Source organism: Aquitalea aquatica (assembly GCF_013911085.1).
GTDB lineage: Bacteria > Pseudomonadota > Gammaproteobacteria > Burkholderiales > Chromobacteriaceae > Aquitalea > Aquitalea aquatica.
On sequence record NZ_JACERN010000024.1, the window covers coordinates 1 to 56,034 of the forward strand.

At 59.7% G+C, this 56,034-nt stretch carries 52 protein-coding genes and 1 pseudogene (1 of these 53 only partly in view); 26 read left to right on the top strand and 27 right to left on the bottom strand.

Annotated features, from left to right (window positions below; translation table 11 throughout):
* Window positions 1-273 precede the first annotated feature (273 nt).
* The 5 genes from H2Z84_RS08585 to H2Z84_RS08605 form a co-directional block, all read right to left on the bottom strand.
* Window positions 274-582, bottom strand: coding sequence for a hypothetical protein (locus H2Z84_RS08585; protein WP_220272753.1), 309 nt, complete (start codon window positions 580-582; stop codon window positions 274-276).
* A 203-nt stretch (window positions 583-785) separates the two neighbouring features.
* The gene (locus H2Z84_RS08590; protein WP_181835626.1) at window positions 786-1,859 is read right to left on the bottom strand and encodes a PepSY-associated TM helix domain-containing protein; all 1,074 of its coding nucleotides are present in this window, start codon (window positions 1,857-1,859) and stop codon (window positions 786-788) included.
* A gap of 147 nt (window positions 1,860-2,006) precedes the next feature.
* The gene (locus H2Z84_RS08595) at window positions 2,007-4,115 is read right to left on the bottom strand and encodes a TonB-dependent siderophore receptor (protein ID WP_181835627.1); all 2,109 of its coding nucleotides are present in this window, start codon (window positions 4,113-4,115) and stop codon (window positions 2,007-2,009) included.
* Between the two features lie 323 nt (window positions 4,116-4,438).
* Complete coding sequence (locus H2Z84_RS08600) at window positions 4,439-5,044, bottom strand: nuclear transport factor 2 family protein (RefSeq protein ID WP_220272754.1); 606 nt, start codon at window positions 5,042-5,044, stop codon at window positions 4,439-4,441.
* Window positions 5,045-5,089: 45 nt separating this feature from the next.
* Entirely contained in the window at window positions 5,090-5,638 is a 549-nt protein-coding gene (locus tag H2Z84_RS08605) for a carboxymuconolactone decarboxylase family protein (RefSeq protein ID WP_181835628.1), read from the bottom strand.
* Between the two features lie 108 nt (window positions 5,639-5,746).
* Between H2Z84_RS08605 and H2Z84_RS08610 the strand changes: the two genes are divergently transcribed.
* The gene (locus H2Z84_RS08610) at window positions 5,747-6,649 is read left to right on the top strand and encodes a LysR family transcriptional regulator (protein WP_220272755.1); all 903 of its coding nucleotides are present in this window, start codon (window positions 5,747-5,749) and stop codon (window positions 6,647-6,649) included.
* 166 nt (window positions 6,650-6,815) lie between these two features.
* Here H2Z84_RS08610 and H2Z84_RS08615 read toward each other — a convergent pair whose 3' ends face one another.
* A complete protein-coding gene (locus tag H2Z84_RS08615; protein ID WP_181835629.1) occupies window positions 6,816-7,220 on the bottom strand; it encodes a nuclear transport factor 2 family protein in 405 nt (134 codons plus the stop codon).
* 110 nt (window positions 7,221-7,330) lie between these two features.
* Here H2Z84_RS08615 and H2Z84_RS08620 point away from each other — a divergent pair, with 110 nt between their 5' ends.
* Window positions 7,331-8,197, top strand: coding sequence for a LysR substrate-binding domain-containing protein (locus H2Z84_RS08620; protein ID WP_181835630.1), 867 nt, complete (start codon window positions 7,331-7,333; stop codon window positions 8,195-8,197).
* On the opposite strand, the gene H2Z84_RS08625 is transcribed toward H2Z84_RS08620, so the two are convergent.
* A complete protein-coding gene (locus H2Z84_RS08625; RefSeq protein WP_220272756.1) occupies window positions 8,192-8,401 on the bottom strand; it encodes a helix-turn-helix domain-containing protein in 210 nt (69 codons plus the stop codon). The genes H2Z84_RS08620 and H2Z84_RS08625 overlap by 6 nt on opposite strands.
* On the opposite strand from H2Z84_RS08625, the pseudogene H2Z84_RS21525 reads away from it, so the two are divergent.
* Window positions 8,370-8,855 (top strand): annotated as a pseudogene (locus tag H2Z84_RS21525) (YbiU family protein). The gene H2Z84_RS08625 and the pseudogene H2Z84_RS21525 overlap by 32 nt on opposite strands.
* On the opposite strand, the gene H2Z84_RS08635 reads toward H2Z84_RS21525, so the two are convergent.
* From H2Z84_RS08635 to H2Z84_RS08680, 10 genes are all read right to left on the bottom strand, one after another.
* Window positions 8,794-9,321, bottom strand: a complete 528-nt coding sequence (locus tag H2Z84_RS08635; RefSeq protein ID WP_181835631.1) for a DinB family protein — start codon at window positions 9,319-9,321, stop codon at window positions 8,794-8,796. The pseudogene H2Z84_RS21525 and the gene H2Z84_RS08635 sit on opposite strands and share 62 nt — an antisense overlap.
* 79 nt (window positions 9,322-9,400) lie before the next feature.
* Window positions 9,401-10,033 (bottom strand): LysE family translocator, encoded by a 633-nt coding sequence (locus H2Z84_RS08640; protein WP_181835632.1) that lies wholly within the window; start codon window positions 10,031-10,033, stop codon window positions 9,401-9,403.
* A 383-nt stretch (window positions 10,034-10,416) separates the two neighbouring features.
* The gene (locus tag H2Z84_RS08645) at window positions 10,417-10,728 is read right to left on the bottom strand and encodes a hypothetical protein (protein ID WP_181835633.1); all 312 of its coding nucleotides are present in this window, start codon (window positions 10,726-10,728) and stop codon (window positions 10,417-10,419) included.
* A 373-nt stretch (window positions 10,729-11,101) separates the two neighbouring features.
* A complete protein-coding gene (locus tag H2Z84_RS08650; RefSeq protein ID WP_181835634.1) occupies window positions 11,102-11,752 on the bottom strand; it encodes a C39 family peptidase in 651 nt (216 codons plus the stop codon).
* 383 nt (window positions 11,753-12,135) lie between these two features.
* On the bottom strand, window positions 12,136-12,972 hold the full coding sequence (locus tag H2Z84_RS08655) for an isocitrate lyase/PEP mutase family protein (RefSeq protein WP_181835635.1): 837 nt from the start codon (window positions 12,970-12,972) through the stop codon (window positions 12,136-12,138).
* A 653-nt stretch (window positions 12,973-13,625) separates the two neighbouring features.
* The gene (locus H2Z84_RS08660; RefSeq protein WP_181835636.1) at window positions 13,626-14,768 is read right to left on the bottom strand and encodes an alpha/beta fold hydrolase; all 1,143 of its coding nucleotides are present in this window, start codon (window positions 14,766-14,768) and stop codon (window positions 13,626-13,628) included.
* A 170-nt stretch (window positions 14,769-14,938) separates the two neighbouring features.
* Window positions 14,939-15,685 carry a protein phosphatase CheZ gene (cheZ, locus tag H2Z84_RS08665; RefSeq protein WP_181835637.1) on the bottom strand — a complete coding sequence of 249 codons (747 nt, stop codon included), beginning with the start codon at window positions 15,683-15,685 and terminating at the stop codon, window positions 14,939-14,941.
* 53 nt (window positions 15,686-15,738) lie between these two features.
* Window positions 15,739-16,128, bottom strand: coding sequence for a chemotaxis response regulator CheY (gene cheY / locus H2Z84_RS08670; RefSeq protein ID WP_181835638.1), 390 nt, complete (start codon window positions 16,126-16,128; stop codon window positions 15,739-15,741).
* Window positions 16,129-16,206: 78 nt separating this feature from the next.
* On the bottom strand, window positions 16,207-17,145 hold the full coding sequence (locus H2Z84_RS08675; RefSeq protein WP_181835639.1) for a chemotaxis protein: 939 nt from the start codon (window positions 17,143-17,145) through the stop codon (window positions 16,207-16,209).
* A gap of 36 nt (window positions 17,146-17,181) precedes the next feature.
* Window positions 17,182-18,132 (bottom strand): chemotaxis protein, encoded by a 951-nt coding sequence (locus tag H2Z84_RS08680; RefSeq protein ID WP_181835640.1) that lies wholly within the window; start codon window positions 18,130-18,132, stop codon window positions 17,182-17,184.
* Between the two features lie 25 nt (window positions 18,133-18,157).
* On the opposite strand from H2Z84_RS08680, the gene H2Z84_RS08685 reads away from it, so the two are divergent.
* The gene (locus H2Z84_RS08685) at window positions 18,158-18,301 is read left to right on the top strand and encodes a hypothetical protein (protein ID WP_181835641.1); all 144 of its coding nucleotides are present in this window, start codon (window positions 18,158-18,160) and stop codon (window positions 18,299-18,301) included.
* Window positions 18,302-18,309: 8 nt separating this feature from the next.
* Here the strand turns inward: H2Z84_RS08685 and H2Z84_RS08690 are convergent, their stop codons facing one another.
* The 5 genes from H2Z84_RS08690 to eat all read right to left on the bottom strand — a co-directional run bounded on the left by H2Z84_RS08690 (window position 18,310) and on the right by eat (window position 22,728).
* On the bottom strand, window positions 18,310-18,471 hold the full coding sequence (locus H2Z84_RS08690) for a hypothetical protein (protein ID WP_181835642.1): 162 nt from the start codon (window positions 18,469-18,471) through the stop codon (window positions 18,310-18,312).
* Between the two features lies 1 nt (window position 18,472).
* The gene (locus tag H2Z84_RS08695) at window positions 18,473-18,808 is read right to left on the bottom strand and encodes a P-loop NTPase family protein (RefSeq protein WP_181835643.1); all 336 of its coding nucleotides are present in this window, start codon (window positions 18,806-18,808) and stop codon (window positions 18,473-18,475) included.
* A gap of 265 nt (window positions 18,809-19,073) precedes the next feature.
* The gene (gene eutC / locus H2Z84_RS08700; RefSeq protein ID WP_181835644.1) at window positions 19,074-19,895 is read right to left on the bottom strand and encodes an ethanolamine ammonia-lyase subunit EutC; all 822 of its coding nucleotides are present in this window, start codon (window positions 19,893-19,895) and stop codon (window positions 19,074-19,076) included.
* On the bottom strand, window positions 19,895-21,274 hold the full coding sequence (locus tag H2Z84_RS08705; RefSeq protein ID WP_181835645.1) for an ethanolamine ammonia-lyase subunit EutB: 1,380 nt from the start codon (window positions 21,272-21,274) through the stop codon (window positions 19,895-19,897). The genes eutC and H2Z84_RS08705 overlap by 1 nt, the downstream gene beginning before the upstream one ends.
* Window positions 21,275-21,312: 38 nt before the next feature.
* Window positions 21,313-22,728 (bottom strand): ethanolamine permease, encoded by a 1,416-nt coding sequence (gene eat, locus H2Z84_RS08710; RefSeq protein ID WP_181835646.1) that lies wholly within the window; start codon window positions 22,726-22,728, stop codon window positions 21,313-21,315.
* A 366-nt stretch (window positions 22,729-23,094) separates the two neighbouring features.
* On the opposite strand from eat, the gene H2Z84_RS08715 reads away from it, so the two are divergent.
* Window positions 23,095-24,069: a helix-turn-helix domain-containing protein gene (locus H2Z84_RS08715; protein ID WP_181835647.1), complete on the top strand. Its 975-nt coding sequence runs from the start codon at window positions 23,095-23,097 to the stop codon at window positions 24,067-24,069.
* Window positions 24,070-24,164: 95 nt separating this feature from the next.
* Here H2Z84_RS08715 and H2Z84_RS08720 read toward each other — a convergent pair whose 3' ends face one another.
* Window positions 24,165-25,625: an aminotransferase-like domain-containing protein gene (locus tag H2Z84_RS08720; protein ID WP_181835648.1), complete on the bottom strand. Its 1,461-nt coding sequence runs from the start codon at window positions 25,623-25,625 to the stop codon at window positions 24,165-24,167.
* A gap of 224 nt (window positions 25,626-25,849) precedes the next feature.
* On the opposite strand from H2Z84_RS08720, the gene H2Z84_RS08725 reads away from it, so the two are divergent.
* The 6 genes from H2Z84_RS08725 (at window position 25,850) to H2Z84_RS08750 (ending at window position 31,054) form a co-directional block, all read left to right on the top strand.
* Window positions 25,850-26,464 (top strand): LysE family translocator, encoded by a 615-nt coding sequence (locus tag H2Z84_RS08725; protein WP_181835649.1) that lies wholly within the window; start codon window positions 25,850-25,852, stop codon window positions 26,462-26,464.
* A 110-nt stretch (window positions 26,465-26,574) separates the two neighbouring features.
* Window positions 26,575-27,120, top strand: a complete 546-nt coding sequence (locus H2Z84_RS08730; RefSeq protein WP_181835650.1) for an isochorismatase family protein — start codon at window positions 26,575-26,577, stop codon at window positions 27,118-27,120.
* Window positions 27,121-27,179: 59 nt separating this feature from the next.
* The gene (locus H2Z84_RS08735; protein WP_181835651.1) at window positions 27,180-28,088 is read left to right on the top strand and encodes an EamA family transporter; all 909 of its coding nucleotides are present in this window, start codon (window positions 27,180-27,182) and stop codon (window positions 28,086-28,088) included.
* Window positions 28,078-29,001 carry a GlxA family transcriptional regulator gene (locus tag H2Z84_RS08740; protein ID WP_181835652.1) on the top strand — a complete coding sequence of 308 codons (924 nt, stop codon included), beginning with the start codon at window positions 28,078-28,080 and terminating at the stop codon, window positions 28,999-29,001. The genes H2Z84_RS08735 and H2Z84_RS08740 overlap by 11 nt, the downstream gene beginning before the upstream one ends.
* A 104-nt stretch (window positions 29,002-29,105) precedes the next feature.
* Window positions 29,106-29,759: an LPP20 family lipoprotein gene (locus H2Z84_RS08745; RefSeq protein ID WP_258869346.1), complete on the top strand. Its 654-nt coding sequence runs from the start codon at window positions 29,106-29,108 to the stop codon at window positions 29,757-29,759.
* Between the two features lie 65 nt (window positions 29,760-29,824).
* The gene (locus tag H2Z84_RS08750; protein WP_309545462.1) at window positions 29,825-31,054 is read left to right on the top strand and encodes a flagellar assembly protein T N-terminal domain-containing protein; all 1,230 of its coding nucleotides are present in this window, start codon (window positions 29,825-29,827) and stop codon (window positions 31,052-31,054) included.
* A 70-nt stretch (window positions 31,055-31,124) separates the two neighbouring features.
* On the opposite strand, the gene H2Z84_RS08755 is transcribed toward H2Z84_RS08750, so the two are convergent.
* Together H2Z84_RS08755 and H2Z84_RS08760 are read right to left on the bottom strand one after the other, a co-directional pair.
* Entirely contained in the window at window positions 31,125-31,601 is a 477-nt protein-coding gene (locus tag H2Z84_RS08755; protein ID WP_181835655.1) for a GNAT family N-acetyltransferase, read from the bottom strand.
* A 105-nt stretch (window positions 31,602-31,706) separates the two neighbouring features.
* Entirely contained in the window at window positions 31,707-32,576 is an 870-nt protein-coding gene (locus H2Z84_RS08760) for a serine hydrolase (protein ID WP_181835656.1), read from the bottom strand.
* A 236-nt stretch (window positions 32,577-32,812) separates the two neighbouring features.
* On the opposite strand from H2Z84_RS08760, the gene uvrB reads away from it, so the two are divergent.
* Window positions 32,813-34,825, top strand: coding sequence for an excinuclease ABC subunit UvrB (gene uvrB / locus H2Z84_RS08765; RefSeq protein ID WP_181835657.1), 2,013 nt, complete (start codon window positions 32,813-32,815; stop codon window positions 34,823-34,825).
* Window positions 34,826-34,896: 71 nt separating this feature from the next.
* Here uvrB and H2Z84_RS08770 read toward each other — a convergent pair whose 3' ends face one another.
* Window positions 34,897-35,880 carry a bile acid:sodium symporter family protein gene (locus tag H2Z84_RS08770; RefSeq protein ID WP_181835658.1) on the bottom strand — a complete coding sequence of 328 codons (984 nt, stop codon included), beginning with the start codon at window positions 35,878-35,880 and terminating at the stop codon, window positions 34,897-34,899.
* A gap of 99 nt (window positions 35,881-35,979) precedes the next feature.
* On the opposite strand from H2Z84_RS08770, the gene H2Z84_RS08775 reads away from it, so the two are divergent.
* Together H2Z84_RS08775 and H2Z84_RS08780 are read left to right on the top strand one after the other, a co-directional pair.
* Window positions 35,980-36,915 carry a LysR family transcriptional regulator gene (locus H2Z84_RS08775; protein ID WP_181835659.1) on the top strand — a complete coding sequence of 312 codons (936 nt, stop codon included), beginning with the start codon at window positions 35,980-35,982 and terminating at the stop codon, window positions 36,913-36,915.
* A gap of 68 nt (window positions 36,916-36,983) precedes the next feature.
* The gene (locus tag H2Z84_RS08780; protein WP_181835660.1) at window positions 36,984-37,592 is read left to right on the top strand and encodes a hypothetical protein; all 609 of its coding nucleotides are present in this window, start codon (window positions 36,984-36,986) and stop codon (window positions 37,590-37,592) included.
* A 61-nt stretch (window positions 37,593-37,653) separates the two neighbouring features.
* Here the strand turns inward: H2Z84_RS08780 and H2Z84_RS08785 are convergent, their stop codons facing one another.
* Complete coding sequence (locus tag H2Z84_RS08785; RefSeq protein ID WP_181835661.1) at window positions 37,654-39,231, bottom strand: methyl-accepting chemotaxis protein; 1,578 nt, start codon at window positions 39,229-39,231, stop codon at window positions 37,654-37,656.
* Between the two features lie 429 nt (window positions 39,232-39,660).
* Between H2Z84_RS08785 and H2Z84_RS08790 the strand changes: the two genes are divergently transcribed.
* From H2Z84_RS08790 to fliI, 12 genes are all read left to right on the top strand, one after another.
* Entirely contained in the window at window positions 39,661-41,850 is a 2,190-nt protein-coding gene (locus H2Z84_RS08790; protein WP_181835662.1) for a methyl-accepting chemotaxis protein, read from the top strand.
* Window positions 41,851-42,065: 215 nt separating this feature from the next.
* Window positions 42,066-46,244, top strand: coding sequence for a PAS domain S-box protein (locus H2Z84_RS08795; RefSeq protein ID WP_181835663.1), 4,179 nt, complete (start codon window positions 42,066-42,068; stop codon window positions 46,242-46,244).
* Between the two features lie 83 nt (window positions 46,245-46,327).
* Entirely contained in the window at window positions 46,328-47,032 is a 705-nt protein-coding gene (locus tag H2Z84_RS08800) for a substrate-binding periplasmic protein (RefSeq protein ID WP_220272761.1), read from the top strand.
* A 114-nt stretch (window positions 47,033-47,146) separates the two neighbouring features.
* Window positions 47,147-48,157 carry a 23S rRNA (adenine(1618)-N(6))-methyltransferase RlmF gene (gene rlmF, locus H2Z84_RS08805; protein ID WP_181835664.1) on the top strand — a complete coding sequence of 337 codons (1,011 nt, stop codon included), beginning with the start codon at window positions 47,147-47,149 and terminating at the stop codon, window positions 48,155-48,157.
* Between the two features lie 57 nt (window positions 48,158-48,214).
* The gene (locus H2Z84_RS08810; RefSeq protein WP_258869347.1) at window positions 48,215-48,709 is read left to right on the top strand and encodes a low molecular weight protein-tyrosine-phosphatase; all 495 of its coding nucleotides are present in this window, start codon (window positions 48,215-48,217) and stop codon (window positions 48,707-48,709) included.
* An 81-nt stretch (window positions 48,710-48,790) separates the two neighbouring features.
* Window positions 48,791-49,480: a chemotaxis protein CheB gene (locus H2Z84_RS08815; protein ID WP_220272762.1), complete on the top strand. Its 690-nt coding sequence runs from the start codon at window positions 48,791-48,793 to the stop codon at window positions 49,478-49,480.
* Window positions 49,481-49,489: 9 nt separating this feature from the next.
* Complete coding sequence (locus tag H2Z84_RS08820; protein ID WP_181835665.1) at window positions 49,490-50,863, top strand: sigma-54-dependent transcriptional regulator; 1,374 nt, start codon at window positions 49,490-49,492, stop codon at window positions 50,861-50,863.
* Window positions 50,864-50,865: 2 nt separating this feature from the next.
* Window positions 50,866-51,186 carry a flagellar hook-basal body complex protein FliE gene (fliE, locus tag H2Z84_RS08825; RefSeq protein WP_089085233.1) on the top strand — a complete coding sequence of 107 codons (321 nt, stop codon included), beginning with the start codon at window positions 50,866-50,868 and terminating at the stop codon, window positions 51,184-51,186.
* Window positions 51,187-51,246: 60 nt separating this feature from the next.
* Window positions 51,247-53,007, top strand: a complete 1,761-nt coding sequence (gene fliF / locus H2Z84_RS08830; protein WP_181835666.1) for a flagellar basal-body MS-ring/collar protein FliF — start codon at window positions 51,247-51,249, stop codon at window positions 53,005-53,007.
* Window positions 53,000-53,998 (top strand): flagellar motor switch protein FliG, encoded by a 999-nt coding sequence (fliG, locus tag H2Z84_RS08835; RefSeq protein WP_059286226.1) that lies wholly within the window; start codon window positions 53,000-53,002, stop codon window positions 53,996-53,998. The genes fliF and fliG overlap by 8 nt, the downstream gene beginning before the upstream one ends.
* Window positions 53,976-54,791: a FliH/SctL family protein gene (locus H2Z84_RS08840; RefSeq protein ID WP_181835667.1), complete on the top strand. Its 816-nt coding sequence runs from the start codon at window positions 53,976-53,978 to the stop codon at window positions 54,789-54,791. Before fliG ends, H2Z84_RS08840 begins: the two co-directional genes overlap by 23 nt.
* Window positions 54,775-56,034, top strand: partial view of a flagellar protein export ATPase FliI gene (gene fliI, locus H2Z84_RS08845; RefSeq protein WP_181835668.1) — the 5' portion only. 132 nt of this gene lie beyond the right edge of the window; 1,260 of the gene's 1,392 nt are visible here — the first part of the coding sequence; it begins with the start codon at window positions 54,775-54,777; its stop codon lies beyond the right edge, outside the window. Before H2Z84_RS08840 ends, fliI begins: the two co-directional genes overlap by 17 nt.

Genomic DNA, 56,034 nt, shown 5'->3' on the forward strand with positions numbered 1-56,034 from the left:
AATGAAAGGCCGAAGAAAGCACTGGGTGGTTTGACGCCAGCGGCCTATGCCGAATCACTTGCTGAGAAATCAGGTAAATTAAGCCCGGACTCTAAAGCCCTCTGCTACTGAAAGTGGGGGGGCGTCGAGCGGTTTAAAAAAGTCAAAGTCGGCATTTCAGCTTTGATCGGTGACGTTGCCTTGGGCAGATGACCCTGGATTGAAAATACCGACGCGATAACGTCGGCATTGTTTTTGTGCATTGCGAGGAATCAGTCCATCAAGTCGCCGGGGTCATATCTTGTAGGCATCAACAATGCCTTGTAGCTGGCGTGACAAATTGTCCAGCTGCAGAGCGGAGTTAGCCGTGTTGCTGGCGGCGGCACTGCTTTCTTCTGCCATTTGTGCAATCCCTTCCACCTGCTGCGCAATATTGGTGGTGGTAATGCTGTGTTCCTTGATAGCGCTGGTGATTGCATCCACCAGTACCACAGCACGCTGGCTGCCGCTTTCAATGGAGGTGATTGACTCATTGGCCTGTTCTGCACCACGTACGCCGTTAGCCACATTCTCCTCTACCTGCTCCATCGCCTTGACCGCCACTTTGAGTCGCCCTTGCTTTCATGGACGGTCTTCAGCCACTGCTTGCGATGTCTAGCTTGCCTTCCGCCCCATATGAAAGACAGAGCTGCCGTAACGATTGATCAGCAGGGGTTTGATTCACCAACTTGCAGCCTGGATGATGTCCAGGCAGCTTTTGGTCTTGCCTGCTGCTTGGCGCAGGGTTCTGGCAGTGCTCGGCCACTTCACACGGCTGCTTTTGCCTGCCTGAGCCGCTTGTTGCGACGTGCCAGCCATTGATAGACACCCGAAATGCCCAGCAACATCAGTAGCAGTCCGCTGGCGCACATCAATATACGTTGTGTCAGCCCGCCGATACTCCCATCATGCAATACCAGTGCCCAGCTGCTAATCCGCCGCCACGGCGTGGTCTCTTCCGTTTTTTCCAGTTTCAGCAGGGTGGCGTGATAGGGGTCGAGGCTGAGCAGGGTACTGCCATTGGGGTGTAGCTCCCCCGGCAGGCGCAGGCGCAATGTCACTGGCTTGTCTGGCTGGGCACTGATGCTGATGCTGGTCAGCCGGCCTTGGGGCAGCTGGCGCTGGGCGACACTGACCAGCCTGTCCAGTGGCAAGCGTGGCGCATCGGCCTTGATCAGCCGTTGTTTTCCCGCCTTGCCGTGGCCGGCCGGAGTCAGCCAGTTGCGGATGGGTTGATTGAACGCCAGGACCAAGCCACTGAGTGTACTAAGCAACAACAGCAGCAGCATGGCCGCACCGGCGCAGCGGTGCAGGTCGCCAATCAATATGGCCAAGCCTTTGTCGCTGCGCACTCGCCAGGCCTTTGACCAGTTTTTTGGCCACCAGTGAATGATGCCGCTTAGCAGTATCAGCAAGATAACCACGCCCACCACGCCCACCCATGTCTTGCCCTCACTGAGTAGCAGGCGCTCATGCAGAGAATGCAGCCAGCGCCAGCCATCTGTAGTGCTGTTGGTAACTGGCAAGATATTTCCGCTGACCGGGTCCAGCCATAGCGTGTTGTCTTCGTGGCCTGGCATGCGTATCCGGGCCTCGATGGCGTCCTGCCTGCTATCGGCTAGCCGCAGCGTGACCTCACCTTGTGGATGAAGCGCGCGGATGGTGTCGTAGCCGGCTTGGTAGTTGGCCGGGGAGCTCTGCGCTGGCAGGGTCTGTGCGGGAATGGTTGGCTGTAGTTCCTGGCGAAATACCAACAGGCTGCCGCTACAGCCCAGCACGATGGCAAACAGCGCTGCAGCCAGGCCCAGGTAGCGGTGTAGCAGGATGATGATGCGTTTCATAGATTGTCCAGATCAGTCAGGAGGCCCTCGTCAACAGCCCGCGCAGCCTGTGTTAAGGCGCTGGCGGGTAGGGGCTGGCGGTATCGACGGAGCGGGTGCTGGCCTAGCCGCCTGACCAGAGCCCGCTCCGCTAGCAAGAACTGCAAGTCAGAAGGTGAGGCTGGCCTTGACCAGTAGCTCGCGTGGGTCGCCCAGACGCACGGTGGATACGCTGCCGCTGCTGCTCGTGGTGGTGGTGCCGGTACTGGAGGCGTAGTAGGTTTTGTCGAATACGTTTTTCAGATTGGCCTGGATTTCCAGCTTTTTGCCACGCAGGCGGGTTTGCCAGGCGATGAAGGCATCGGTCACGGTGTAAGACGGCAGCTGGAAGGAGTTGGCCGCATCCCCCTGACGCTCGCCCACGTAGCGGGTACCGCCGCCTATGCGCCAGTGGTTGCCAAACACATCATTGCCCAGATCGTAGGCCAGATTGATGCTGCCGCTGCGCTTTGGCACGTTGTACAGCTGCTTGCCGGCATAAACCGGATCACTGGTGACGATGGCATTGGTGTAGGCCAAGGCCAGGGTGAGCGACAGTTTTTTGGTGATTTCACCGCTGACATCCAGTTCTACCCCCTGCGAGCGTACCTTGCCCATGGCTTTGTCGATGCCGTCGGTATCGGTGGCCACCACATTGGTTTTCTCGATATGGAATACGGCGGCAGTAGCACTGATGCCGTGGTCTTCCAGCTTGATACCTGCTTCGTGCGATATCCCGCGTTCCGGGGCAAAGCTTTGGCCATCGCTCGCCGCATTAGGCTGGAACGATGTGCTGTAACTACCGTAGAGCGACCAGTGGGGCGTCAGTGTGTAGATCAGGCCGAACTGCGGCAGGGCGGTGTAGCCATCGCTACGATCACTCACCACATAAGGTCGCCCTACGCCATCTTCCTGCTGGTAATGCTGATAACGCAGACCGTAGGTGGTGCGCCATGCCGGTGATAGCGCCCAGTTGTCCATCAGCAGCAGGGATTGGGTATTGATGGTGCTACGGTTGTCGCTCTGGCTGGCGCTCAATGTGGTATTGGCGCTGCTAACACGGCCATACACCGGATTGTTGACATTCAATTGGGTCAGGCTGCTGGCACTGCCGCGGAAGGTGTCCGAACGCTGCTCGCGAAACTGGGTGATATCCAGCCCGATTACCGGTTTGTGGTTCTGCCCCAGAATGGAAATATCGCCTTGCAACTTGCTGGACAGGGCCAGCGTGCTGTTGTTGACCACATTGCCATCCAGCCTGCGGGTTAGCACGCCAGTACGCGCATTGTAGGCTGTGGCGCGGGTTTCGTAGTTGCTGTAGCTGATTTCATTCCAGGCGAGCTGGGTATCCAGTGTCCATTGGCTGTTCAATACCCGGCCATAGCTGGCGGTGGCCGCCTGTGTCCTGCCTTGGGCCACATCCAGCAAATCACCCAGCCGTGTCTCGCGGGGCACATTCAGCGGCTTGCCATTGTAAAACACCGTACCGCGATCCCAGGGCATGGAAAAATCCGTGTACTGGTAGGACAGCAGCAGCTTGTTGCGCTCATCATTCCAGGCCAGGGATGGTGCAATCATGGTGCGCTTGGTACTGCCAAAGTTGCGCCAGTAGTCGGTGTCCTGCTTGTCGGCAATCAGGCGATAGGCAAGGTTGGAGTCGCCAATGGGGCCGGTCGTGTCCAGCGTGACCGAGCCGCCACCAAAGCTGCTGCTTTGCCCGCTGAGAGTGGTTTGGGGCGTGTTTTCCGGTTTTTTACTGATGACATTGATGACCCCGCCTGGCTCCTGAATACCGTATAGCAAGGAGGCCGGGCCTTTCAGCACTTCTACCGATTCCGTCGTGGCGTCGAAATTGCTCATCAGATAAGAGCGCACGCCATCACGCAGAATGCTGCCATCGTTACGCTCACCAAAGCCGCGACGGGTGAAGCTATCCTGTATCCCGGCCAGCGTGTTGCTTTCCACAATGCCACTCACCGTACTGACGGCCTCGGCCAGGGTTTTCACCTGTTTGTCAGCCAGGGTTTGCGGGGTGACGCTTTGCACGGCCTGCGGAGTGTCCAGGCTGCTTTGGGCATAGCCGGCCACGCTGGTGGTGCGGCTCTGGTAACTGTGCTGCGGGTTGTTATCGATACTGGCGCTGACTGAAACCGTATCCAGCGTAACAGCATCATCGGCTTTGGCGGTCAGAGGGATCAGGAGCAAGAGGGAGGTGGATAAGACAGATGCAGGTTTCATGAAGCAGATTATGTAAATGAGAATCATTATCATAAATTAACTCGCCTCATTCGCCTAGTCTGTTTTTTGTATGTAAAGGCTACTTCTTGTGTGAAAGGGCGGGGCCGGCGGGGAGGATTGGTGGCCGACTTGGTCGGGCGGAAAAACCTGAATACGCGCCACACCGGAGCATGTCCGCAATTCTGCGTAAACCGGTTGTTATTGCTAGCTATTCTGACCGGTCGCTCAGGCCGAGCTTTCGCCAAACGAAAAAAGGGGGCGGCGGCCCCCTTCGTCTTGTCTGCTATCCCGGCCTGTTCGTAGCTTGACTCGCTATCACTGTTTCAACGTCGATCCGGGATGCTTGCGCCCGTCCTGGGGCTATCGTTGAGCATGCCCATGCTGGTGTGCTGCCGGTTTTTGGCATGCACGGGTGCGCATGGCGGTGACCCCGGTTTGAAGGGGCATCGCTGACTGGGGGCTTGTCTATAGCCCCAGCGCTGATAGCGAGGGGTGCTCGTCTGGCCGTCGGCCCTGGCCCAGTGGAACAGCCGCATGGATTCAGTAATGGCCAGGTCGTTGATGCTGGCGTGGCGCATGGCCATTAAGCCGTGTTCGTCAAATTCCCAGTTCTCATTGCCGTAAGATCGGTACCACTGGCCCGCTTGGTCATGCCATTCGTAGGCAAAGCGCACCGCAATGCGGTGATCGGTAAAGGCCCATAGTTCCTTGATCAGCCGGTAGTCCTGTTCGCGCTGCCACTTGCGGCTAAGAAAGGCTTCGATTTCTTCCCGGCCCTGTATGAATTCATTGCGGTTGCGCCATTGGCTGTCGGGCGTATAGGCGAGTGCAATGCGGGCGGGGTCGCGGCTGTTCCATGCGTCTTCTGCCAGCCGGACTTTCTGGGCTGCACTGGTGGAATCGAATGGCGGTAAAGGCGGGCGGCTCATGTGTGGCTCCTTGGCGATGGCCCCGGCGTGGGCCGGGGCTGGGGGTCAGGCAGTCAGAGGCTGTACTAGGGGAAAGTCGATGTCTGTTGCGGCTACCGAGTTAATGTAGTTGGTCCAGGTATTGAGTGCGACATGCAGCACGATTTCGATGATTTGTGCATCGTCATAACCGGCTTCCTTGATGGCCTGCAGCAAGGCAGCACCGACATGGCCGCGTTCGCGTGCTACCTGGGCCGCGAAGCGTACCGCAGCATCAGCCTTGGCATCGGTTGACGTGCCACGGCGGTTGGCCAGGATTTCGGCATCGTCCAGTTTGGCGAGGTTCTTGCCCAGGTAGCTATGGGCCGACAGGCAATAGGTGCAGCGGTTGATTTCGGCCACGGCCAGGGCGATGCGTTCGCGAGTCTGTGCCGGTAGGGTGCCACGGCCCAGTGCGCCGGATAGCGCGAGATAACCTTCCAGGGCTTGCGGGCTGTTTGCTACCAGGCGGAACAGGTTCGGGACGATGCCAAACTGCTTGTTGACTGCTTCCAGCAGCGCTTGCGAGGCGGCAGGGGCGTCAGCGATGGTGGCGGGGGTGTAGAGGTGCGACATAGCGGGGCTCCGTTCAGGTGGTGAGTTGCGACACCTCGAAGCATACTTATCTTTTAATTTGCTGATAATTGGTTAAAATTTGAAATAACTATCCCAAAAATTGAGAATATGGCTGATCGATTAGAAGCAATGACGCTACTGGTGGCCGTGGTGGATGCCGGTGGTTTTTCGGCGGCGGCGCGCCGGCTTTCGCTGCCGCTGGCTACGGTCAGCCGCAAGGTGGCAGACCTCGAAGCACATCTGGGTGTGCAGCTTTTGCAACGCTCCACGCGCCATATCGCGCTGACCGATGCCGGCCGCAGCTATGTGGAATCGTGTCGGCGCATTCTCGATGACGTGAACGAAACCGAGCGTGCCGCAATCGGCGAATATGCAGCGCCGAAGGGTGATCTGGTCATCACGGCGCCCGTGGTATTTGGCCGGCTGCATGTCACCCCAGTAGTGGTGGAGTTCCTCAAGGCTTTCCCCGCCATCAATGTCCGCCTGCTGCTGAGCGACCGGGTATCGCACCTGTTGGAGGAGCATATCGACCTGGCCGTGCGTATTGGCCCACTGCCGGATAGCAGCATGGTGGCCAGCCGCGTGGGTGAAGTCCGCCAGGTGGTGTGCGCCTGTCCCGAATATCTTGCAGAGCGTGGTGTGCCGGCCCTGCCTGAAGATATCGCCGTGCACGATTGCATCAGTTATGAAAGTCTGGCGGGCACCCAGGCTTGGCCTTTTTATCGGGGCGAGGCTGTATCGCTGCTACCTATCAAGCCGCGACTGATCGTCAATGGCGCAGAAGCAGCGCTGGATGCAGCCTGCGGTGGACTAGGCCTTACCCGCGTACTGTCCTACCAATGCGAACCGGCACGCCAGGCTGGCCGGGTGCAGATTGTGCTGGCGGATTTCGAGCCGGCACCGTGGCCGGTAAGCTTGCTGTATGCCGGGCAGGGCAGGTTGCCAATCAAACTACGGGCCTTCCTGGACTTTGCTGCGCCCAGGTTGCGCCGCCAGCTGGCAGGGGGCTGAGCGGCGCTTTGCCTGCGGAGCTGTCACGGCCGGGAGGGGGCGACGCGTGTTGCTGACGGTACCCATGGCTTGAGTAGGGCGAACATGGCTAGGTTGGCGCAGAGGCCTGAAGCTCTGCTGCGGGCGGCGCTCCTGCTGCCTCGTGTTGCCTCACTGAGTGGTGCGCTCATTCCCGGCTGAAGCGGTCGCCCAGATCGGCACGGATGGTGTGGGTATCGTAGATAATGACCAGTTTTTCGATCAGGCCCGCAGCATCGAAGTCAAACACATCGACACAATCAAAACTGACGGTACTTTGGTCTTTCAAGACCCAGTCATAGCGAAAATAGGCGGTGGCACGGCGGCTGCCGCTACTGCTGTGGAACAGGTCGAGCAGGGTGATCTTGCTGCGGCCGGATGCATCCGCCAGCTTGCGGTAAAAGGATGCCGGACTGACCCAGCCCAGCAGGGGCGAATAGATGGTGGCCTGCGGTGCAAACAGCGCGACCACGCCATCCACATTGCTCTTTTCAAGTTCACGCAGGTAGTCTGTCAGCTTTGCTGCGTACTGAGCCGGATCGATACTGGACATTAGTGTGTTCCTTGCTTGGTGTGTACCGCCACCTTAGCCATTTGCCCATGAACCGAAAATCGACAAATTCTGAACAGGGGTATGCAGCCGATGCATACCCGCTTGACGCGTTGACCAAGCCCCTGCCTTCCACCATGGGTTTGCAAGCATTTGTCGCGGTGGCGCAGCTGGGCAGCCTGTCGCGGGCGGCGGCCCAGTTGTATCGCACCCAGGGAGCGGTCAGCCGGCAGATTCAGCAGCTGGAGCAGCATTATCAGGTGGTGTTGTTTCAGCGTAGCGCGACCGGCATGCACTTGAGCCCCGAAGGCGAACAGCTACAACAGATTGCTACGCGGGCGCTTGCCGATTTAGCGGCTTTTTCCCGCTTTGCCAGTCAGCAGCAGCAAAGCATTCGCCTGCGCCTGCCTTCCACCTTGGCACTGCGCTGGTTTTTGCCACGATTGGATAGCTTGCAGCAGCTGTTGCCCGGCATCCGCATCGACATCAGTACCTCGATCAGCGATACCCCTGATTTCTCCCGGTCAGACCTGGACGCCATGCTGGTCAGGGGCAATGGCCAGTGGCATGGGCTGCATGCAGCACGGCTGTTTGCCGAGCATCTCACCCCGATGTGCCGGCCAGAGATGGCCCTGACATTACGCGTCCCGGCCGATTTGCAGCACCAGTGCCTGATCCATGCCGATGCCAGCCAGCAAGAGTGGCAATACTGGTGGCAGCAATATGGCACCGGCACCATGGCGGCGCGGCATGTGGTGTTTGATTCGCTGGAGTCAGCCATTGGTGCGGCGGCACTGGGCTACGGCATTGCCCTGGGAGACCCGCGCCTGGCGCAGGACAAGCTTGCCAGCGGAGAGCTGGTGATGCCCTTTGCCGACTTGCACACCGGCGAGCAGGCTTACTTTCTGGTCATGCCCGAGCCAAGCCGCAACAGCCCCAAACTGTGCGATCTGGTCACAGCCTTACTTACCCTGTCATAGGCGGCCAGGCCGTGGTTTAACCAGGCTTGTCCTGAGCCAGAGAATGCGGCCTGCTGCTGGGGATGCGGTGCATGCCTTGCGATACTGCAGCGGTGTCATGTGCTTGAGGCTACGGAACTGGCGATTGAAATTGGCGCTATTCGGATAGCCAGACTGCACGGCAATGCTGGCAATGGACAGGCGGGTATCCAGCAAGCCACACATTTACGGCGTGTACTGGTCTCCGCCACTGGTTGAGGCCAGACAGTCCGCGCGGACCAGGGCACGCGTATTCCTGAACCAGCTATGGCCGAATGAAAGCGAGGGCCAGCGTCATTTCGACCCAGAACAAGCCCCCAGCAATACCGACCATTTGCGGTAACCCCCCCCCGGCGCAGCCTCGCTGGGCTTGTCTGCGCATGGTGATGGCGGCTCGGTGGAGCGCTGGCTGGATGAGAATTTCCGCAAGGTGTATCGCCATGTATTCAGTGGCAACTGGCGAGACTATGACCCGTTTGATGGCGCTTATCGTACCGAGGTGCGCGAGATTCCCTCGAATGACTCTTGTCTTCAGGTGCAAGCCGCCTTGTGGCGGCTTTTTTGTGGTGTCTACCCGGTTACACCCCCATACCTTCACCTTGCTTGTGCCCTCGGCGCTCAGGCTCGGTGGCATGGATAAATACCGTATAAGTGTCGGCCGGGCGCAGCCCACCGGCCATATCCAGAGCGTGGCCGATGGCACCACGGTGGTAGGTGCCGTGATTCACCAGATGGAACAGAATCTCTTCACGGCTCATCGAGCCACTTTGCCCATCGAGAAAGCGGAAGTAAATTTTTTCACCCAGCTTTGCGGGAGACAGCGATTCCGCGTAAGCCTGCAGCCAGTCATTGGCATCTGACAGACGCCTGCCCAGTTCCTCCAGCTCAGGCACGTTGTCCGAGTTGCTACTGGTGTGCGGCTCGGGCATTTCCATCAGCCGCGCCCGGAATACTTCCTCCACCCGCACCAGGTGGTTCAGCTGCTGGCGTGCAACGGCCAGCTCTGCAGGAAAGGCCTGTGCATCGATCTGGTCGATGGCAGCCAGCGTGCGCTGGTCAGCCCAATGCTTGTAGTGCAGCTGGTTCAGGATTTGTGTTGCGGGCATGGAAATGATCTCGTCAATTGTTTACTCACCAAACAGTCGCGGTCATGCACAGCAAAGCATTCTGCCCGCTGTGCGGAACTCAGCGCCCAGCCGCTGTCGCAAGCTTCAGTCCCAGCACCATCATCACCCCGCCCGCCACACGATCCATCGCTGTTTTGTAGCGCAAGTATTGCTTGCGTGGTGCTTCGGACGAAAGCGCTAACGCGAAGAGGGAATACCATCCAGCCTCGATGGCAAAAACCAGCAGGACAATAGCGCTGCTGAAGCTGACAGAGGGGAGGGCGGGCAGGAATGTGGCAAAAACACTGGCATAAACAATCGCGGTTTTGGGATTGCTCAGCTGGGTAGTGGCGCCGGTAATAGCACTGTTCAGGTAACTACTATCCGTCGATACATTGCCATCCGTGGGCATGGCGAGTGCTTGTTTTGCACCATGCCAGATTTTCAGTCCCAGATAGGCCAGATATAAACCACCAGCAATCTTGAGAAATAGATAAAGCGCTGGCACGGCCAGCAGCAAGCCATTCAGGCCAAGCAATGACAGCGCGGCAAAGACAAAACCACCCAGGCCCATGCCAAGCGCGGTGCAAAGACCATTGATACGGCCGGATGTCACCGCCGTTTTCGCCACCATCACAAAGCTTGGCCCTGGGCTGATTGCGCCAATAAAAAGTGCAGACCCGATGCTGAGCAATGCGGTTATTTCTTGCATTTTCTTTTCCTGAGTATTATTGGATGGCAACTTAGCTGGTTGTGAATAATATCTTTCAGTGCAAGATTGTGTTGTTCTTGGTAGCCTTAATATGGAGCATGTGGTTATTCGGGGTGTGCATTTTGTTGGATGTCTGCAAATTATCCAATGACTACCAGTCAGAATTAACTAAATTTTCTTCGCTCTGGTGAGTGCGATATTTAACAATGCTACGCCAGCAACAAAACACCAAAATTGAAAAGACGGTAGGTTGCCAGACATGGCACCGATAATTAAGCCAGACCCTAATCCTGCGAATATTTTTGACATGTTCTTTGCTCTCTAGTTACTACGTCTTGGAAGATGTTACTCGTTAAGACCAGATATGCAAGTTGAGCGTAACATTATCCGGCGTAAATAAATGCAACCCGATTGATTAACGGTATAAGCACGATGATCCCACGCTCGGAGTAAGCATACCAACTACCCTGTGCGGAGACCGCACGGTTGATCACGCTTGCAACCTCAGCTTTGATTGGAATACCAAAGCCATACTGATTTAAGTAATTGTCAAGTAAAGGCCCTGGTTTTGTACGAGAAGCCCCTTCTCCCTCAAACCACTCGCGATGACCATGCAAGGGAGTTGCCTCCCATGTCAGTTCAGGTACTAAGTCGCTTGGATTTTTGTGGGACATATGCGAAGGAAGCTCATACAAGATGACTCCCGTCTCATTTCCTCCGGGGCCAAAACCCCAAGAGTTAGTCTCTGTGTACAGAACCTTCTGTACTTCTAGCTGCGGAGGAAGCAGGGATAAGCGATTTGGAGCTCCGAGACACCACACTGCAGCCGAGAACGCTACGCAAAGCAGCAAACATGACAGTAGGCAACCCAGGGCTCGACGTTTTATATGCATGCTGAGTGAAAACCTTTCCATCTGACCGTTCTTGTCCTATAGCATCCCTGCATCAATATCTTCCAACAACCCTTTGTGGATGGTGAGATTCTTAAAAAGCTGACCCTCAACTATTTGAGGTAGGCTGCCTTATACAGCTTTATGCGCAAGGTCCAGTTGGCTGAATAGTTGGATATCATGGGTTTGTGCCGTTAACAAGAATGACACCAGTGACCAAACCGGCAGGAATCGCGATGCCGAATGGGGTTGTCTGCGGAGCATATTCTTTGTACGAGAGGGAGTCATCAAAATCGTAAGTAACGCCTCCCCAGGGATTTGGCCTCATCCGATATGCAAAAGGATCGAATATATAGAACTTAAGTATCTGGATTCCAGTATCTGAAACAATTGCATCAATTCCAGTTAGTACAACAGCATGGCCGAACTGGGGGCTAGCCTGATAGGTAAGGATTACGGGTTTATTTTGTTTGAGCTGGTTATAGAGAACTGTAGGCAACGGTGCCCCAAAAATGAGTTGCCCTGAGACAACCGATCTCTTGCCATTTACGTCAGTGAAGATACCATTGGTTGCATTGATCATTTCACCGGGGCTGCCTGTGCCGCTGACCACAACCCCTTTCACTCGCTCAACAATCCTTTCCTGGGGCAAGTTGACGCCCTCATAAGAAAGAACCATCTCAGCGCTTGATGCCCAACACCACAAGGGGTCATTCTGCTTGCGATAGTGCACCTTGAAGTCGTCTTTAGATATTCCGACGAACTCCGCTGATGCGGCTAGTGGGATGCACATGAAAAGCGCAATAATGCCACCTAGAAGTCTCTTCATTGTTAATCTCCTTTTGTACGAATACCGACCAAAATGATGTCCGTCCGAAATCATCACGCCCAATGTTAAATTTGAATAGCAAAATTACGCCATCACTTGCCGGTCTACTGCATACCCTACCGGACGTTAATTCATTGATGCCCGCTTAGCATCTGCTTCTCCGCGATACTACTCTATCTCTATCAGCTTACTAAATTCGCAGAGAAAGCAGCTGTAGCGAACGACAGCTTTTGAGCGTTAGCTGCGAACGGACGCTCTTGGCCGCAAGCAGTCACTCTATCGTATGGCATTGCTACCTGCCCCTGCCCACTAGCAATCAAATCACCTGTCTTGTTTCGATTAATCCAAATATTTCCGCGTGCCATGGCAATGATGTAGGGCCACTACCTGCCCGGGGATTCCACCATCAGTGCGTTTGTTTCATCAAAGGAAATGGATTGGCTGGCAAAGGAGAAGGTGCCATCATCAATAATTTCCTTGGCTGCGCTGATTAATCCGCTTAATGCGGCGCGGCTGAGCGATGAGCCGAGGCTGACCCGTTTGACGCCAAGCGCGGTTAACTGCTCCATGGTGTAGGGCTGCCCGCGCAGCCCCATCACCACATTGACTGGTTTGCTCACCGCAGCGCATACCTCGCGGATAGCTTCTGCACCGGGTAGCCCGGGGGCGAACAAAACATCGGCACCTGCGGCTTCGTAGGCTTGCAAGCGGCGGATGGTGTCATCGAGATCCGGCTTGCCGTGCAGGAAGTTCTCCGCCCTAGCCACCAGTACAAATGGAAATGGCTGGCTGCGCGCCGACTCTACCGCGGCGGCGATACGCTCTACCGACAAAGAAAAGTCATAAATCGGCTGTTCTTTTCTCCCCGTCGCATCTTCAATCGAGCCGCCCACCAGCCCACATTCGGCAGCCAGACGGATTGTTTCTGCCACCACTTCGGGCGCATCGCCAAAGCCATTTTCCAAATCGGCCGCTACCGGTAAATCTGTTGCCTGGACAATTAGTTGCGCATTGGCCAGGGTTTCCGCGCGACTGAGGGCACCTTCTGCATCGCGTCTGCCCAGGCTGAAGGCCAAACCTGCACTGGTTGTGGCCAGAGCTTCAAAGCCCAGCGATGCCAGAATGCGAGCCGTACCGGCATCCCATGGATTAGGAATAACAAATGCTTTATCGCGCTGATGTAAGGCCTGAAAGCGTATTGCTTTCTCGAGCTGATTCATTCTTGGACTCCCAAGCAAATAGATGAAATCCTATTCGGAATGCATGGTGTGGTGATGCTGTTGGGAAAGAGCGGTGGTGGACCGGCTAAGCAAACCCCCGCGCTTCTTTGTACAGACGACTGTACTGTCGGTCTCGACGCGCCTTGATCTGTGTACTCTGCAAGCGGTAGTTAGCGGGGTTAAGCCGAAATAGCGAGATATCTGTAGGCTATCGCCATCACTGGTTCTGGCATTTTCCTGCCACCTTACACCCAATCCATTGTGCATAAAAGGGGCGTCGGCTGGCTTTGTCCTGCCCGGTATCTGGCCTCGTCTGGGGGCTGTCTGTTTTGCGGAATTTACCGCGCCAATGGGGTGCTTGGGCTGTTTGCCATGGTGTGCACGCCGGGGCCGCACGGGTTGTGACAAATGCGCGGCTACTGGTGAGTGTGCTTATTTGGGGCTGCTAAACAAAGTTGGCAGAGCATCAGGGCCAAGACACGCTGCTGCTGGCAGTACCGGGTGTCGGGCAAGGAGGCGCAACGCAGCTGCGGGCGGGTTTGTGCTATTGCTTGGCCCGAAAAGCCAGGCTGCATGGCGGTTGCCATGGGGGAGGGCGTGCGTGATGATGCGGCCTGCCGGGTGAGCTTCTTTGTTGAGGGGGCATCTGCTTGCTACCGCAGATGTTGCAGCAGCTGGTCGGCCACGGCTTGCCATTTCGAGCTGGAAATCACTGCATGGCCGGCATCTTCTATCATCACCGCTTCGGTGTCGTAGGAGCGGGCGGTGGCAGCCACCACATCGGGCGGGATCAGGCGGTCGCGGCTGCCGCCGATGACCTGTACCTGCGCGCTGATATTGTCCGGATTGACATAGGCGGGCTTGCCTTCGGCAGCCTGCAGGGCGATGGCCTTGCCCAGCGGGTCGCCCATGAATTCGACCACGGGTTCCAGCGTTCCCGGCAGCAGGCCCCAGGGCGGCACCGAGCAGATCAGGCTGGCCTTGCGGATGCTGCGATTACCCTCCAGCACGCGCTGGGTGAGAAAGCCGCCCATGGAGTGGCCCACGATCAGCACCGGTTTGTCGGTGAGCTGCTCGAGCACGTGGTAGACGTCTTCCTCATAACCACGCAAGGTCTGGTTGGCGCGCGGCGGACTGCCGCCATGGCCACGCAATGACAGCGCGGTGCTGCTGAGGCCGTGGCGGGCAAAGTAGGGCAGGAAGTTTTCCCGCCACTGCCAGCCATCACCGGCCACCCCGTGAATGAACAGCACATGGGCGCGTGCAGCGGCGGCATCGGCATGAAACAGTTCGATGCCGTCGTTCATTTCATAGCGGCAGGCTTCAGCCGGATCGGCTTCGGCCAGCTGGATCAGGCAGGAGGTTTCCTCGCCATCCTGGGCAAAGTGGGTCGTCAGGCCACGGCATAGTGAGGCCATGCGGCCATTGCGACGCAGATACTGGATGCGCAGGCGGTTTACCTTGCGGCGGCGGGCATGTTCCAGCGCCTGGTCAAACAGCATGCGGCCTATGCCTTTGCCCTGGCAAAAGCTGTCCACGCTGATGCCCAGCTCGCCACAGGGATGGCCTTCGTGCTGGAATACCGCGATATGCACCACGCCGATCAGCAGGCCACGGTAGAGCACGCCAATGACGATGTCGCGATTGAAGTTGATGCGGTCGACGTAGTCGGCGAGGGCGGCCTCGCTCATTTCCAGACCAAAGCGGGTAAAGCGGTCTTCGTCGTTGAGTATTTGCAGGTGAGCAAGTACGGCCGGGCGGGTGGTTGCCTGAAGCCGGCTGAATTCGACGTTCATGAGGCTTCCTTTATTGTGCATTGCAGCAATTGCTAGTGTAGAACTTTCCTCCGGCAATGCAAGCAGCAGTGGCAACACCTGTCACGCAGCGGGGCCGAGCCAGCGACAATCGCCCATGACAAAGCCCCGCCGTGGCGGGGCTTTGCTGGCTGCAACAGGTGGGGGCGGGGCTAGAAGCCCAGGCTTTCCAGCAGGTCGTCCACTTGCTGTTGGTTGGAGAGCGCGTCGGGTTGGCCTTCCGGGTTGATGACCGGGCCATTGAGCAGACTGCTGTCCAGTTCTCCTTTTTTGTGATCGGGCGAAAACTCGACCAGCAAGGTCAGCATTTCGGTTTCCAGGTTCTTGAACATGTCCATCATCTTCTTGATGACCTGACCGGTCAGATCCTGGAAGTCCTGCGCCATCACGATTTCCAGTAGCTGGGTATTGGTTTCGTGGGTTTGCTGCGGCACCTGGTTCAGGTACTGGTGGGTGTCATCGGCCAGCTTCTTGAATTCCTCGGTGGACAGCTGGTTGGCATAGAGCAGGTTCCAGCGTTCCGACAGGGTTTTCGAGTGGTTGCCCAGATGGTCCTGCAGTGGCTGGGCCACGTCGATGGCATTGAGCACGCGGTCGGCCGCGCTCTTGGTCAGCGAGGCGATATAGCTGAGCCGGTCGCGGGCATCGGGTATGGCGTCGGCCACGCGCTCCAGCGACTTGTCGTAGCCCATGTCACGCAGGGCATTGTGCATTTTGCGGGTGATCTGGCCGATCTGTTCGTACATCTCTTCGTTATTATCATTTGCGCTGCCGGCATTGGTCTGGGCTGCTACTGCCACTGGTGCAGGAGCCTCTTCCTCTTTGTGCTGGCTGGCAATGCTGTCAAACAGTGCTTCGAGATCCGGTGAATCTCCGCTATCAAGAATGTGATCCGGCACGATAGCCTCTCCTCTGTGTTGACCTGGCAAGTTGGTTGGCCATGTTGATGCGTTTATTTGTTCATTGTCTGGAAGATCTTGTTCAGCTTTTCTTCCAGGGTTGCGGCGGTAAACGGTTTGACGATGTAGCCGCTGGCACCGGCCATGGCGGCTTCAACGATGTTTTCCCGTTTGGCTTCGGCTGTAATCATCATGAAGGGCAGGTGCTTGATCTGCTGGTCGGCTCGCACCGCCTTCAGTAGCTCGATGCCGGTCATGTTGGGCATGTTCCAGTCGGAAACGATGAAGTCGAAGTTCTGGCTCTTCAGCTTGTGCAGGGCCACTTGGCCATCTTCGGCTTCGTCTATATTGGTAAATCCCAATTCTTTCAACAGGTTGCGGACGATTCTTCTCATTGTTGAAAAATCATCGACAACCAGGAATTTGATATTCTTGTCCACCATAAATGACAGCTCCAGAAAAATGATTTTCCACGGAATCGGCAGCGCTGCGCCCTTGTTTAATTTTCTGTCGGTGCGGCTTTACCGTTGCAGATATGGCATCAGGGTTTCAGACAAGATGGTGGGATCGAATTTGGCCACATAGGCATCGACACCCACGCTGGAGCCCATCGCCTTGTTGGCGTTGGAGGACAGCGAGGAGTGCATGATGACTGGAATGCCTTTGAAGCGGACATCGGACTTGATCAGCTTGGTCAGGACATAACCGTCCATCTCCGGCATTTCCGCATCCACCAGAATGATCTTGAGATAGTCGTGCAGCGACTCGTCCTCACCCCAGCTGCGACCAGCCAGTACTTGCAGGCGGTCCCAGGCTTCGCGGCCATTGGTGGCCTGCTGGAACTTGAGCCCCATCTTTTCCAGCACGCTGGTGATTTCCTTGCGTGCCACCACCGAGTCGTCGACGAAGAACAGGTATTGGTCGGTGTCCAGCTGGGCCTGCGGGATGTCCGGCAGGCGCGGCTCACCAATCACCGATGCCAGGATCTGTTCCACATCCAGAATGGAGATCAGCTTGCCGTCTTCCAGTTCGGTAATGGCGGTGATCATGCTGGAGCTGCTACCGCTCATCATCATGTTTTCCGGGGCGCGGACCCGGTCCCAGTCGACGCGGATGATGTGATCGACCGAATCCACCAGAAAAGCCTGGGTGCTCTTGTTGAATTCGGTGACGATCATGGTATCGAACTTGTGCTGCCCGCGTTCCGGGTCGACAAAGCTGGCCAGCGAAATCACCGGAATAATGTTGCCGCGCAGCGACAGCACGCCCTGCACCCCGAACGGCATGTTGGGGGTTTTGGTGATGGCTGGCGTCTGCGAGACTTCCCTCACCTTGAATACATTGATGCCGAAGGTTTCGCGCGTGCCCAGCGAAAACAGCAGGATTTCCATTTTGTTGGAGCCTGCCAGTTTGGTACGGGCATCGACACTGGCAAGCAAGGATGCATCTGTGGCTGACATGGTTGGTCCCTCTCCCGGGTGGTGAGCCGGTCTGGTTTAGTTTTTTGCCAGGCTGAGCATTTCGCGCAGTTTCATCGACAGCTTCTGGGCTTCGAACTTGGATACATAGGCATCGACTCCTACCGACTGGCCCAGCTTCTGGTTGGATGTGCCGGACAGCGAGGAGTGCATCAGTACCGGGATGCCGGCAAAGCGCGGGTCGCTCTTGATCAGCTTGGTCAGCATGTAGCCGTCCATTTCCGGCATTTCCACGTCGGTCAGCACCAGATGCAGGGTTTCGCACAGGCGCTTGCCGGACAGCTCGGCCTGCATGGCCATTTTTTGCAGTTCTTCCCAGGCGCGCATGCCGTTGATGGCGAAGGTGTACTTGACGTGCATGGCGTCCAGGGTTTGCTGGACCTGCTTGCGGGCAACGGCGGAGTCGTCGGTGAAGAAGATCATGCGTTCTTCTTCGATGGGTTCGATATTGATGAAGTGGTGGGCATCGTCAACCAGCGAGGTTTCCGCCAGCACTTTTTCCACATCCATCATCATGGCCAGCGTGCCCTGTTCCAGTTCGGTAACGGCAGTGACCAGGCCGGCCATGCGATTGGTGATCATGTCCGGCGGTACGCGCATGGCAGACCAGTCCAAACGCAGGATGGTATCCACCGCCTCTACCAGAAAACCCTGCGTCTTGCCGTTGTATTCGGTGACGATCATGATTTCCGGCTTGTTGCTGGTGACAATGCCGGCGTATTTGGCCAGGTCGATCACCGGCACCAGTGAGCCGCGCAGGCTGACCATGCCTTCCACCGACGATGGCATTTCCGGAGCAGACGTGATTTCAGGGGTACGCATGACTTCGCGCACCTTGAACACGTTGATGCCGAAAATTTCCTTTCTCCCCGTACGCTGGTCGTGACCCAGGGAGAACAGCAGGATTTCCAGCTTGTTGGTCCCCGCCAGTTTTGTTCTGGCATCGATTTTTTTAAGAAGGTCTGACACTAAGGCATCCTAGGTGATGTTTGGAATGGTGCAGCTCAAGCGCTCGTTCTGGCGGGTGGGCCACTTCTGCTGGTACAGCGGCGGGTGGCTGCCCTTTACGGTCGAAGCCGCAGCACCGGCTGGCTGCTTGCAGTTTATTGCATTGTTTTTAAATTTTTATGCGCGGTAACACCGTGCTTAATAAACCACACTATAGCTACTGTTGTTGAAAACAGCCAAGCGCTGCAAGGTTTTGTCTGATGCAATCGCAGGTAAATAGCTGTTGATGACAAGAAAGAGCTGAATATATGCGAGCTGGCGGCCGATGCCGCAGCCGTTATCGGGCCTGTTGCCGGTCATATCACTTGTCCGGATAGCCCTGATGGCACATGACGCCGGCGCGAATGCGCATGCGCTTGTCCTCGTTTGGCAGGTCAACGATCCAGTCGCCCGGCGCAGAAGACATCAGCAGCGCCACTTCCTTCCCCTGCTTGTTCATGATGTCGTGAAAAACTGCGCCATCATCCACATGCAAACTGCCCTGGTCGGTTGTGATGCGATAGCTGCTGACAAAGGGGCTTGTTTTGCCCTCTGCGTATTCTTTACCTCCGCCGATCAGGTATTTCCTGATGTAGCAGTCGGGATGATTGTCCTTGTTCTGGGTGAGGCTGGTGGCATGGCTCAGGGACTGCAGCATATCCTTGCCGCCTTGCAGCAGATTGCTACAGGCGCTGAGGCAGAGAACACTGCTGAGAAGGAAAATGGCCCGCATGGTACTCCGGGGGGCTGGCATACTGCGCAGGGGCAGTCTGGTGGTTAAGGCCGGGCATTATTGCCGCAGCCTGGCTGATGCATGGCGCATGCTACCGTAAATCGGCACTAACGCGGAATGTTTGGCCAGGTAAAGATCCTGGCGCTTGCGGGGGCCGGCGCGGCACCATGCAGCCTTCCCGCAGGGTGATTCATGCCCGCTCTGTTGCTCCAAGCGCAAGGCGGGTTTGCAGATCCAGCCAGCCTTGTTCGGCGGCGCTGCCATCCTTCAGCGCCACCCCAGTGCCGCCGCTGCGCCCAGCGCGGATCAGCCAGGCCAGCTTGTAGGCCGCCAGCGGGTAGGGCAGGCCTTGTGGCCGTACATTGGAAATGCAGTTGCGCTCGGAATCCATGCGCCCCGTGCGCGGTGCGCTGGTGAGATAAATCCCCAGGCTGTCCGGCGAGCTGAGGCCAGGGCGTTCGCCAATCAGCATCACTACCATCGCCGCCTGCAGGCATTCGCCCACTTCATCCGCCAGCGCTACCCTGGCTTCCGCCGCCAGCACCACCGGCCCCACGCGCAATCCTTGCTCGTGCAACAGCGGCAGGGTGGCGGCAATCAGTGGCAGGGCATGGCTGGCCACGGCGCGGGCCGACAGTCCGTCGCCAATCACGAACAGCACATCACAGGGCTCCACCCCGGCAGCCAGCAAGCTGGCACGGCTGTCCGGGTGCAGGCGGCGGCCTTGATCGGGCCGTTGCAGATAGGCTGCGCGGCTGGGCGCTGCGCTGCGCACCGACAGCGCTGGCAGCCCCAGTGCTTGCAATTGCGCCAGCAGGCTGGCCTGATCCAGTGCGGTATGCACCGCATCGCGCGCCTGGGCGTGCGCCAGGGCAAAGCGCAAGGTTTCACGGGTGGGCAGGCTGGCGCCCACCCGGCCCAGCGCAATGCGTGCCACGGTGTGGCTGGCCAGGTCCTGCCAGCTGTCTTCGGTAATCGGGCTGATATTGCCGTGGGTGAGAGGGGCATTCATCACAAGGTCTCCATCAGTTGCAACAGGGCTTGCTGGCGGTCTTGTGCCTGCAGCTTGCCGGCACGGGTAATCGCCATGCTCTCCAGCCAGTCTTCGAATTCCGGCGCGCGCTTCAGGCCCAGCAGCTGGCGCAGGTAGAGCGCATCGTGAAAAGAGGTGCTCTGGTAACCGAGCATGATGTCGTCGGCACCTGGCACGCCGATGATGAAGTGGATGCCGGCCGTGCCGAGCAGGGTGAGCAGGCTGTCCATATCGTCCTGGTCGGCTTCGGCGTGATTGGTGTAGCAGATGTCGCAGCCCATGGGCAGGCCCAATAGCTTGCCGCAGAAGTGGTCTTCCAGCCCGGCGCGGATGATCTGCTTGCCGTTGTACAGGTATTCCGGGCCGATGAAGCCGACCACGGTATTCACCAGCAGCGGCGAAAAATGCCGTGCCACCGCATAGGCGCGCACTTCGCAGGTTTGCTGGTCCACGCCCCAGTGGGCATTGGCCGACAGGGCGCTGCCCTGGCCGGTTTCGAAATACATTACATTGTCGCCCACCGTGCCACGGCCCAGTTGCTGTGCCGCCTGTTGCGCCTCGGCCAGCACTGCCAGATTGATGCCGAAGCCGCTATTGGCTTGTTCCGTGCCGGCAATCGACTGGAATACCAGATCCACCGGCGCGCCGCGCTGGATCAGCTCCAGCGTGCTGGTGACATGGGTCAGCACGCAGCTTTGGGTGGGGATGGCATAGCGCTGGCGCACCTCGTCCATCATCGCCAGCATGGTGTGGATGGTTTCCGGGCTGTCGCTGGCCGGGTTGATGCCGATTACCGCATCGCCGGCGCCGTACAGCAGGCCATCCAGCATGGCAGCCGCGATGCCGCGTGCATCGTCGGTGGGATGGTTGGGCTGCAAGCGCACGCCCATGTGGCCGGGCAGGCCCTGGGTATTGCGAAAACGGGTGATCACCCGGCATTTGCTGGCCACCCACACCAAGTCCTGGTTGCGCATCAGCTTGCTGACGGCGGACACCATTTCCGGGGTGAGTCCGGTGGCCACAGCGGCCAGTGCATGGCTACTGGCGGCATCGGACAACAGCCAGTCGCGCAGCCCGCCTACCGTCAGGTGACGGATGGGAGCAAAGGCATGGGCGTCGTGGCTGTCGATGATCAGCCGGCTGATTTCGTCCAGCTCGTAAGGAATCAGCAGCTCGTTGAGAAACGTCACCAGCGGCACATCGGCCAGACACATCTGGGCGGCGACACGCTCCTCGGCGCTGCCCGCAGCCACGCCGGCCAGCTGGTCGCCCGCGCGCAGTGGCGTGGCGCGGGCCAGCAGGGTTTTCAGGTCGTCAAAGCGGTAACGGCGCGGACCGATGGTGATGGCGTAGGACATGGCTTGCCGGGGTGTGCCGTACACACCCCGCCTTTCTGTTATTTGCTGCTGGCTACAGCCGGTTTCAGACGTGCGGCATCACTGCCTTCCAGCAGGACATCGCTGGCGGCTGCGGCCCGCTGACGGTGGGTGAGCAGGTAGTAGGCATAAGCCACGGCCAGGCTGCCGGCAAAGATCAGCGCCAGCAGCTGGTTGTACCAGATCATGGCAATCAGGCAGACCACGGCGCAGGCCAGCGCCAGGCCAGGCAGCAGCGGATAGGCCGGAGCACTGAACGGGCGGGCCAGCGTCGGTTCGCTGCGGCGCAGCTTGAACAGCGCCAGCATGGACACGATGTACATCACGATGGCACCGAATACCGACAGGGTGACGATGTTGGCGGTCAGCGGCTGGCCGGCAATCTGGATCAGGTCGTCGCTGAAGATGGCGGCGATGCCAACTAGGCCACCGACGATGATGGCGCGATGCGGCGTCTTGAAACGCGGGTGGATCACCGCCAGCATCGGCGGCAGGTAGCCGGCACGGGCCAGCGCGAAGATCTGGCGCGAATAACCCATGATGATGCCGTGGAAGCTGGCAATCAGGCCCAGCAGGCCCAGCCAGACCAGCATGTGCAGCCAGCCGCTGTTGCTGCCCACGATCAGCTTCATCGCCTGCGGCAGCGGGTCGTTGATATTGGCCAGCTTGCTCCAGTCACCGGCACCGCCGGCCATGATCATCACGCCCATGGCCAGTGCCACCAGGGTGAGGATGCCGGCCACATAGGCACGCGGAATGGTGCGGCTGGGGTCCTTGGCTTCTTCGGCGGCCATGGCTGCGCCCTCGATGGCCAGGAAGAACCAGATGGCAAAGGGAATGGCGGCAAACATGCCACCGACGGCGCTCAGGCTGAAGCTGTCGCTGCCGGCCCAGCCGTGGTGGGTGAAGTTGTCCCAGCTAAAGCCCGGCGACACCACGCCCATGAACAGCAGCAGCTCGAAAATGGCCAGCAGGGTGACCACCAGCTCGAAGGCTGCCGCCACGCTGACGCCGACAATATTCAGCGCCATGAACACGATGTAGGCGCCACAGGCAATCGACTTGGCACTCAGCTCGGGAAACTGCACGTTCAGATAAGCACCGATGGCCAGCGCGATGGCCGGCGGGGCAAACACGAATTCGCACAAGGTGGCAAAGCCGGCAACAAAGCCGCCGACCGGACCAAAGGCGCGGCGGGCATAGGCAAACGGCCCGCCGGCATGTGGAATGGCGGTGGTTAGCTCGGTAAAGCTGAAAATAAAGGCCGTGTACATGATGGCCACGAAGATGGAGCTGAGCAGAAAGCCCAGCGTGCCGGCCTGGGCCCAGCCATAGCTCCAGCCGAAATATTCACCCGAGATCACCAGCCCGACGGCGATCCCCCATAGTTGCCAGCCGCCCAGCTTGCGCGCCAGGCCGTGATTGCTGCTACTCATCAAATTTCCCCTTGTTTTGTGACTGCTCCCTGTCCAGCGCCATGGCGACTGGTTCCTGCTGTGCATGCTAGGCAGTGCTGTGCCGGCGGCGTTATCGAAAATCGGAAAACAATTCGTGGCGGGCTGCCGGTGGGGCGGCTACAGATAAAGCCTGTGCAAAAGCCGTGCCTGCCGCCGGTCTTGCTGCGGTGCACACAATGGGCACTGCGGCTGGAATCAGGCACCGGGATGAGGCATGGGGCACCGGTGTGTGCACCGAGGCGGGGAAATTGCCGATTTACGATAGCAATGACCGGCTGCTGGCCGGGAAAGGGCTGGTGCGCTTCTTGCTGTGACTATCTGCATCAGGCAATGCAGGAGCAGGCAATGACGCCGCTGGGACAAGGAGTATCGCTGCAGTTCGTCACTCGACTGGCGGAAGACGCTGCCGATCAGGCTGCCTTCATCAGTGGCTGGCAGCAGGATTACGCGCAGATATCCTGTGGGCGTTTTGCCGGCAGACTGGATGAACTGTGCCTGGGGCGCTTGCAAGTGTTTCGTGAATACTCGGCCCGGGAAACCTTCCAGCAATGCCAGCCCTGGCAAGGGGCCATCTGGTTTGGTATTCCCGCCCCGGGCAGTGGCGAACGGCTGCGTTTTCATGGCCGCAGCGTGCCACCCGCTGCGGTACTGGTGGCGATGGGTGGCAGCGATTTTTCATTGCGCACACCGGATGACTTCACCATCTACGGCGTAGTGCTGGAACAGGCGGTGCTGCAGCAGCGACATCTGCAATTGTTTGGCCGGGACATGCCCGGAGCTTGGTTGCAGACTGCCGCCGTGCAGCTGCCGCAGGCCAGCCATCTGGCACTGTGCCGCCAACTGGGCGAACTGCTGGCGCTGGCGCGGGAGACGCCAGACCGCATAGGACGGCAGCTATTGCTGGATTGCTCGGCCGATGCGCTGCTACTGGCGCTGGCGCAGGCTTTGCCGACCACACTGGCCGGGCGTGACAGCAGCAGCCAGCGGCACTGGCAATGGGTGGAGCAGGCCAGGCAGCGTGCGCTGCAGCCGGCGGCGCGGCAGCTGACGGTGGAAGATTTGTGCCGCGAATTGCACGTGACCCGGCGCACGCTGCAAAACGGCTTTCAGGAAGTGACCGCCATGAGCCCGCTGCCTTTCCTGCGGGCGCTCAGGCTCAATCAGGTGCGCCGCCTGTTGCGCGCGCCGCAGGGGGCGGCCGACAGCATCCAGCAATTGGCCGAGGATTGGGGCTTTGCCACGCCCAGCCATTTCAGTTACGACTACCGCCGGCTGTTTGGCGAAACCCCCAGTCAGACCCGCCAGCAACCACATGGCTGAGAGGGCTGAGGGGGCTGGGTCGGGGTGTCGGCTGGCTGTGGCGCGGCTAACAAAATAGCGTAGAACCACAGGGCAAGGCCGCAGCAGGGGTTGTGTTAGCGGCTGAGTTGCTGGTGCGCCAGCATGCCGACGCGGGTGAGGGCGGCGACATAGCGCTCGTCCAGCGGATAGCAGCAGGACAGGCGCATGGCATTGCGGTAGCGCCCGCCGGGTGAATACAGCGGGCCGGGCATGATGCTGATGTTTTCGGCCAGGGCGGCATGGAATAGCGCCACGCTGTCGCAGGCTTCCGGCAGCTCCAGCCAGATCAGAAAGCCGCCGGCGGGGTCGGTGGCGCGGGTGCCTGCCGGGAAATGGCGGGCGATCAGGCCGCGCACCTTTTCCACATGCTGGGCGTAATGGCGCTTGAGTGCGCGCAGGTGGTGGTCGTAGCCGCCGGATTCCAGAAAGGCGCCCAGGGTTTCCGACAGCACCATGGGCTGGGCCACCGAAGAGGCAAATTTCAGCTTGCGCAGGGTGGCGCCAAAGCGGCCGCCTTCCATCCAGCCGATGCGGAAATCCGGGGCCAGTGTTTTGGTGTAGCTGGTGCAGAAGATGATCCAGCCGTCTTCGTCAAAGGCCTTGGCCGCTGGTGCCTGGGTGTCGCTGAACTGCAGCTCGGCATACAGGCCGTCCTCGATCAGCGGCACCTGGTAGTGATTCACCAGCCGCGCCAGCCGTTTCTTGGCTTCCAGCGGCATGCTGCATCCCAGCGGATTGTGAATATTGGGCATGGCCACCAGCGCGCTGATGCGGCCTTCCGACAGCAACAGCTCTACCGCATCCACCGACAGGCCGTGTTGCGGGTCGGTGGGAATCTCCACCGCCTTCAGACCCAGGCTGGCAAACAGCGGCAGCAGGTTGAAATAGGTAGGCGATTCCAGCCCCACCGCATCGCCCGGCTTGGTGACGGCGCGTAGTGCCAGCTGCAGCGCTTCCATGCAGCCATTGGTGAGAATGATGTTTTCCGCCTGCAAGGCCATACCCAGTTCCATGCTGCGCCGGGCAATCTGCACCCGCAGCCGTTCCGAGCCGGGCGGCAGGGCATAAGTGCTGACCATGCCGGGCTGGCGCCGCAGGATCTGCCCCATCAGCCGCGCCAGCTTGTTGCCGGGGTAGAAGTCGCTGCCGCGCGGGCAGGCCAGCGCCAGGTCGATGAAGCCGGGAGTCTGCTGGGCATCCAGTACGGTGCCGATCAGGTCCAGTACCTTGTTTTCGGTCGGTTTGGCGGCGCTGCTTTGCATCATGGCCGAGCGTGCCGGCGAGGGCAGGCGGGCACGCACATAGTAGCCAGACTGTGGCCGGGCCTCGATCAGCCCACGGTCTTCCAGCACCCGGTAGGCGGCCACCACGGTGTTCAGGCTGAGCTGGCGGCTTTGCGAGGTGCGCCGCACCGAAGGCAGACGCGAGCCAGGCGGCAGCGTGCCACGGGCAATCGCCAGTGACAGGTCTTCGGCCAGTTGCTGGTAAAGCGTGGCGCTGGCAGCGGTGCTGCGGGGCTGGGGGGCGTTGGGCATGGCAGGGCGTCCGGGCAAGGCAGGTAACAGGAAGACAATGCCGCAGCCGCTGCTGGAGCGACAGTGACAGTGCCCGCCATAGTCTGTGGTGACAGTTACAATAAACCTGACACTGTCACCATGACAATAGTGGATTATTGCGGCTGTCACCATATTACTCACCCGCCTTAGCATGATGGGGAAGCGCCGCATTGTGGTCGGCGCATGTTCACTGGAGCCCTGACATGCTGGAAGTCGCCTTGCTGTCCTATGTGGGCGTGATGTCCATCACGCCCGGTCCCAACAACCTGATGCTGGCCAGTTCCGGCGTCAATTACGGTTTTCGGCGCACCCTGCCGCACATGCTGGGCATCAGCCTCGGTTGTGCGGCGCAGGTGTTCATCACCGCCAGCCTGCTGGCCTGGGCCTTGCAATGGCTGCAGGCGGCACGCTTGCCGCTGGCGGTAGCCGGCTGTATCTATCTGTTGTGGCTGTCGTGGAAGATTGCCCGCTCCGCCTCACCGCAGGGCGTGGCCGAGGGGCAGCCGATGAGTTTCATCGCGGCGGCGCTGTTCCAGTGGGTCAATCCCAAGGCCTGGGTGATGGTGCTCAATGCCGCCATCCTGTTCATGCCGGCCGATGGCAGCCAGCGCCTGAGTGCGGCCTTGCTGCTGGCGCTGATCTTTGCCGTGGTCAATCTGCCCTGTATCAGCCTGTGGGCCTGGTTGGGCGAGCGGCTGCGCCATCTGCTGTCGGCGGCGCGTGGTTTGTTGCTGTTCAATCTGAGCATGGGGCTGCTGATGGCCGGTACTGCCGTGTATCTGCTGCTGGATGAGCTGCGCCATGCCATGCCGCTCTGAAACTGCATGCCAGCTTGTCCGGATTTGACAGTTTCTTGTCTGTGACTGGCCTGCTACATGGCTCAAACAGTGGCTAGACTGTGTCCATATTTCTCCCAAGGACCACGACCATGAGCAAGGCAGCCCTGTTGGTAATCGATGTGCAGGATTCGTTTTTACAGCGCGACTACTGGGATGAAACCACCTTGCCGCCGTTTCGCCAGCATGTGCTGACGCTGATCGCCGGGGCGCGGGCGGCCGGGGTGCCGGTGGTGTATGTCTTGCACGAAGATGGCGACGGCCCGTTTGCCGCTGCCAGTGGGCTGGTGCGGCCCATGGCGTGGTTGCCGGACGCGCCGGATGCCATCTTCATCAAACACGTGCACAATGCTCTGCTGGATTCCGGCCTGCAGCCCTGGCTGGCCGAGCGCGGCATCCGCAAGCTGCTGGTGTCGGGCATTCGTACCGAGCAGTGCTGCGAAACCACCAGCCGGGTGGCGTCTGATCTGGGCTTTGCCGTGGATTTTGTCAGTGAAGCCACGCTCACCTTTGCCATGCGTCACCCGCTGAGCGACCGGCTGTTCAGTGCCGATGAAATCCGCGAAAAAACCGAGCTGGTGCTGGCTGGTCGCTTTGCCGACATCGTCACGGTGGAGCAGGCGCTGGCACGGCTGTAAACGACCCATTTATCCGCAAGCGGGCCATGGTGGCCTGCTGCCGTTACGGAGCAAGTTTCATGCCCTTGAAGGATGTTTTGCAGGCGCTGGCCATCGTGCTGATCTGGGGCGTCAATTTCGTGGTGATCAAGTACGGCGTGGCCGATGTGCCGCCGCTGTTGCTGGGGGCCTTGCGCTTCATGCTGGCGGCCTTTCCGGCGGTGCTGCTGGTGCGCCGGCCCAATCTGCCCTGGGTTTGGGTGGCGGCCTATGGTCTCTCTGTCGGCGTGGGGCAGTTTGCCTTTTTGTTTTCCGCCATCAAGCTGGGCATGCCAGCAGGGCTTGCCTCGGTAGTGTTGCAGTCGCAGGCCTTCTTTACCCTGATTCTGGCCGGGCTGATGCTGCATGAACGCTGGCAGGCGGCGCAGATTCTGGGCCTGCTGTGTGCCTGTGCTGGCCTCGCGCTGATTGGCCTCGCCAAGGGCGGCAGCATGACGGCCATCGGCTTTGGCCTGACCCTGGCGGCGGCTTTCTGCTGGGCCTCGTCCAACATCATCGTGCGGCTGATGGGCAAGGCCGGCCATACGGTGCAGCCGCTCAATCTGGTGGTGTGGTCCAGCCTGGTGCCGCCGCTGCCTTACCTGGCGCTGTCCTGGTGGCTGGAAGGGCCGGAGCGCATGGAAATCGCCTTGCGTCATTTTTCGCTGGGCTCCTTCCTGGCGGTGGCTTATCTCGCCTTCATGGCCACCTTGCTGGGCTATGGCATGTGGAGCCGTCTGCTCAGCCGCCACCCGGCCAACAAGGTAGCGCCGTTCTCGCTGCTGGTGCCGGTGGTGGGCGTACTCACCTCCGCCTTGTTACTGGGCGAACGGCTGAGCCTGTTGCAGGCCGCTGGCAGCTTGCTGTTGCTGGCTGGTCTGGTGGTGAATGTGTTTGGCGGCATGCTGCTGGCGCGCTGGCGGCGCGGGGCGCTGGCCCATGGCGCCTGAGGTCTGGTTTGTCCTGCCGCCACGTTTCATGCTGCTGGATTTTGCTGGCCCGGCGGAGGCCCTGCGCATTGCCAGCGAGTTTGGCGCAGATTTCAGCCTGCATTACGCGGGGGTAGCGTCCGAGGTTCGCTGCTCGCTGGGCTTGCCGCTGGGCGGCATGGCTGCGCTGCCACAGCAACTGCCGGATGACAGCCTGATCATCATCCCCGGTGCCGATTGCTCGGCCGAGGCTTATGCCATGCCCGAGGCGCGGCAAATTGCCGTCTGGCTGAGCCGTTGCTTTGATCCTCAGCGCCATGTGCTGGCCAGCATCTGCTCCGCCGCCTTGCTTGCCGGCATGGCCGGCTTGCTGGCGGGGCGGCAGTGCACCACCCATCACAGCCTGATTGCGCGCTTGCAAGCCAGCGACAGCAGCGCCCGCGTGCTGGAAAACCGGGTGTTTGTGCAGGATGGACCGGTGTGGACCAGTGCCGGCATCACTGCCGGTATTGATCTGGCGCTGCAGTTAATCAGCCTGCTGGCCAGTCCGGCCATTGCCCGTGATGTGGCGCGGGAAATGGTGGTGTACTTTCGCCGTTCCGGGCAGGATGCCCAACTCTCACCCTGGCTGGCCCATCGCAATCACCTGCACCCGGCAGTGCACAAGGTGCAGGATCTGATCGCCGCCAATCCACAGGATGACTGGAGCCTGCCGGCCCTGGCCGGCCTGGTGCATGTCAGCCCACGGCACTTGTCACGGCTGTTTCGCGAACATGCTGGTGTGTCGGTACATGATTATCATCTGGCGTTGCGGGCTGCCTTGGCCGGACAGTGGCGTACCGCCGGCCTGTCCAAGGAAAAGGCTGCACTGGCGGCCGGGTTTTCCTCGGCCCGGCAATGGCAGCGCGCCATGCAATCGGCCCGGACGGGCTGACAAAAATTAACTCAAGTTAACCTGTTGCCAGCCGATATAATGCTGACGCTGCGGGATGGACCCTCCGCAATCCGCATCCAGAACAAGTAGAAATGGTAATCGCCATGAACACCTGCACTCGCCGTATGGCCGCCGTATCCCTGTTGCTGGGCCTGACTGCCTGCGCCTCCGCCAGCCAGCCCGCCGCCGAGTCAGCCATGCGCCCCCAGGCCGAGTCGCCTGCCAGCGGTGGCAGCTTCACCGGTGTCGGCTATGCCGGCCCGGGTATCGAACCGGAAGCCCCCAAAGTCGTGGTGAAGGAGGTTAATCCCTACGCACCGGTGATCATCCGGGCTACCGGCAATGGTGCCGCACCGTATACCTCGGCATTGACCCCATCGCAGCGCAAGCTGCTGTCGATGCGTGCTGCCCGGCTGGATGCTTTCCGCTCCATCGCCGAACAGGTGCAGGGCATGAAGCTGGTGGGTAACAGCTCGGTGGCCAATATGGTGGCGACCAGCGACGGCTTCCGTACCTATGTCGATGCCTATCTGCGCGGTGTGCGCATGGTATCCACCAATATGCTGCCGGATGGCACCAGCGAGGTCGTGGCAGAAATCACCCTGGATCAGGATTTCTACAAGCAATATAAGAATGCGCTGGAAAAAACTGGTAGTGTGATGAAGGCAGCCCAGCAAAATGGTGTTGCTGGTGTCGAGTGCACCGAGGGCAACTGCGGAGCCTCGCGTTACGAAAGCAATTTTTACGTAGCCCACTGATGACGATACGTTTGCTTACCTGCAAAGTTGCCGCCCTTGTGGCGGCTTTTGCTTTGTGCGCCCCGGTGTGGGCCGCGCCAATTACCGCCGAAGGCATGGCCGCCATGGATGCCGGTAGTCCGGCGGCGCGTGAAATGGCGATTCGCGATGCCTTGCAGCAGGCTGCCATCAGCAATGGTGCCGAGCTGCAATCGCTGCAATTGATGGAGTCGGGCAATGTCAGCGAAAGTAGCGTGCTGTCTGCGCCATCGCTGCAGGGCAAGGTCAAGATACTGCAGGAGTTCAGCAGCGACGGTGTGTATCACGTGCGGCTGAGCATAGACCCGCAAGCCAGTGCAACCGGACCGGTGGGCAGTGCGCCCAAGCCGGCGCAAAGCGCCAGCTGTGGCATGCCGGCGGGGCGTGTGCTGCGTCGCAAGCTGCTGACCACCTATTTTTATGTGGTTAATCCGTCCGAGGCCAACGACCTGCAGGATCTGGCCACGGCTCTGCCCGGTGAGATGGCGCGCCGGCTGCGGCTGCAAGGGCAGTTTGACGTGCGCAATGCCAGCCGCCTGACCGTGCTGAGCAATATGGCAGCCGACGAGCCGGTCGCCGGCTGGGATACCGTGCGCGAGTTGGGCCGGCGCGAGGACGTGCAGTTCGTGATCGCCGGGCGGGTGTTGTCTACCGCCGTGGTGGGCAAGAGCCTGCGCCACACCATGTATGAATCCAACAATACCAGCCAGCAGGGCGCCTATTACACCGGACCGCTGGCCGGACTGTTTGGCGGTGCGCTCAAGTACGCGCCATCAGCACGGCAGTTCGATATGGAATTGTGGGTATATGACGCGCTGACCGGCGCGGTACTGGCCGACCAGCGCTTCAGCCGTTTAGCCCAGGGCAAGGTGGTGGCGCAGCTGCCGGCACCGTTTGCCACCAGCGCTTTCTGGCAGGGTGACTATGGCAAGGTGGTGGATGGCCTGCTGGATCAGGCTAGCCGCCAGCTGGTGGATCTGGTCAGCTGCATTCCCTTGTCGGCCAAGGTGGTGAAAGTGGAAGATGGCCGGCAGCTGTTCATCAATGTGGGTGGGCTGGACGGCATGAAGGTGGGCGACCAGATGCTGCTGTACAAGCCGCGCTCGGCGCAGATTCTGCGCAGTGGTGGCGGCGTGCGCGAACTGGGTGTACCTGAAGATTTGTCCGGCACCATCACCATTACCCAGGTGCAGCCCAATTTCTCCATCGCCCAGGTGCAAAGCGCCCGGCTCAAGGTGGAAGAGGGCGATTACGTCCGCTTCATGACCCGGCGTTAAATCCCGCATCACCAAGAAGAAGCCCCGCCAGAGCGCGGGGCTTTTGCATGTGGCTGGCCTGGCTTCAGGCCTATTCGGCAAACTGCAGTAGGGCGTCACCAGCCAGACGGTAGCGGATCCATTCGGACTGAGCGGACGCGCCAAAGGATTCGTAAAAATCAATGGCTGGCTGGTTCCAGTCCAGCACACTCCACTCGAAGCGGCCACAGCCCTTGGCTACCGCCAGTTGCGCCAGATGGCGCAGCAACTTCTTGCCCGCACCGCTGCCGCGAGCGGCCGGGGTGATGTACAGATCTTCCAGATAGAGGCCGGATTTGCCCAGCCAGGTGGAATAGCTGAAAAAATACACTGCATAGCCAACCGGTTGGCCGTGCTGCAGGCAGATCAGGCTTTCGGCACTGGCTTCGGCACCAAACAGCGAGTTTTCAATATCGACCACGCTGGCGACTACTTCCTGTTCGGCCTTTTCATAGATGGCCAGCTCACGGATGTAATGCAGGATCAGCGCCGCATCGGCGCGGGTGGCCGGGCGAATTTCTATGCTCACAAGCAACTCCTGGTTAGCGCGGGGCAGCCCGCTTCAATATGGCAAGTGCAATGAAAAGGGCCGGTTTGCCCGGCCCAACATGTCTGGAATACCAACAAGCGGCGATCAGCCAGCCAGCCAGTTACCCGGATGGGCCTCCAGCCAGGTCTTGATGTTGCGGGCATCGTTGACGCGGGCCGAGTTACCACCGGCAGCCAGCAGTACGATGATCAAGGGCTGCGAACCCACCGTCGCCTGCATCACCATGCAGCGGCCGGCTTCCTGGATGTAGCCGGTTTTCTGGATGCTGATGTCCCAATTACCTTCGCGCACCAGCGCATTGCTGTTGCGGTACTGCAGCACACGGTTGCGTACCGAGACAATCTGGTGTTCCGGCGTAGTGGTAAAGGCGCGGATCAGCGGGTAGCTGTGGGCCGCCTTCACCATGCGCGCCAGATCACCGGCGGTGGAGGTGTTGCGCAGATCGAGGCCGGTGGGGTCGTAGAACACGGTTTCGTTCATGCCCAGGCTGCGTGCCTTGCGGTTCATGCGCTCGACGAAGGCCGCGGTGCCACCCGGCAGGGCGGTGCGGGCCAGCGTGGCTGCCGCGCGGTTTTCCGAGGACATCAGCGCCAGCAACAGCATTTCCTTGCGTTGCAGCGTGGTGCCTACGGCTAGCCGCGAGGTGGTGTTTTTCAGGCGGTCGATTTCGGCATCAGATACCGAAACCTCCTGTTCCAGCGATACGCCTGAATCCAGCAGCACCATGGCTGTCATCAGCTTGGTGATGGAGGCAATCGGCATGCGTTGATGGATGTTCTTTTCATACAGCGGCTCGCCAGTGGTGCCGTTCAGCACCAGTACCGAGTGCGAACTCAGGCGCGGCACTGCATGGTCGGCCATTTGGCTGGCGACCATGACGCCGGCAGGCGGAGCGGCCACTGCCGGCATCGCCAGGGCGGCGGAAACCAGCAGGGCGGCAAATTTTCTCAGCATAAGAGATACACTCCCGTGTCTTGTCGTTGGAGATACAACCTGTCAGAAATCATGCGTGCATCATATTGATGTGCAAGGATTCTTCATCTCGCCTCGTGATCGGGCTGCTTGTATTTTAAACAATGTTTTGCCTCTCCGGCAGGCAATTTTGCAGGTAAAAATCAATTACGCAGCAAGAGTGAGTTAAAAACGTTATAGGCGTAAAATCGATGGACTTGAACCTGCTCAGAAAAGCCATGCTGCTTACATTTCCGGATAGCCCGTTTCGCCTGCACCAGCCCTTCGCTCCGGCTGGCGATCAGCCCACCGCCATTGCCCAACTGGTAGAGGGGCTGGAGGATGGCCTGTCTTACCAGACCCTATTGGGGGTGACTGGCTCCGGCAAGACCTTCACCATGGCCAATGTCATCGCCCGTACCGGCAGGCCCGCCATCATCATGGCCCACAACAAGACGCTGGCGGCACAGCTGTACAGCGAGATGCGCGAGTTTTTCCCGGAAAACGCGGTCGAGTATTTTGTTTCCTACTACGATTACTACCAGCCGGAAGCCTACGTTCCCAGCCGCGACTTGTTCATCGAAAAAGATTCCAGCATCAACGAACATATCGAGCAGATGCGGCTGTCTGCCACCAAGTCCATCCTGGAACGGCCGGACTGCATCATCGTGGCTACGGTATCGGCCATCTATGGTATTGGCGACCCCTCCGACTATCACCAGATGATCCTGCACCTGAAAGAGGGCGAAAACACCCCGCAGCGCAGCATCATCAGCCGCCTCACCACCATGCAGTACGACCGCAATGACGTCGATTTCGGCCGCGGTACCTTCCGTGTGCGTGGCGACGTGATCGACATCTTTCCGGCAGAAAGCAGCGACACCGCCCTGCGCGTCAGCCTGTTCGATGATGAGGTTGAAACGCTCACCCTGTTCGATCCGTTGACAGGTGTCACCAAACAGCGGGTGGGCCGCTATACCGTGTTCCCCTCCAGCCACTATGTGACACCGCGCGACACCGTGCTCAAAGCCTGCGAGAAGATCAAGCTGGAACTGGCCGAGCGCGTGGCCTGGTATCTGAAGGAGGGCAAGCTGGTAGAGGCGCAGCGTATCGAACAGCGCACGCGCTTTGATCTGGAAATGCTGTACGAGATGGGCTTCTGCAAGGGCATCGAAAACTACTCGCGCCATTTTTCCGGCCGTGCACCGGGCGATGCACCGCCGACGCTGATCGACTATCTACCGAAAAATGCGCTGATGTTCATCGATGAATCCCATGTTACCGTGCCCCAGGTGGGGGCGATGTACAAGGGCGATGCCGCGCGCAAGAGCAATCTGGTGGAGTACGCCTTCCGCCTGCCGTCGGCAGTGGACAACCGGCCGCTGAAATTCCACGAATTCGAACAGCTGATGCCGCAAACCATCTTTGTCTCTGCCACCCCGGCGGTGTATGAGAAAGAACATGCCGGCCAAGTGGTGGAGCAGGTGGTGCGGCCGACCGGGCTGGTCGACCCCATTATCGAAATCCGCCCGGTGGCCACCCAGGTGGACGATTTGCTGTCGGAAATCCGCTTGCGCATGGAGCTGGGCGAGCGCGTGCTGGTGACCACGCTCACCAAGCGCATGGCCGAGCAATTGGCGGATTACTACACCGAGCACGGCATCAAGGTGCGCTACCTGCACAGCGACATCGACACCGTGGAGCGGGTGGAAATCATCCGCGACCTGCGCTTGGGCATGTTCGACGTGCTGATCGGCATCAACCTGCTGCGCGAGGGGCTGGATATTCCGGAAGTGAGCCTGGTGGCGATTCTGGATGCCGACAAGGAAGGTTTCCTGCGCTCGGACCGCTCGTTGATCCAGACCATCGGCCGTGCCGCGCGTAACCTCAACGGCAAGGCGCTGCTGTACGCCGACCGCATTACCGATTCCATGCGCCGTGCCATGGATGAAACCGATCGCCGGCGTAACAAGCAACTGGCTTTCAATGCGGAGCACGGTATTGTGCCGCAGGGCATCAACAAGAAGATCAAGGACATCATCGACGGGGTCTACAGCGTGGAAGACCAGCGCAAACGACTGGTGGACGAGGCCAAGGTGGCCATGATGGACGAAAAGACCCTGGCCAAGGAAATCAAGCGCCTGGAAAAGGAAATGATGGAAGCGGCGCGCAATCTGGAGTTCGAAAAAGCCGCGCATGTGCGCGACGAGCTGAAGGCGCTGAAGGAAAAAATGTTCATCGGCGACCTGTAAGCCAGGTCAGGCTGCAAAAAGCCCCGTCGGTGTTATGCCGGCGGGGCTTTGTTATTGGGTGACCGTGCGTGTCAGGCCCGCTGGCTTGCTGCCTGTGCTGCAAGCTGCTGCTTGCGATAGCGCTGGGCCAGCACGGCACAGGTCATCAGCTGGATCTGATGAAACAGCATCAGCGGCAACACGATGGAGCCGATGGGGTGGCCGGCAAATAGCACCTTGGCCATCGGCACGCCGCTGGCCAGGCTTTTCTTGGATCCACAGAACACGATGGTGATCTGGTCGGCGCGGTCAAAGCCCAGCTTACGGCTGGAGTAAGCCGTCAGCCCCAGCAAAATGGCCAGCAGCAGGCAGCACACCACCAGCAGGCCCAGCAAGGATTGCGGCGGGGTTTGTTGCCACAGGCCGCTAATCACTGCGGCGCTGAAGGCGGTGTAGACCACTAGCAGGATGGAACCTTGGTCAACATAACGCAGCAGCGGCTTGTGCTTGTCCACCCAGCAGCCTATCCAGCGGCGAGCGATCTGGCCGGCAATAAAGGGCAGCAACAACTGCAACACGATGTCGGTGATGGAGCCCATGCCCTGATCGCTGCCGTGATGGCTGATTACCAGCATGCCCACCAGCAGCGGCGTGATGAAAATGCCGAAGATATTGGACGCGGTGGCACTGCAAATGGCCGCCGGGATATTGCCTTGAGCCATCGAGGTAAAGGCAATGGACGACTGTACCGTGGACGGCAGCATGCACAGATAGAGCACGCCCAGATACAGCTCCGGCGTCACCAGCGGGCCGAGCAGCGGCTTGAGCGCCAGCCCCAGCACCGGAAACAATAGAAAGGTGCAGACCAGTACCGTCAGATGCAGCTTCCAATGGGTGGCTCCGGTGATTACTGCTTCACGTGACAGCTTGGCGCCGTGCAGGAAAAACAGCAGGCCTATGGCCAGGGTGGTGATCAGGTTCATGGCCTGTGCCACCTCGCCCTGGCAGGGCAGCAGGCTGGCCAGGGTAACCGTGGCAATCAGCGCCAGGGTGAAGGAGTCGATCATTTTCAGCATGGGGTCACTCGTATCACGGCAAGGAATCAGCTTGCTATTGAAACCGCAAACGATTCAGACTACAAATTGATTTATCAGATCAATACATGATTTTTACTTATGAATATCAGTTTGCGCCAATTGCAGGTGTTTCGTGCGGTGGCCCGTTTGCGCAGCTTCAGCCGTGCCGGCGATGAAATCGGCCTGACCCAGCCCGCAGTCAGCCGCTGCGTGCGCGAACTGGAGGCTGAACTGGGTATGCGCCTGCTGGATCGCACCACACGAGAAGTGGAGCTGACTGCTGCCGGCCTGCGGTTTGCTGGCCAGCTGGGACGACAGCTGGACGAGCTGCAGCTCTTGCTGGAAGAGGCGCGCAAAGAGGGCGAGCAAGCGCATGGCACGGTGCACATTGCCAGCAGCCCCACCTTGTCGGCCAGCCTGATGCCAGCCTTGCTGGCACACTGCGCCCAGCAATACCCGCATATCCGGCCAGTGCTGCACGATCAGGTGCAGCGGCTCAACATCGATAGCGTACGCAGCGGCGAAGTGGATTTCGGCATTGTGGTGGAGCCGGATGCCATGGATGAGCTGGAGTGCCAGCCCTTGCTGGACGATGGTTTTTGGCTGATCTGCCGCGATGATCACCCGCTGGCCGACAAGTCCACGCTGAACTGGGCTGAACTGGATGGCCAGCCGCTGGTGTTGCTGGATTACAATTCGGGCAGCCGCCCCATCATCGACCGCATTCTGGCCAGCCATGGCGCACATTGCCCGGTGGTGCAGCAGCTGGGTCATTCCAGCTCGGTCTTTCAGATGGTGCAGGCCGGCATCGGCATCAGTGTGTCGCCTGGTCTGGCACTGCCGCTGCCGGCAGGGTCCAGGCTGGTGGTGCGTGCATTGGTGCCCGAGCAGCGCCGCACCATCATGCTGATACGTCGTCGCCAACGCTCACTGTCGCCGGTGGCGGAGCGCCTGTGGCAACTGGCGATGCAGCTGGGACCGCAATTGCAGGAAATCGCCAGCGCAAGCCACGCTGGCCATGCCGTCCTCGCCTGAACGATCAGGCGCGGTGGCCTTCAACCATCCGCTGTCATGGTGATGGCGGATTTACCCGGACAAGTGCAATGAAAAAACACGCTCGCCTGCTGGCGTTGGCGCTGGGCCTGCTCTGGCATGCTGCCAGCCAGGCAGATCAAACCATCGTGCTGTTCCGCCATGCGGAGAAGCCGGCGGCAGGCCTGGGGCAGCTTAGCTGTCAGGGCCTGAACCGCGCGCTGGCGCTGCCGGCGGTGCTACAGCGCAAGTTTGATCGACCCGCTGCCCTGTTTGCACCCAATCCCGGGGTACGCAAGAAGGATGGCGGAGTGGAGTACAACTATATCCGGCCGCTGGCCACTATTGAGCCCACTGCCATTGCGCTGGGTTTGCCGGTGAATACCGATTACGGGCTGGATGATCTGGCCGGGCTGGAGGCAGAGCTTGCCCGGCCGCAATACGCTGATGCTACTGTTTTTGTCGCCTGGGAGCACCGGCTGGTGGCCAAGCTGGCAGAGCGCTTGCTCCGTCAGAATGGGGCAGACCCGGCACAGGTGCCGACATGGCAGTCTGCTGATTTCGACAGCCTCTATATTGTCAGGCTGCGGCAACAGGACGGGCGACGTCTGGCCAGCTTCCACGTGGAGCAACAAGGGCTGAACCAGCAGTCGGCGGTTTGCCCTGGAGCCGTGGAGTAGGGCCGTTTAAGGCCGGACTCTCCGCGCGGTTTGCTTGGCAGCCCGGAGATGGGTAGGCCGGTCAGGTGCGAAAGCGGCTGACCACGCCTTGCATCTGGCCTGCCAGCTGTTCCAGTTCGCCGGCTGACTGCGAGGTGTGGCGGGCTGCGCCATGATTGTCCTCGGTCATCTTGGCCACTTTTTCCACCTGGGCGGCGATTTCATGGCTGGTGGCACTTTGCTGTTGCAGGGCGGTGGAGATGGCATTGATGGCCTGGATTACTTGCTCGGTGCCGCTCTGGATTTCGCTCATGCGCTCGCCAGCCTGCTTGGCCAGTTGCTCACCACTGCCCACCCGTAATACCACCTGCTCCATTTCCTTGGCCGCCGTGCCGGTGCTGCCCTGGATCTGGCTGATCATCTTGCCGATTTCCTGGGTCGAGCTGCTGGTGCGCTCCGCCAGCGAGCGCACTTCGTCTGCCACCACGGCAAAGCCGCGCCCCTGTTCGCCGGCGCGTGCCGCCTCGATAGAGGCGTTCAAGGCCAGCAGATTGGTCTGATCGGCGATTTCCTTGATTACCTGCACCACGGCAGAAATATTGCGTGAGTGCTGGTTCAGCTCTTGCACCGTATCGCTGGCACTGTGCACCGCGCTGACGATATGGCTCATTTCCGCAGCGGCATCGTGGATGATCTGCCCACCCTGGCGCGAAATATCGCCGGCACTGTGCGACAGCTGCAATGCGGTACCAGCATTATTGGCCACATGGTTCACGCTGACCGACATTTGCTCTACCGCCGCCGCCATCGAGGCGGCGGCTTCGTTCTGGCTATCCACGCTGCTAACGATTTCCCTGGCCGTGCCATATAGCACTACAGCCGAAGAAGACAGCTGCTGCGAGCCCTGCTGGAATTGTTGCACCATGGCATGGGTGTGCTCGATGAACTGGTTGACCGCCTGGGCGATGGCCGCCAGCTCATCCTTGCCGGTGGCCGGCAGGCGGGTTGCCAACTGCCCGGTGCTCAGTTGCTGCAAGGCTTGCAGCATGGGCTGCAGCGTGTTTCTCAGACCACGTGACATGCTGGTGACAAACAGCAGCAAGCAGCAGGCCAATACCATTAGCGGTGCCAGCACCAGCCAGAACTGCATGGCCAGCAGATCGGCCACCTTGGCTTTGGAGGCCGCGCAATCTCGGCTCATGCTGCTGATGGCGGCTTCCACCTCCTGTTGCAGTGGTACGAATTCCTTGTTGTACAAGGGAATAAGCTGATCGTTGGCGGCCTTGACATCGGTTTTGGCCTGGCTCATCAGGGCATGCGAGTCCTGGTCATAGCGCTGCCACTGAGTCCGGATATGCTGCGCCTGTTCCCGGATGGCCGGGCGGCGGGCCAGCTTTTCCAGCTGTGCCAGCTGCAGTTCGATGTTCTTTTCGGCATCAGCAAAAATCTTGGCGGTTTCCACCGTGGTGGGGTCTAGCTGGATGGTGGACAGGGCACTGGCCTTGACCTCCAGCAGGCGCTGCACATGCTCGGTACGCCGGCTTAGATCATTCTGGTTGCTCTGCAAATTGCTGAGGCTGATGAACACTGCCACACCAATGGCAATAAAGCCCAGAATCGTAAGCGCACTAAGTAGCTGCATTTTTCTGGCGATGCTCATCTTTTCCCCTTTCGAACCTGAAATTTTCTGCCGCCTGGCCGCTCCTCACCGCGTATCCCTGGCGGGAGAGGCGCTGCTGCTGACTGACAGCTCGGCTGGCGGACGTATTTCTACTCTATAGCATGTAAGTGTCGGTACTGATTTTATATTTAAATGTCATTAAGGTGTTGCGATAGCGCAAGATGGGTGGCCAAGCACAATTTTCTTTTGCCTGATGTGCTGTGACCTCGCTACTTTTTCCTCCCTCATGGTGGGATATTTTTAATTAAATTAACTTGTTATCTACTGCGATTGGTCATCAAAGAGCGTGGGTGATCGTACGCGGTGGCTGTCGCAGGGGGAAAATTCGCTGATCTCGGTGCAAAGTCTTCTATAACTCTCTTAACGGTATTTTTCTGTTTGTCATATTTAATCGGAAAACAAGTTGACATGACAAAAACACGCCTGTCTCCCTGGAGAGCATTTCTTTACTTCCGCTTGTTCTGGCTGCTGCTGTTGTTTGCCTTGTTGTTTGGTGCTAGCCAGTGGTGGCTGCGACATCTGTACAGCGAGCGGCTGGCTGAGGCCCGCCAGCAGGTGATCCAGCAGGAGGCTATGCCACAGCTGGAGCGCAAGCGCCGGCAACTGCAAGACATGTTCAATACCATGTATGAAAACAGCCGTACCATCAGCCTGCTGCCGAGTGTGCGGCAGATTCAGGGTGGTAACAGGGCCGACGAAAAAGAAGATGTGGTGACGGGTCATCGCTTTACGGCGGATGCCTTCAATACGGTTCAGCAGATTTTCAACAATATGGTCAGCCGTACCCGGGTGTCCGAGGTGTATGCGGTGATGGACGGGCTGGACTACAAAAAAGGCCAGGTACCGTTTTTCATGTTTGACACCGTGCGGCTGGAGCCTGAGGCCGGCAAGAAAGAAGACGACGAAGCCAAGAGCAAGGACCCTGACCAGCCAGAGCAACTGGAAGATGAGGAATACAGCTATTTCCCGCGCCAGCTGGCCGAACTGAAAGCGGCCTATCCGCGTTTCAACTTCAAGGTGCTGGATGATATTCCGGCCGCCACATCGCCGCTGATGCGTACCTGTGACAATACCCAGTACTACTCCAAAGCGCAGTGCAATGTGTATGACGCCTCCGGCTTTCTGTATTCGGTGCCGGTGTACAGCAACGAACATGCGTTTATCGGCGTCATTTCCTCCATTGTTCGTGCCAATGTTTTCGAGGCGGCGCTGCTGGACATGCCATATCTGGTCCTGACTGGCAAAGACCGTGAAGAAGCCGCCAAGAGCGGGCTGAAAATGCCGGTGGAGGCCGCCGGTTTCGCACTGGTGAATGCCGATCGCGGTATCCGTATTTTTGACCGACGCAACACCGTGCTGCCGGATCTGCTGGCCGGCAAGAGCAATGCCGAAGCCCAGGGCGGCGCCTTGCTCAGCCTGCCTTTGCAGATACACAGCGACAAAGCCTGGCTGGTGTATTACCACCTGACACCGGCGCAGCTGGCGCAAAAGCTGGCACCGCTGCAAGCCAGCCAGCGCAATACCATGCTGAGCGTAGTACTGGTCATGGGTTTGCTGTTGTTGTTTGGCCTGTTCGTGGTCTACCGGCAATACCTGACCTTCAAGCAGATTTATGATTTGCGGCGCATTGAAAAAACCATGATTGCGGTGGCTGATAATTTCGACCTGACCTGCCGGGTGGAAGGCTTGTGCAGCAAACAGGCCGAGCGGGCTGGCCGGGCGCTGAACAATCTGCTGCAAGCCTTGCAGGACAGCATGTTGGAGGTAGAGCAGCGTTTGCAGCAGGTCGTGATGGCCAATCGCAATATGGGTAGCGCCTCGCAGCATCTGACTGCGGTGGCCGAGGCCGGTGAGCGTGCTTCGCAGCATATCGACCAGGAATTGCAGCAGCTCAATGGCGGCATGTTGGACATCCTGCAGAAGACCGGACAAGCAGCCGGGCTGTGTACGGAATCGGCGGCGCGGGCAAGGCAGAACAACGAGGCCATCCAGACCGCTTTGGGTGATATCCGTTCGGTGGCTGCCGCTGTTGGCCAGACGGCAACATGCCTGCATCAGTTGCAGGACTCCAGTGCCGCCATTACCAAGATTGTCGGGGTGATCGAGTCGCTGGCGGATCAGACCAACCTGCTGGCATTGAATGCGGCCATTGAAGCTGCGCGCGCCGGTGAGTCAGGCCGCGGCTTTGCCGTGGTGGCGGACGAGGTGCGCAAGCTGGCCGACTCCACCAGCCGCTCTACTGGCGAAATCGACACCATTGTCAAATCCATTGGTAGCCAGGTGCAGGTGGCGGTGCGCGACATGCAAGAGGTTGAGGCCAGTGTCAGCACCAGCGTGGACAATATCAGCCAGGCCGGCGATGCGGTGAAGTGCATCAGCCTGCAGTCCGATCAAGTGGTGCAGCTGGTGGGTAGTGTCAGCCAGAAAGTGGCAGTGCAGCAGCAAAGCTGCGCCGAGGTGGCCAATGACGTCAGCGGTATTGCCGGCAATGCCTCGGAAACCCGTAGCGAGGTGGATGCCACCAACCAGGCGCTGAGTGCACTGGATAGCCAGGTCGAGCATATTCATGCCATCGTGGCCCGCTTCCGGCTGCGCTAAGCTGAAGTGGCAGCGGTGGCGGCAAATCAGCAGGAACAGCCGCAGTTTTAATCATTTTCTATCGAAAGATGGATTTTATGATGGAAATATATAGATAATCAGCTGCTTTTTGCATGATTTTTCCGCATGGCCAGCCCGCCCGCTGACTGCAAGGCTGTCGGGGCCGGGCTGGCTTTTTCGAGGCAGCCCCTTCACTGCTTAAGGCAATGGCTGGCATGGTCGCGTCTGTTCGTAATCGTTATATCCGCCTGGTTGTCGTGGCCTATTGCGTACTGGCCATGCTGTGGATTCTGCTGTCGGATAGCTTGCTCAGCCTGCTGGCTGATGCCGACACCATGCTGCAGTTGTCCACCTACAAAGGCGGTGTGTTTGTCCTGATGACCGCCGTCATGCTGTTCTTTTCCCTGCGTGCCGTGCCTGCAGCCGAGCCTTCCCCGACCGCAGGCTTGCTGGAAAACTGGGCCGAGCGCATGGGCCATGACCGTATTGCCCCCTGGCTGGGCTATCTGCTGGCGGTGATACTGGCAGTGGCGGTGCTGGGCTTGCGCCATTTGCTGCCAATCAGCGTGTACCAGCGGCCCATGCTCATCGTATTCATGTTCCCCATCATACTCAGCGCCTTGCTGGGTGGACTGGGGCCGGGGTTGCTGGCGACTGCGTTGACGGTCGCCGGGGTCGACTGGCTGGCCACACCGCATTTCCACAGCAGCGCGGCTGAACCGTACATTACCTTGCAATGGGGTTTTCTCGCCTTGTGCGGTGGTGCTGTCAGCTTGTTCAGCGGTTTGCTGCGCCAGCTGGCCAAACGCAATGAAACCCATCGCAATTTGCTGGAAGCCGTGGTGGCGGGTACCTCGGATGCGATTTTCGTCAAGGACCGGCAGGGGCGCTACCTGATGGTGAATGCCGCGGCTGCCCGCATGGTGGGGCGCGAGGTGAGCACCATTATCGGCGAGGATGATCATGCCTTGTTTGATGCGGCCTCTGCTGCCGAGCTGATGGTGCTGGACGATGCCATCATGCGTAGCGGCAGCTTGCACATGCATGAAGAGTTCCTGCGCCTGCAAGATGGCTCCGAGCTGGTGTTCCAGGTGAGCAAGGGGCCGGTATTTGATGCCGATGGTCAGGTGGTCGGCCTGTTCGGCATTTCGCGCGATATCAGCCGCCACAAGCAGGCCGAACAGGAATTACAGGAGAGCGAAGCGGCCTTGCGTGCGGCGCAGCGCCTGGCGGGTATTGGCAACTGGAGCTGGGATCTGGCCAGCGATCATCATGTCTGGTCCAGCGAGGTGTACCACCTTTATGGCCGTTCGCCGGCATTGCCGCCAGCAGTCTATCCCGAAGTCTGTGCGTATTTCACCGCCGAAAGCTGGGCCGTTTTGTCTGCCCTCGTGGAGCAGTGCCTGCAGGATGGCCAGCCCTATCAGTGTGATGCGGAAGTGCTGCGGCCCGATGGTGAACAACGCTGGATCACCGTGCGTGGCGAAGCCGTGCATGACAGCACTGGCCGGCTGCTGCGCTTGCAGGGCACGGTGCAGGATATCAGCGAACGCATGCGGCTGACTTTGCAGATCCGCAGCAGCGAGCGCCGGCTGCAGCAGGTGGTGGAGGCGACCAGCGACGGCTTCTGGGACTGGGACTTGCGCAGCGGCCATATCTACCGTTCTGCCCGCTATTACGCGCTGACAGGCTACCGACCGGAGGACGACACACACGATATCGGCTTTTTCAAGCAACTGTTGCTGCCGGATGATCTGGGCGTATGGCAACAGGCTTTGCAAGAGCACTTGCGTGGCGAAACCACCTTGATGGAGTTTGATGTGCGGCTGATCACCCGTACTGGCGAATTGCGCTGGGTGAGAGTGCGCGGGCGGGCGGTGGAACGCAATGAAATTGGCGAGGTGCAGCGACTGGTCGGCACCCTGTCCGACATCACCGAGCGTCGCCGGTTGGATGAGGATTTGCGCTTTGTGCTGAACGAGGCGGGTGATGCCATCTGGATTGCCGATGAACAGGGCCAGTATCTGTTTGCCAATCCTTCAGCCTGCCGCATGACCGGTCACGACCAGGCCCAGTTGCAACAGATGCATCTGGGAGACCTGCTGGCTCCGGCCAGCCTGCCGGTGTTGCCGGAACATCTGCGCCAGCTGGAGCAGCAGCGCTTCATCCGCAGTGAATGGACGCTGCAGCGGCTGGATGGCAGCGAGGTGCTGGCCGAACTAACCACGGTGCACATGCAGGATGGCCGCTACATGGCTTTTGGCCGCGACCTGAGCGAAAAGAAACAGGCGGAACAGACTCTGCTGCAGCGCGAGCAGCAGTTGGCGCGTGTGCTGGAAGGCTCCGACCAGGGGTATTGGGACTGGAATATCCAGACCGATGATTTCCAGGTCAGCAAGCGCTGGAAGGAAATGCTGGGCTATGCCCCGGACTGCGGCGACATCACGCGCCAGAGCTGGCTGGGCCATATCCATCCGGAAGATTACCCCCAGGTGGACGTGGCTTTGCAGCGCCATCTGGCAGGCCAGACACCGGCGTACGAAATGGAAATGCGCTGCCGCAGCCTGGCCGGTGGCTGGCGCTGGATATTGTCACGGGGGCGGGTGGTGGAGCACGACGGCCAGGGCCGGCCCTTGATGATGTCCGGCACGCATACCGACATCACCGAGCACAAGATTTACGCGCTGGCCCAGAAAGAAGCGGCCATCGTGTTTGACAGCAGCTATGAAGGCATCATGGTCGTCTCGCCGGCCCGGCTGATGACCAAGGTGAATGCGGCGTTTACCCGCATCACCGGCTACTGCGAAGAAGAAGCCATCGGGCGTTCGCCAGCCATCCTGTCATCCGGCCAGCACGGACCTGCTTTCTATCAGGAGCTGTGGTCCATGGTGCAGCAGCATGATTTCTGGCGTGGCGAAATCTGGAACCGGCGCAAGAATGGTGATCTGTACGCCGAGCTGCTGTCGATCTCGGTGGTGCGCGACCAGTTTGGTCAGATCCAGCACTATATCGGCATCTTCTCCGACATTACCCAGTTGAAGGCGCATGAAGCCGAGCTGAACCGCATTGCCAATTTCGATCCGCTCACTGGCGTGCCCAATCGCCGCTTACTGTCCGACCGACTAGAGCAGGCCTTGATCCGCAGCCGGCGCAGTGGCGAGTCCTGCGCCGTGTGTTTTCTTGATCTGGATGGCTTCAAGGCTGTCAACGACCTGCATGGCCACGATGCGGGCGACCAGTTGCTGATAGCGGTGACCGAGCGGTTGAAGTCGGTGCTGCGTGCCGACGACACCCTGGCGCGGCTGGGCGGCGACGAATTTGTGCTGCTGCTGTCGGGGCTGGCGGGTAGCGACGAATGCATCCCGGTGCTTGATCGCGTGCTCAGTGCCGTGCGCCAGGAAGTCAGCCTGCCGGCGGCTGCCATCTGCACCAGTGCCAGTGTGGGCGTCACCCTCTATCCGCTGGACGACGCCGATGCCGACACTTTGCTGCGTCACGCCGATCAGGCCATGTACCAGGCCAAGGCATCTGGCAAGAACCGCTACCAGCTGTTCGACCCGGAAAGCGACCGCAAGGCCCAGTTGCACCGCCGCACGCTGGAGTCGTTGGGGCAGGCCTTGCAGCAGCAACAATTCCTGCTGTATTACCAGCCCAAGGTCGATCTGGGTTCCGGCCGCATCATCGGCGTAGAAGCGCTGATACGCTGGCAGAACCCCGAGCGTGGCTTGCTGGCCCCGGCGGCTTTCCTGCCCACCTTGCAAGGGAGCGAGCTGGAAACCGCTTTTGGCCGCTGGGTGCTGGATGAGGGCGTGGCGCAAGCCGCCCGCTGGCAGGAGCAGGGCCTGGAGATGGCGATCAGCATCAATGTCAGTGCCAATTACTTGCTGCATGACGATTTTTATCACCATCTGCAACAGGCACTGCATCACTATCCGAAGCTCCAGCCCGCACTGCTGGAGCTGGAAGTGCTGGAGTCGGCAGCACTGGCCGACATGGATCAGGCCCTGGCCGTGTTGCAGCAATGCCGGGCACTTGGGGTGCACTTTGCTCTGGACGACTTCGGCACGGGCTATTCTTCGCTGACGTATTTGCGCAAGCTGCCGCTGGATACCCTGAAAATCGATCAAAGTTTCGTATCCAACATGCTGGATGATGCAGATGATCTGGGCATTGTCGCCAGCGTCATCCAGCTGGCTGAAGTATTCCAGCGACAAGTGATTGCCGAGGGAGTGGAAACCATGGCGCATGGAGCAGTCCTGCTGCAGATGGGCTGTCGCCTGGTACAAGGCTATGGCATTGCCCGGCCCATGCCGGCAGCAGAACTGGAAGGGTGGTGCCGGCAGTGGCAACTGCAGGGACTGTGGCGAAAACTGGGCGACGGGCCCGTCATCTGATGACGGTAGCGACTGACGCAGCGCAGAGTAGGGTAGTACGGCTGATGACAAGACTGGGCAGTTTGTTGGCGGGATGGTGCTTGATGTTGTTTGGCATGCCGGTGCTGGCCTTGCCGGCCAATAACGTGGTGTTGCAGATCGGTTTTGGCAGTAACAAGCCACCCTATATCTTTGAAGCAGAGCGCCGTGGGCTGGAGCTGGATATCGTCGTGGCAGCCGCACGGCGTGCCGGCATGGAGGTGCGACCTTTCTTTGCGCCGATGGAGCGCTTGCAGAGCATGTTGCAGCAAGGCCGGCTGGATGGTATTGCCACCACCAATCCCTATAGCGGGCTGACCGCCTATTTTTCCCAGCCCTATCTGGAATATCACAATGTGGTGGTGGCGCTGGCCCAGCGGCAGCTGACGATTCGCGATATCAGCGATCTGCAACGTTATTCCATCAGTAGTTTCCAGCGAGCGCGCCAGCTGCTAGGCCCGTCGTTCGAAGCCATGGCCAATGCCAATACCCGTTACCGGGAAGAGGGGGATCAAAAAGTCCGTAACCGTCTGCTGTATGCCGGCCGGGTTGATACCATCGTGGGCGACTGGCGCATCATCAGCCATTTCACGCAGGAGATGAGCGCCGAGCAGGGATCTCTCCCGCCGGTGACCGTTTACCACCTGTTTGCTCCCACCCCGTATCAGATGGCATTTCGCTATGCCTGGCAGCGCGACAACTTTGACCGTGGTCTGGCCCTGCTGCGCCAGAGCGGCGCCTACCGCGAGATCGAAGCCCGCTACGATTAAACGGCAGTTCACGCACAGTTCTGAATCGTGCGCAGGTAGGAGAGGATCGGACGCCGCTGCCGATTGCTGGCACAATGCCGGCTTTTCGCCGTATTGCTGTATCAAGGAGCCTGCATGCCAGCCAAGCCGCATGCCCAGGCGCGGTCGCCAGGCCCTCGCCTGCACCCGCGCAACCGTCACCGGGGCCAGTATGATTTTGCCCGGCTGCTTATTGCCTGTCCCGCGCTCAAAAAATATGTGCGGCCCAATGCCCATGGCTTGCCCAGCATTGACTTTGCCAACCCGCAAGCCGTTAAGCTGCTGAACCGCGCCTTGCTGGTGGACTGGTATGGTATTCGCGACTGGGATATCCCGGCCGCCTACCTGTGCCCGCCCATTCCGGGGCGGGCCGATTATGTGCACTGTCTGGCCGACCTGTTGGCGGAATGCCAGCAAGGCCGCCTGCCGCAGGGCGATGCAATCCGCCTGCTGGATATCGGAGTGGGTGCCAATGCCATCTATCCCTTGCTGGCCCATGCTGAATATGGCTGGAGCTGCGTCGGTGCCGATATCGACAAGCTGGCGCTGGCCAATGGCCAGGCCATTCTGGCGGCCAATCCGGCATTTGCCGCGCATATCGCATTGCGCCACCAGCCGCACACCGATCAGATGTTCAGCCACATCATCGCCAGCGGCGAGCATTTCGATGTGACCATGTGCAATCCGCCTTTTCATGCCTCGCGAGCGGAAGCTGCCGCAGGCAGCCAGCGCAAATGGCGCAATCTGGGCAAGGCTGGGCAGCATCCCGGCAAGCAGCCGCTGCTGAACTTCGGTGGCCAGGAAAACGAATTGTGCTATCCCGGTGGCGAACAAGCCTTTGTTGCCAGCATGATCAGCGAGAGTGTGCGCTTTGCCCGGCGTTGCTGCTGGTTCACCAGCCTGCTGTCCAGTGCCGACAGTCTGCCTGCCTTGCGCCATGTCTTGCGTGAGGCCGGCGTCAAGCAAAGCCGGGTGCTGGACATGGCGCAGGGGCAGAAGCGTAGCCGGCTGCTGGCCTGGAGTTTCTGGGATGTGGCCGGGCAGCAGGCCTGGGCAGCCCGTTACTGGACCGCGCAGGACCAGGCCCCGGCTGCCGGCCGGCGCTGATTGGTTTATGGTGAAAGTGGGGCGCGGCAACGCAGCCCGCATGGAGTGGATCCGGACATGGCAAAACAATACGCAGTCTTGATGGTTTGCATGGGCAATATCTGTCGCTCGCCCACGGCCGAAGGGGTGCTGCGCGCCCATTTGCAGCAGGCTGGCCTGGCCGGGCAGGTCGCTGTGGATTCGGCGGGTACCCATGGCTACCATATTGGTGAAGCACCCGACCCGCGCAGCAGCAAGGCCGCCTTGCAGCGCGGCTATGACCTGTCGGCACAGCGTGCCCGGCAGGTGAGCGCGGCCGATTTTCAACGTTTCGACCTGATTCTGGCCGCCGACCGCGCCAATATGACCGCCTTGCGTGCACTGTGTCCGCCAGACCGCGTAGCCCGACTGGACTTCATTCTGGCTCCGTTGGGCCAGGTTCCGGTGCTGGAAGTACCCGATCCCTACTATGGCGGTGCCGGAGGCTTTGACCGGGTGCTGGACCTGATCGAACAGGCCAGCGCGCTGTGGGTCGACCGGCTGCGGCAAACGCTGAGCATGGCGGCCGACTGATTATCTTGGCATAAGACGGGTGGGGCTTTAAGCTAGGCACCTGTATAAAGCCGGCTGGCCGGCATGTTTGCAAGGAAATAAATGGGACAGTTTTCGCGGGAACCATTGGCACCAATGGAAGTGGTACCCAGCCATAACGCAGATATCATCCTGCCGCGTCAGACCGGCCGCACCCCGTTGACACGCCAGACCGTGATTGTGGTCGGCTCGTCTACCGGTGGAACCGAAGCTTTGCGCGTGCTGCTCAGTGCCCTGCCGCCCACCATGCCGCCTATCCTGGTTACACAGCACATGCCCGAGCTGTTTACCAAATCCTTTGCTGCCCGGCTGGACTCACTATGCCAGCTGCAAGTGAAGGAGGCCGAGGATGGCGAGCGGCTGCAAGCTGGCACGGTGTATATCGCCCCCGGCCACTCCCACCTGTTGCTGAAGTCTGCCACCACCATCGGCTACGCCACCTCGCTGCATCATGGCCCGCCGGTCAATCGTCACCGGCCTTCGGTCGATGTGCTGTTCCGCTCGGCCGCCAATCTGGCTGGCAAAAACTGTATCGGCGTCATTCTTACCGGCATGGGACGCGATGGTGCGCAAGGCATGCTGGAGCTGAAAGAAGCCGGTGCCTACAACATTGCCCAGGACGAAGCCAGTTGTGTGGTGTTCGGCATGCCCAAGGAAGCCATTGCGCTCAAGGGCCAGCACGAGGTGTTGCCGCTCACGTCCATCGCCAGCCGCCTTGTCGCGCTGGTAGCCCAACGCCAGTCAACCGTATAGAAACCCGCGATGAAGTTGCCCATTCTTGTAGTCGAAGACGACGCTGACCTGCGCGAAGCCATTGTCGACACCCTCAGCCTGGCAGGTTATCCCACGCTGGAAGCCGGTGATGGCAGCGCTGCCCTGCTGCAACTGAAGAAAACCCCGGTGGGGCTGATCATTTCCGATGCACAGATGGCACCGATGGATGGCTATAGCCTGTTTGAAGAGGTGAAGGTGCGCTATCCCGGCGTGCCCTTCATCCTGATGACGGCTTACGGCATCATCGAACGCGCCATCGAATTGCTGCGGGCAGGTGCCACCCACTACCTGCTCAAACCCTTCGAGCCGGCCAGCCTGATTGCCGAGGTGGAAAAGCATATTCTCAAGCTGCCAGACAGCGAGTGCGATGAGGCCGTGGCAGAATCACCGCAAATGCGCCAGCTGCTGGCGCTGGCCAGCCGGGTCGCCGGCAGCGATGCCAGTGTGATGATTACTGGCCCCAGCGGTGCCGGCAAGGAAGTGCTGGCGCGTTACATCCACCGTCATTCGCGTCGTCACGAGGGTGCGTTTGTAGCGGTGAATTGTGCCGCCATCCCGGATAACCTGTTGGAGTCCACTCTGTTCGGCCACGAAAAAGGCGCATTTACCGGTGCCGCCCAGGCCTTGCCCGGCAAGTTTGAACAGGCGCAGGGTGGCACCATCCTGCTGGATGAAGTCACCGAAATGCCGCTGTCGCTGCAGGCCAAACTGCTGCGGGTATTGCAGGAGCGTGAAGTGGAGCGCGTGGGTAGCACCCGTACCATCAAGCTGGATATCCGCGTGCTGGCCACCTCCAACCGTGACGTGGCGGGTGAGGTGGACGCCGGCCGTTTTCGCGAAGACCTGTATTTCCGGCTGAACGTATTCCCGCTGCGCATTCCGGCACTGGCCGAGCGCCGCGAGGATATCCTGCCGCTGGCACGGCTTGTGCTTAAGAAATATGCTGAAGCCGCCGGGCGTTCCGGATTAAGCCTTTCCGAAGAGGCTGAACGTCATTTGACGGCCTATAGTTGGGAAGGTAACATCCGCGAATTGGAAAACGTCATGCAGCGGGCGGTGATTCTTGCCGCCGGGCCGGCAATTCTTGCCGCCGACCTGTTGCTGGATGATGTTTCCGGTTCGACACCGCTTACCCGGACAGAAACCACCGTTCCGCCTATCATGTCTGCAGAATCAGATATGAAAACGCTGGAAAAACGTCATATTCTGGATACACTGGCAGCAGTTGGAGGGGTCAAGAAGCTTGCAGCCGAAAAACTGGGCATCAGCGAACGCACCTTGCGCTACAAATTGCAGCGCTACCGCGAGGAAGATGGTCAGGAAGTGGATCCGGATGACTTGGACGTACGCAGTACGGAGTAGCCATGTCGATTAATAATGTAGACCAGATGTTGAGCGAGCTGCGGGCCGCATCGGCCCTGGCCGGCGGCAAACCAGCCGCGCAGTCGCAGGACGCGTCGCAAGTTGACTTTGCCGATGTTCTCAAATCCACGATTGAGCAGGTTAATTCTGCTCAGCAAACTTCGCAGGAAATGCAGAAGCAGTTCGAGTTGGGAGATGAGGGGGTTAACCTGCAGGACGTGATGGTCTCCTTGCAGAAAGCCAGCCTGTCGTTCCAGACAATGGTCCAGGCGCGCAACAAGCTGGTGTCCGCCTATCAGGAAATCATGAATACCCAGGTGTAGCCTGGCCGAATACATATCCATGTTGCCGGCAGTGGCTGCGCTTGAAACTAAAACCACTGTATGGCTGATCTGGCAGAACAAAACGCGACTCCTGTTTGGCGAACCCGGCTTAACGATGCGTCTGATCGTTTCAAGTCGCTTCCCAACAATAAAAAAATCCTCTTCCTGGTGGCCTTGGCCGCCCTTTTCTCTGTCATTGTCGGCGCGGCGGTGCTCAATCGTCAGCCCAGCTACAAAATCCTGTTTTCCAATATTGCCGACCGTGACGGCGGTCAGGTCACGGCTGCCTTGCAGCAAATGAACATTCCCTATCAGCTGGGAGATGGCGGCACCGTGTCCGTACCGGCAGACAAGGTCTACGATGCCCGTCTGCGCCTTGCCGCCCAGGGGCTGCCCAAGGCTGGGGGCGTCGGCTTCGAGCTGATGGACAACCAGAAATTCGGCATCAGCCAGTTTGCCGAACAAGTCAATTACCAACGCGCCATCGAGGGTGAGCTGGCGCGCACCATCGAAGCCATCGGCTCGGTGGAATCTGCCCGCATCCATATTGCCATTCCCAAGCAAAGCGTCTTTGTGCGCGATCAGCAGCAGCCCACCGCATCGGTCATGCTCAATCTGTTCCGTGGTCGCACCATGGATCAGGGGCAGGTAGCGGGTATCGTGCATCTGGTGTCCAGTGCCGTGCCCAATCTGCCGGTGAAGAACGTCACCGTGGTGGATCAGGACGGCAATATGCTGTCCAAGCTGTCCGACAAGGACACCGCTGGCATGGACCAGACTCAGCTGGGCTATGTACGCCAGGTGGAAGACGGTTACGTCAAACGCATCGAAAGTATTCTTGAGCCCATTTTTGGCCAGGGCAATATCCACGCCCAGGTAACGGCCAATGTGGACTTCTCCGAAGTGGAGCAGACTTCGGAAAGCTACCGCCCCAACTCCACGCCGAATCCTTCGGCCACTCGCAGTCAGCAAATCGTTGAACGCCTGGGTAGTGGTGCGGCCAATGCCGGTGGTGTGCCGGGGGCGCTGTCCAATCAGCCGCCGTCATCGGCTTCGGCACCGATTACCTTGCCGCCCGGCGCCGCGCCTGGCACGGCCACGCTGTCTGGTCAGGCCATGGGGCAGTCCGGTGCGCTGGAACGTGACATCACCACCAATTACGAAGTGGACAAGACCATTCAGCACACCAAGATGCCGCAAGGTGTGGTGAAACGCCTGTCTGCTGCCGTGGTAGTTAACTATCGCAAGATGCCGGACAAAACCGGCGAGGTGAAACCGACGCCGCTGACCGCCCAGGAAATCCAGCAGATCAATAATCTGGTCAAGGAAACCATGGGCTACAACAGCCAGCGCGGCGATACGCTGAACGTGGTGAATGCTGCCTTTGCCGATGCAGCCGTGCCGGTCACCATGCAGGAAAAGGTCACCGATTATCTGAGCAACAATGCCTCCAGCCTGATCAAGTACGGCTTGCTGACCATCGCCGTGCTGTATTTGCTGTTTGGTGTGGTGCGGCCTATCGTCAAGGATCTGGTCAAACCGGTGGAAGCAGGCAAGAAGGGGGCCGATGGCCGTCTGGCTACCGATGCGGGGGGCAGGCTGCTGGCAGTGGCGGGGGATGATGAAGGTGGCGCTGCGGCCGCTGCTGCAACTGGCGGCAAGACCGTGGCGGGCACCAATCCCGATGGTACGCCGGAAAGTCCCAAGGATGCCCAGATGCGTCAGTACAACCTTAATCTGGAAGCTGCGCGCGAGCTGGTGAAGTCTGATCCGCGCATGGCAGCCCAGATCATCAAGGAATGGATCAGCTCCGATGAGTGATAACGGTGTACATCGCAGTGCCGTACTGCTGTTCAGCCTGGGTCAGGCCGAGGCAGTAGAGGTGTTCAAGTATCTGGGGCCAAAAGAAGTGCAGAAGATTTCGCTGGCCATGGCGGCCATCAACAATCTTAGCTACGACCAGATCGACGACATCGTCGGCAAATTCCGCGAAGAATGCGCGGCGCGCGCCAGCATCGGCGCCTCGGACGAATACCTGCGCAATGTGCTGATCGAGGCGCTGGGGCCGGACAAGGCAGCCAACCTGCTGGACAAGATCATGCAGGGCAACGACCACAGCGGCATCGAAAGCCTGAAGTGGATGGACCCGTCCTCGGCAGCCGATCTGATCCGCCACGAACACCCGCAGATCATCGCCACCATTCTGGTGCATCTGGAGCCGGACCTGTCCAGCTCCATCCTGGCCTTCTTCCCGGAGCGGCTGCGCAACGAGGTGCTGATCCGTACCGCCACGCTGGAAGGCGTACAGCCACAGGCCCTGCGCGAACTGAACGATGTGCTGACCCAGCTGTTGTCCGGTTCGGACCGTATCAAGAAGAGTGCTTCCGGCGGCATCAGCCTTACTGCGGAAATCCTCAACTTTATGGGTTCCAATGTGGAGGGCTCGGCACTCAACTACATTCGCGAGTACGACCCGGAACTGGCGCAACGCATCCAGGACAAGATGTTCGTGTTCGAGAACATTCTCGACATCGACGACCGCTCCATTCAGACCATTCTGCGCGAAGTGCAGTCCGATTCGCTGGTGGTGGCGCTCAAGGGCACCAGTGCCGAGCTCAAGGACAAGATCTTCCGCAATATGTCGCAGCGTGCTGCTGAAATGCTGCGTGACGATCTGGAATCCAAGGGACCGGTCAAACTGTCCGAGGTGGAAGCCGAGCAGAAGGAAATTCTCAAAGTCGTACGCAAGCTGGCCGACGATGGCCAGATCGTGCTAGGCAGCAAGGGTGGTGACGAAGGCCTTGTCGAATAATCCGATTATTCCGGGCGAACAACTGCAAGGCTGGAGCAGCTGGACGCCAGTTGAGCTGACCCATGACGATGGCGAATTCAGCCCGAGCCAGCTGGCCGGGCTGGATGCCTTGCGCCGCCATCTGGAGCAGGCTCCCACGGCTGCTGCAGCTGAAATGGCCGAAGACCAGGCCGATGCTGCCGCAGCTGCGGCAGAAGCCGCCGCGCAGGAAGAGGCGGTGGGTTATCCCACTGCTTCCGAACTGGAAGCCATTCATCAGGAAGCCTGGCAAACCGGTTACGACGAAGGCGTACAGGCCGGCCATGCCGAAGGGCTATCACGCGGCATGCAGCAGGGGCACGATCAGGCCAGCGAACAGTTTGCCCAGCTATGGACACCGCTGCAGGAACTGTCCGGTAATTTCGCCCGCGAACTGGCGCGGGTGGAGGAAGAACTCTCTGGCTCGCTGCTTAAGCTGGCCATGCAATTGGCCGAGCGGCTGGCTGGCGAACACATCGCCCACAGCGACACGGCCATCGTCGCGCAACTGCGCCAGGTACTGGGCGAATTGCCCGCCACCATGAGTCAGGCGCGCCTGCGGGTCAATCCGGCCGATCTGGCTGCCACACGTGAATTTTTGCAGCAGGAAACACCAGAAACCCAATGGCAATGGATAGAGGATGCCCATATCCAGCGCGGTGGCTGCATCATCGATACCTCGTCACTGCAGCTGGACCTGCGGCTGGCGTCACGGCTGGCCGCGCTGAGCAGTGCCCTGGGGCTGGATGCCGAACAAGATGACCTCGCTGATTGATCGACAACGCGCCTTCCTGGGCGATTGCGGCCGCGCCGCGCAAGAGGCTCCGCTGTGGCAACCCTGTGGTAGGCTGCTGCGTGTCACCGGCATGGTGATGGAGGCTACTGGCATCAAGCTGCCGGTAGGCAGTGCCTGCCAGGTTGAGCTGGCAGACCAGCATGTGGTGGAAGCTGAAGTGGTGGGTTTTTCTGGTGACCGCGTCTATCTGATGCCCTTGGCCAATGTACATGGTCTGCTGCCCGGCACCCCGGTGCGGCCGCTGGCACCGTCGCACCCGCCCTGTTACGGACAAAACGTGGTGTCGGCCCGGATCAATGGCCCGGCCGGCCGCCAGGTACCCGTGGGTGAAAGCCTGCTGGGGCGCATTCTCGACTCGCTGGGCCGGCCGCTGGACGGCAAGGGTCCCATCCATCCCGAAGCCTATTTCCCCCTGCACAGCCAGCCGATGAACCCGCTGGACCGCTCTCCGGTCAAGCAGGTATTGGACGTGGGCGTGCGCGCCATTAACGGCTTGCTGACGGTCGGGCGCGGCCAGCGGCTGGGCCTGTTTGCCGGCTCCGGTGTCGGCAAGTCGGTACTACTGGGCATGATGGCGCGCTTTACCCGTGCCGATGTGGTGGTGGTGGGGCTGATCGGCGAGCGGGGGCGCGAGGTCAAGGACTTCATCGAAAACATTCTGGGCGAGGAGGGTATCGCCCGCGCCGTGGTGGTGGCTGCGCCGGCCGACATGCCACCGCTGATGCGTTTGCACGGAGCGGCTTATGCCACGGCGCTAGCCGAATACTTCCGTTCCCAGGGCAAGGACGTGCTGCTGCTGATGGATTCGGTTACCCGTTATGCCATGGCCCAGCGTGAAATCGCCCTGGCTATCGGCGAACCGCCAGTGACCAAGGGTTACCCGCCTTCGGTGTTTGCGCGGCTGCCACAGCTGATCGAACGGGCCGGTAATGCCGCTAACGGTGGCGGCTCCATTACCGGCTTCTATACCGTGCTGTCCGAAGGCGATGACCAGCAAGACCCGATTGCCGACTCGGCACGGGCGATTCTGGATGGCCACTTTGTGCTATCGCGCGAGCTGGCCGAGGCTGGGCACTATCCGGCCATCGATATCGAGCAGTCCATCAGCCGGGTGATGGTGGATGTAGTACCGCCCAAGCAGATGGACCAGGCGCGCTATTTCAAGCAGCTGTATTCGCGTTATCAGCGCAACCGTGACCTGATCAGTGTGGGTGCCTATGTG

What these genes read in the sequence shown, in the direction of transcription:
- H2Z84_RS08655 (WP_181835635.1), bottom strand. Translation starts at nt 12,972, where the DNA reads ATGAATCAGCTCGAGAAAGCAATACGCTTTCAGGCCTTACATCAGCGC.
- H2Z84_RS08635 (WP_181835631.1), bottom strand. Translation starts at nt 9,321, where the DNA reads ATGCCCGCAACACAAATCCTGAACCAGCTGCACTACAAGCATTGGGCT.
- H2Z84_RS08785 (WP_181835661.1), bottom strand. Translation starts at nt 39,231, where the DNA reads ATGAGCATCGCCAGAAAAATGCAGCTACTTAGTGCGCTTACGATTCTG.
- H2Z84_RS08610 (WP_220272755.1), top strand. Translation starts at nt 5,747, where the DNA reads ATGGCTGATCGATTAGAAGCAATGACGCTACTGGTGGCCGTGGTGGAT.
- H2Z84_RS08800 (WP_220272761.1), top strand. Translation starts at nt 46,328, where the DNA reads ATGTTGTTTGGCATGCCGGTGCTGGCCTTGCCGGCCAATAACGTGGTG.
- H2Z84_RS08625 (WP_220272756.1), bottom strand. Translation starts at nt 8,401, where the DNA reads ATGTGTGGCTTGCTGGATACCCGCCTGTCCATTGCCAGCATTGCCGTG.
- H2Z84_RS08795 (WP_181835663.1), top strand. Translation starts at nt 42,066, where the DNA reads ATGGTCGCGTCTGTTCGTAATCGTTATATCCGCCTGGTTGTCGTGGCC.
- fliG (WP_059286226.1), top strand. Translation starts at nt 53,000, where the DNA reads ATGAGTGATAACGGTGTACATCGCAGTGCCGTACTGCTGTTCAGCCTG.
- H2Z84_RS08675 (WP_181835639.1), bottom strand. Translation starts at nt 17,145, where the DNA reads ATGTCAGCCACAGATGCATCCTTGCTTGCCAGTGTCGATGCCCGTACC.
- H2Z84_RS08730 (WP_181835650.1), top strand. Translation starts at nt 26,575, where the DNA reads ATGAGCAAGGCAGCCCTGTTGGTAATCGATGTGCAGGATTCGTTTTTA.
- eutC (WP_181835644.1), bottom strand. Translation starts at nt 19,895, where the DNA reads ATGAATGCCCCTCTCACCCACGGCAATATCAGCCCGATTACCGAAGAC.
- H2Z84_RS08770 (WP_181835658.1), bottom strand. Translation starts at nt 35,880, where the DNA reads ATGCTGAAAATGATCGACTCCTTCACCCTGGCGCTGATTGCCACGGTT.
- H2Z84_RS08775 (WP_181835659.1), top strand. Translation starts at nt 35,980, where the DNA reads ATGAATATCAGTTTGCGCCAATTGCAGGTGTTTCGTGCGGTGGCCCGT.
- H2Z84_RS08595 (WP_181835627.1), bottom strand. Translation starts at nt 4,115, where the DNA reads ATGAAACCTGCATCTGTCTTATCCACCTCCCTCTTGCTCCTGATCCCT.
- H2Z84_RS08745 (WP_258869346.1), top strand. Translation starts at nt 29,106, where the DNA reads ATGAACACCTGCACTCGCCGTATGGCCGCCGTATCCCTGTTGCTGGGC.
- fliE (WP_089085233.1), top strand. Translation starts at nt 50,866, where the DNA reads ATGTCGATTAATAATGTAGACCAGATGTTGAGCGAGCTGCGGGCCGCA.
- H2Z84_RS08685 (WP_181835641.1), top strand. Translation starts at nt 18,158, where the DNA reads ATGGTGCAGCTCAAGCGCTCGTTCTGGCGGGTGGGCCACTTCTGCTGG.
- H2Z84_RS08690 (WP_181835642.1), bottom strand. Translation starts at nt 18,471, where the DNA reads ATGACCGGCAACAGGCCCGATAACGGCTGCGGCATCGGCCGCCAGCTC.
- H2Z84_RS08600 (WP_220272754.1), bottom strand. Translation starts at nt 5,044, where the DNA reads ATGAGCCGCCCGCCTTTACCGCCATTCGATTCCACCAGTGCAGCCCAG.
- H2Z84_RS08735 (WP_181835651.1), top strand. Translation starts at nt 27,180, where the DNA reads ATGCCCTTGAAGGATGTTTTGCAGGCGCTGGCCATCGTGCTGATCTGG.
- H2Z84_RS08790 (WP_181835662.1), top strand. Translation starts at nt 39,661, where the DNA reads ATGACAAAAACACGCCTGTCTCCCTGGAGAGCATTTCTTTACTTCCGC.
- H2Z84_RS08640 (WP_181835632.1), bottom strand. Translation starts at nt 10,033, where the DNA reads ATGCAAGAAATAACCGCATTGCTCAGCATCGGGTCTGCACTTTTTATT.
- rlmF (WP_181835664.1), top strand. Translation starts at nt 47,147, where the DNA reads ATGCCAGCCAAGCCGCATGCCCAGGCGCGGTCGCCAGGCCCTCGCCTG.
- H2Z84_RS08760 (WP_181835656.1), bottom strand. Translation starts at nt 32,576, where the DNA reads ATGCTGAGAAAATTTGCCGCCCTGCTGGTTTCCGCCGCCCTGGCGATG.
- fliF (WP_181835666.1), top strand. Translation starts at nt 51,247, where the DNA reads ATGGCTGATCTGGCAGAACAAAACGCGACTCCTGTTTGGCGAACCCGG.
- uvrB (WP_181835657.1), top strand. Translation starts at nt 32,813, where the DNA reads ATGCTGCTTACATTTCCGGATAGCCCGTTTCGCCTGCACCAGCCCTTC.
- H2Z84_RS08725 (WP_181835649.1), top strand. Translation starts at nt 25,850, where the DNA reads ATGCTGGAAGTCGCCTTGCTGTCCTATGTGGGCGTGATGTCCATCACG.
- H2Z84_RS08650 (WP_181835634.1), bottom strand. Translation starts at nt 11,752, where the DNA reads ATGAAGAGACTTCTAGGTGGCATTATTGCGCTTTTCATGTGCATCCCA.
- H2Z84_RS08815 (WP_220272762.1), top strand. Translation starts at nt 48,791, where the DNA reads ATGGGACAGTTTTCGCGGGAACCATTGGCACCAATGGAAGTGGTACCC.
- cheY (WP_181835638.1), bottom strand. Translation starts at nt 16,128, where the DNA reads ATGGTGGACAAGAATATCAAATTCCTGGTTGTCGATGATTTTTCAACA.
- H2Z84_RS08615 (WP_181835629.1), bottom strand. Translation starts at nt 7,220, where the DNA reads ATGTCCAGTATCGATCCGGCTCAGTACGCAGCAAAGCTGACAGACTAC.
- H2Z84_RS08590 (WP_181835626.1), bottom strand. Translation starts at nt 1,859, where the DNA reads ATGAAACGCATCATCATCCTGCTACACCGCTACCTGGGCCTGGCTGCA.
- H2Z84_RS08810 (WP_258869347.1), top strand. Translation starts at nt 48,215, where the DNA reads ATGGCAAAACAATACGCAGTCTTGATGGTTTGCATGGGCAATATCTGT.
- H2Z84_RS08780 (WP_181835660.1), top strand. Translation starts at nt 36,984, where the DNA reads ATGAAAAAACACGCTCGCCTGCTGGCGTTGGCGCTGGGCCTGCTCTGG.
- eat (WP_181835646.1), bottom strand. Translation starts at nt 22,728, where the DNA reads ATGAGTAGCAGCAATCACGGCCTGGCGCGCAAGCTGGGCGGCTGGCAA.
- H2Z84_RS08820 (WP_181835665.1), top strand. Translation starts at nt 49,490, where the DNA reads ATGAAGTTGCCCATTCTTGTAGTCGAAGACGACGCTGACCTGCGCGAA.
- H2Z84_RS08660 (WP_181835636.1), bottom strand. Translation starts at nt 14,768, where the DNA reads ATGAACGTCGAATTCAGCCGGCTTCAGGCAACCACCCGCCCGGCCGTA.
- H2Z84_RS08705 (WP_181835645.1), bottom strand. Translation starts at nt 21,274, where the DNA reads ATGTCCTACGCCATCACCATCGGTCCGCGCCGTTACCGCTTTGACGAC.
- H2Z84_RS08695 (WP_181835643.1), bottom strand. Translation starts at nt 18,808, where the DNA reads ATGCTGCAGTCCCTGAGCCATGCCACCAGCCTCACCCAGAACAAGGAC.
- H2Z84_RS08720 (WP_181835648.1), bottom strand. Translation starts at nt 25,625, where the DNA reads ATGCCCAACGCCCCCCAGCCCCGCAGCACCGCTGCCAGCGCCACGCTT.
- H2Z84_RS08605 (WP_181835628.1), bottom strand. Translation starts at nt 5,638, where the DNA reads ATGTCGCACCTCTACACCCCCGCCACCATCGCTGACGCCCCTGCCGCC.
- H2Z84_RS08715 (WP_181835647.1), top strand. Translation starts at nt 23,095, where the DNA reads ATGACGCCGCTGGGACAAGGAGTATCGCTGCAGTTCGTCACTCGACTG.
- H2Z84_RS08740 (WP_181835652.1), top strand. Translation starts at nt 28,078, where the DNA reads ATGGCGCCTGAGGTCTGGTTTGTCCTGCCGCCACGTTTCATGCTGCTG.